Below are 49382 nucleotides of genomic sequence, written 5' to 3' on the forward strand. Positions count from 1 at the left end.
ACGGGCCGGCGCGCATGTGGTCTATGGCTTTCTCGACCTGAAAACACACGCTAAGATCAGCACGGTGGTGCGCCGCGAGGGCGATAACCTCGTCACCTATACCCATTATGGCACCGGCAACTATCATCCGATCACGGCGCGCATCTATACCGACCTGTCGCTGTTCACCTGTGACAGGGCACTCGGACGGGATGCAACCAAGGTGTTCAATTTCCTGTCCGGCTATGCGCAACCCGATCAGCTTGAGAACCTGGCGATTTCGCCGCTGTCCCTGAAGCAGCGCCTGCTCGAGATGATCGAGGCCGAGATCGACCACGCCAGCGCCGGGCGGCCCGCGGTGATCTGGGCCAAGATGAATTCCCTGATCGACAGCGAGGTGATCGACGCGCTCTATCGCGCCAGCCAGGGCGGCGTGAAGATCAGCCTTGTCATCCGTGGCATCTGCGGCTTGCGCCCGGGGATCAAGGGATTGTCCGAGAATATCCGCGTCAAATCGATCATCGGGCGCTTTCTGGAACATTCGCGCATCGTGTGCTTTGGCAATGGCCACGGCCTCCCCAGCAAGCGTGCCCGGGTTTTCATCTCTTCGGCCGACTGGATGGGTCGCAACCTCAACCGCCGCGTCGAGACATTGGTTGAAATCGAAAACGCCACGGTCAAGGCCCAGATCGTCAGCCAGGTGATGGCCGCAAATCTCGCCGATGTCGCGCAATCCTGGATCATGGATCCCGATGGCAGTTCGACCCGCGCAACCGTGACCGAAGGCGAATTCGCCTTCAACTGCCATCGCTTCTTCATGGAAAACCCATCCCTGTCCGGCCGTGGATCGGCCGGTGCTTCGGATGTGCCGAAATTGACACACACCGATGAAGCAACGGGCAATTGACGCGTCCCGTTGCTTCCCGCATCCTGACCAGGGATCAGCCGGGGGAAGCATGAGTACCGAAGACGTCGCAGGCAACCCCGATTGGGATCCCTTTGGCCGCCCCCTGTTCGACAGCCCCAGCGCCCGCGCCCTGTCGCGCGTCGGCGTCGTAGACGTCGGTTCAAACTCTGTGCGACTCGTCGTTTTCGATGGCGCGGCGCGCAGCCCCGCCTATTTCTACAATGAAAAGATCATGTGCGGTCTGGGCGCGGGCCTTTCTCAGTCCGGATGCCTGAACCCCGATGGCCGCGTACGGGCGCTGGATGCCATTCAGCGCTTTCAGCATCTGGCGCGCGGAATGAACCTGCCCCCTCTTACCGCCGTCGCCACGGCGGCGGTACGCGATGCACAGGACGGTCCGCAATTCTGCGATGAAGTGCTGCGCAAGACCGGACTGCGGATCTGGGTGATCGACGGAGAGGAAGAGGCCCGGCTCTCGGCGCAGGGCGTTCTGCTCGGGTGGCCGGGATCATACGGCCTGGTCTGTGATATTGGCGGTTCGAGCATGGAGCTCGCGGAGATTTCCGGCGGACGGGTCGGCAAACGGGTAACATCGGCCCTCGGCCCGCTGAAACTGGCAAGTGTCAAGGGCGGTCGCGCGGGACGCAAGGCGCATATCAGGGACGTGATGGGCCAGCTCGCGGACACGATGGGACCACAGCCCGACCGCCTGTTCCTGGTGGGTGGCAGCTGGCGGGCGATTGCCCGCATCGACATGCTGCGCCGCGACTACCCTTTGCATGTGCTGCACGAATACCGGATGCGTCCCAAGGACGTGCGCGCCACGGTCAAATTCATTGAAAAGAACGATCCGGACTGGCTGCGCAGCAACGCCAACGTGTCCTCGGCCCGGATGGCGCTGGTTCCGATGGCGGCGGATGTATTGGCGAGACTGGTGAACACGTTCAAGCCCAAGGATATCGCGGTATCGAGCTATGGCATCCGCGAGGGGTTGCTTTACGAGCAGATGCCGCAGCGGCTGCGCGACCGGGATCCGCTCATCGAGGCCTGCCATTTTGCCGAAGCCAAGGACGCCCGCTTTCCCGGCTTTGGCGACACGTTGTTCAAATTCATCCTGCCGCTGTTCAAATCGGCCCCCGATTCACGCAAGAGGCTCGTCAAGGCGGCCTGCCTGCTGCACGACGTCAGCTGGCGCGCGCATCCCGACTATCGGGCGGAAATCTGCTTTGACAATGCCACGCGGGCCAATCTCGGCGGTCTCAAGCATTCGGAGCGGGTGTTTCTCGGCCTTGCCCTGCTGCATCGGTATCGCAACAAGCGCGAAGGCACGCGATTCGAAGACATGTTCGAGCTGATCGACGAGGGTGATCAACTCCATGCCGAGATCCTGGGCAAGGCGATGCGGTTCGGTGCGATGCTGCTGATGCAGGAGGGCGAGTCGATGAGCAGCCTGAAATGGTATCCCAAACGCCGTCTGCTCGAATTCCGCCTCTCCAGGGACTCGCAGGATCTCTATGGCGAAGTGGCGCAAGCGCGCATGCAGTCTCTGGTCTCGTCACTTTCCGCCGAGTTGAAAGTGATCGATATCAACTGAACGGCAATGCCTCAGAGATCGGTTTGCCCCTGCGGCGGCAGATCGGTGCCGGGGACCGCTTCGGGGTCTGCCTCGGGTTTCTCTTGCGGTTCGATCTTCTTGCGAATGATGATGTCGCCATTGGGCAGAACCTCGGGCGGATGATAGGCGGTCCAGTCCTTGATCTCGCTCAGCATGTTGCCGAATGCCGGCCCCATTTCCTCGAGAAAATCGCCCATCGCAGGGCCATATTCATCCGCCAGTTCGCGCATGCGCTGCAAGGCAGGGGACATCTCTTCGCGCAGCCCCTCGAACAACAATTCCATGCCGCGTTCCATGAGATCCCTGCCCTCTGCCTCCTCGTTCTGGGCCGAGAGCGGCGTGGACGCCAATGCGGTGACAAAGAGAAGCGGAACGATGCGTTTCATGACCCCAATATAGATCACGCGCCCGCGCGTTCAACGCTCAGATATCTATATCCAGTGACACGGGGAAATGATCCGACGCCAAAAGCAGCGCCTGGCGCAGATCCGCGAACTCCCAGCACTCTGCATCATCGAACGGATGCCAGATCCGCCAGACAGGCCGCCGCGACATCAAACCCGGAGACAGCATGATGTAGTCCAGAAGCGCCTGCAGATACCCATCGCCGTCGTGCACCCGGAACCGCGCGGTGGTCGGATACGCACCGAGCCGCCGTTGCAGGGCGCGGCGTGCATGCGGATCGTAAAGATCGTCGCCCAGCAGGATTTCAACAGAGGAACGGCCAAAGAGATTCTCGTATTCGTCAAGGCCCGGACCGTCATTCAGATCCCCCATCAGCATCACGTCGGACCCGTCCAGGATATGCCGGTCGATCCGGCGACGCAGCCAGATCGCCTGCGCCAGCTGCTTGCGCCGGTTGGCGATGGACAGGCGCATCGCCGCGTCCCGGTTGCGTGCCCCGTGCGGTGCCTTGGATTTCAGATGTGCCCCGATCAGGCGCAGCAAGACCCCCTGCCCGGTGGTGATCTCGAGTTCGAGCGGCGGCTTGGAAAACCGCACCAGGTCTTCGGTGGCGTCGATATCGAGATCGATGCGAAAACTGCTGTCAAAGCGCGGCGCCTCGGGGTCGCCGACCGTCTGGCCAACCGGATCGTGCCGCGCGCTCAGAACATCGGGATCGTAAAGTAGCGCGATTTCCTGGTGCGTGTCGTTGGCAAAGCCCATCACCGCGCGACGCGTGCGCAAATCGAACGTCGCGGCGAAATGCTCCAGCGCCCGCACAGTGCTCTGGCTGCGCCCGGTATTGGGCGCTTCGACCACCAGCACCGCATCCGCGTCAAGTGCCGAGAAAACCATGCCAAGCGCCTCGGCCTGCTGCGCACGGCTCACGTCGCGCCGACCCGACCACGCGTCGTCAACGATCAGTTGATCTTGGTCATCAAAGAGATTGGCGAACCATTCGACATTGTAGGTCGCCAGACGCATCAGGCGGCCGCGGCACTGATTTCGTCCCACGCACGATTGATGTCGATCATCCGCTTCTCGGCCAGCTTGATCGCTTCCTGCGGCACGCCGCGTGCAACCATTCTGTCCGGATGATTGTCGCGCACCAGTTGCCGCCAGGTGCTGCGAATCTCGGTCAGCGGCGTATCGGGCGCGACCCCCAGAATGGTATAGGGATCGGCTTCGGCGTCGGGCACGAAACGCGCGCGCATTGCCTTGAACTGCGCATCGGACAGGTTGAAAATCGCCGCAACGTCTTCGAGAAACTCGTTCTCGCCGGGATGATAGAACCCATCCGCCATCGCAATATGGAAAAGCCCCTCCATGAGGTCGCAGAGCGTATCCGGATCATCCTCGAACATGGTGCGAATCCGCCGCGCATATTCACGGTATCCCGCAACGTCGGTACGGGCCAGGTTGAACACCCGCGCCGCCCCCGCCTCGTCCTCTTCGCCGATTCGGAACACCTCGCGAAAGGCCGTCACCTCGTCGCGCGTCACCTGCCCGTCCGCCTTGGCCATCTTGGCCCCAAGGGCAATGACAGCGATGGCAAACGCCACGCTGCGTTCGGGGCGCGTGCGCAACCGGTCAAAGACAGCGGTCAGGCTTTCGCCATTCGCCAGCGCCGCCAGCGCATCGGTTATGCGGGTCCAGATCGACATGGCTGCAGCTTAGCGCGGCTGTGCGGCAGTGTCAGGTGCTCCATGGGGTCTTCGGAACACTATTCTGCGCGCCGGTCCGCTCACGGTGTTTCGACACCGGGGAATGATGCGTCATTCCCCGGTCATGCCGAACATGGCGCGCCTTTTTCCCGCCGGATCCCGATCAGGCGCGGGCTTCGCGGACAAGGCGCAGAATGTCCTTGGCCGCATTCGGGATGTTGGTACCCGGGCCAAAGATCGCCTTGACGCCGTTGTCATAGAGATACTGATAGTCCTGCTGCGGAATCACGCCGCCACAGATCACGATGATGTCCTCGGCACCGGCGGCCTTGAGCGCCTCGACCAATTGCGGCGCAAGCGTCTTGTGCCCGGCGGCCTGGCTCGAAATGCCGACGATGTGCACGTCGTTGTCCACCGCGTCCTGCGCCGCCTCTTCCGGGGTCTGGAACAACGGGCCCACATCCACATCGAATCCGATATCGGCAAAGGCGGTGGCAATCACCTTGGCGCCCCGGTCATGGCCGTCCTGTCCCATCTTGACGACCAGCATACGCGGCCGCCGGCCCTCAACCTCGGCAAATTGCTCGACGGTTTTCTGGATCTCGGCGAATTCGGCATCGCCTTCGTAAGCGGCGCCATAAACCCCGGCAAGCGTCTTGACCTCGGCCCGGTGACGGCCGAATTCCTTTTCCATTGCCATGCTGATTTCTCCAACTGTTGCCCGCGCGCGGGCGGCTTCAATGGCCGCCTGCAACAGGTTGCCCCCTTCTTTTGCACAGCGCGTCAGCTCGTCCAGCGCCGTCGCACAGGCGTTTTCATCGCGTTCCGCGCGCACGGTATTGAGCCGCGCGATCTGGCTGTCGCGAACCTTGGCATTGTCGATTTCAAGGATATCGATCGGATCTTCCTTGTCCTTGCGGTATTTGTTCACCCCGACAATCACCTCGTCGCCCCGGTCGATCATCGCCTGCCGGGTGGCGGCGCTCTCCTCGATGCGCAGCTTGGGCAGTCCGCTGGCCACCGCCTTGGTCATGCCGCCCATCTCTTCGACCTCTTCGATCAGTTTCCACGCCTCGGTGGCCAGATCATGGGTGAGCTTTTCGACGTAATACGACCCCGCCAGCGGATCGACGACATTGGTCACGCCGGTCTCTTCCTGCAGGATCAGCTGCGTGTTGCGCGCGATACGGGCCGAGAAATCGGTCGGCAGGGCGATCGCCTCGTCCAGCGCATTGGTGTGCAGCGATTGCGTCCCTCCCAGAACCGCGCTCATCGCTTCATAGGCGGTACGAACCACGTTGTTGTAAGGGTCCTGCTCCTGAAGGCTGACGCCCGATGTCTGGCAATGGGTGCGCAACATCATGGATTTCGGGTTCTTCGGTTCGAACTCGCTCATGATCCGGTGCCACAACAGCCGCGCGGCGCGCAGCTTGGCAGCCTCCATGAAGAAATTCATGCCAATCGCGAAAAAGAACGACAGCCGGCCCGCGAACTTGTCGACATCCATACCCCGCGCAATCGCGGTGCGCACGTATTCGCGCCCGTCCGCCAGCGTATAGGCCAGCTCCTGCACGAGGTTCGCACCGGCCTCCTGCATGTGGTAACCGCTGATGGAAATGCTGTTGAACTTCGGCATTTCATTCGAGGTGAACTCGATGATGTCGGCAACGATCCGCATCGACGGTTCGGGCGGATAGACATAGGTGTTGCGGACCATGAACTCCTTGAGAATGTCGTTCTGAATGGTCCCGGACAGCACCGATTTGTCATGGCCCTGTTCTTCCCCGGCGACGATGAAACTGGCGAGGATCGGGATGACCGCACCGTTCATCGTCATCGATACGCTGACCTTGTCCAGCGGAATGCCGTCAAACAGGATTTTCATGTCCTCGACACTGTCGATGGCCACACCTGCCTTGCCGACATCGCCCACGACGCGCGCGTGATCGCTGTCATAGCCGCGATGCGTGGCCAGGTCGAAAGCCACGGAAACACCTTGCTGGCCCGCGGCAAGATTGCGGCGATAGAAGGCATTGGATTCCTCGGCCGTCGAGAAACCCGCATATTGGCGGATCGTCCAGGGGCGCCCGGCATACATCGTTGCCTTGACCCCGCGGGTGAATGGCGCCTTGCCCGGAATGGTGCCCAGATGATCCACGCCGGCGAGATCGTCCTGCGTATAGAGTGGCTGAACCTCGATGCCTTCGAGCGTGTTCCAGTTCAGCTCCTCGAGCGGGCGGCCACGCAACTCCTGCTCGGCCAGGGCTTTCCAATCGTCTTTTTCAGCAGCCATTTGATCGTCCTCTTGTCTTGTCTGTCCGAGGCAGGCCCTGGCCCGCCGGAAGTGCCAGGTCAGCCCTGGCACCCGGTCGCACCCTCGGGCGCCTGCGGTGATTTTTTGGGTGGGTGAGTGAAAACGGGCATCGCAATCGCCGCCCGTGTGCTTATATGTCTAGCAACGGGAGAAAATATGAAACTTTGCTTAGCACTTGTTTTCACGGCTTTATTGTCCGCGTCCGCCTGGGCGCAGGACGAGTCCGAACCGACGGGCGCGGCGATGATCCGCCCCGCAGGCGATAGCGATCTGAGCGAATTCCTCTGGATCAAGCGCCCGGTGGTGGTGTTTGCCGATTCTCCGGCGGATCCGCGTTTTGCCGAACAGATCGAGCGACTTGGCGAAGACATCGAAATGCTGATCGAACGCGATGTTGTGATCCTGACCGATACCGATCCGGCGGCGGCATCCGCGCTGCGCCGGAAGCTGCGTCCGCGCGGCTTCATGCTGGTGCTCGTCGGCAAGGATGGCGGCGTCAAGCTGCGCAAGCCGATGCCGTGGACGGTACGGGAAATCACCCGGTCCATCGACAAGACACCGGAGCGCCAGCGCGAAATCGACCAGCGGCGCGGGCTCTGACCCCCGCCACGCGGCCGCGCATGATATCCGGCCATTACCGGCATGGGATCATTCGAACTCCATGATGATGTCATCAACCGCGAGGCTGTCGCCCGCGCCGGCATTGATCTTGGCCACCACGCCCTTTTTCTCGGCACGCAGGATGTTCTCCATCTTCATCGCCTCGATCGAACACAATGCCTGACCTTCCTGCACCTCGTCGCCAACCTCGACATCGACTTTCACGACAAGCCCCGGCATCGGACAGAGCAGCAACCTGGACGTATCGGGCGCGACCTTTTCGGGCATCAGGGCCGCCAGTTCCGCCTGCCTTGGGCGGCGCACATGCACCTTGAGATCGGCCCCCCGCGTACGCACGCGGAATCCCTGGGTAATCTTGCCAATCTTCAGCACCAGCGGCACATCGTCCACCTGGATCATCGCGAGTTGATCGCCCGGCGTCCAGTCGGACGCCACACGCAGCTTGCTCCCGTCGGCGAACTTGACCGTCGCTCCTTCGCGATCGGCCTTGACCTTGAGATCATACTGCTCGCCCTGCAAGCTCACGACCCAGCGTTTGCCGACCTTGCGTTCGTGATTGTCCATTCGGCCGGAAACGCGGGTACGGCGAATCTCGGCGACCCGGTGCATGGCGGCACAGGAGGCCGCGATCCTGCGCAATTCGCTCTCGGGCAGGTCCACCCCCTCGAACCCTTCCGGATATTCCTCGGCGATGAAAGCCGTCGTCATGTCGCCCGACACGAATTTGGGGTGGTCCATGACAGCTGACAGGAACGGCAGGTTGTGACCGATCCCCTCGACCTCGAAACTGTCCAGCGCCACGCGCATGGCTTCGATGGCCTGCGCCCGCGTCGGGGCCCATGTGCACAGCTTGGCGATCATCGGATCGTAGAACATGCTGATCTCGCCGCCCTCGTAGACCCCGGTGTCGTTGCGCACGGCGTTGTCACCGGCGGGCGCGTCGCCCTGCCACTTGTCATTGTCGAGCAAGGGTCCGGCGGCGATCTCGGCGGGCGGACGATAGCGGGTCAGACGTCCGATCGACGGCAGGAATCCGCGATAGGGATCCTCGGCATAAAGCCGGTTCTCGATGGCCCATCCGGTCAGCGTGACGTCATCCTGCGCAAAGGGCAGCTTTTCGCCATTGGCCACGCGGATCATCTGTTCAACCAGATCAACACCGGTGATCAGCTCGGTCACCGGGTGCTCGACCTGAAGACGGGTGTTCATTTCAAGAAAGTAGAAATTCTTGTCGCCATCCACGATGAATTCCACCGTGCCCGCGCTGGTGTATCCCACCGCCTGCGCCAGCGCGACCGCCTGCTCGCCCATCGCCTTGCGCGTTGCCTCGTCGAGGAACGGGCTGGGGGCCTCTTCCACGACCTTCTGATTGCGGCGCTGGATCGAGCACTCCCGCTCGCCCAGATAAACGCCATTGCCATGGCTGTCGCACAGAACCTGGATTTCGATATGGCGGGGTTGCGTCACGAATTTCTCGATGAAAATCCGGTCGTCGCCGAAACTGTTGGCCGCTTCGTTCTTTGAACTCTGAAAGCCCTCGCGCGCCTCTTCGTCGGTCCACGCGATACGCATGCCCTTGCCACCGCCGCCGGCGCTGGCCTTGATCATCACCGGATAACCGATCTCGTTGGAGATCTTCACCGCCTCGTCGGCATCCTCGATCAGCCCCATGTAGCCGGGCACGGTGCTGACGCCGGCCTCCTGAGCGATTTTCTTTGAGGTGATCTTGTCACCCATCGCCTCGATCGCGCCTTTCGGCGGGCCGACAAAGGCCACGCCCTCCGCTTCAAGAGCCTCGGCGAACTTACTGTTTTCCGAAAGAAAACCATAGCCCGGATGCACCGCCTGCGCGCCTGTTTTCCGGATCGCGTCCATGACCTTGTCGATCACGATATACGACTGGTTTGCAGGTGGCGGACCGATATGCACAGCCTCGTCCGCCATCTGCACGTGCAACGCCTCCTTGTCCGCATCCGAGTAGATCGCAACGGTGGAAATCCCCATCTTGCGGGCAGACTTTATGACACGGCAGGCGATTTCGCCCCGATTGGCGATCAGGATCTTGTTGAACATGGACTGTCCTTTGGCTGTAGTGATTGGTCAGGCGCAACACCCGCGCGCGCCCAATGGCGCCGCGACGGGTCTTGCGAAACATGGGTCAGGTCGGGCGCGTCGATGCGTGCGTGGCGCCGACGCAATATGCCACACCGGACCTTCGCCGTTCTGCATGGGCGGCGGGCAATCCGGTCAGCGAAACGGGGGGGCGCTCCAGCGTAAAGGCTAGCGACAGCCGCGTCGCTGCTGGCAGTAGAGGACGTTGCCGGCTGCCCCGAGAACCGCGCCGCCCACGACACTGCCTTGCAGGACCGCCGCGCCAAGCACGCCCGCGCCCGCGCCGTACAGCGCCTGCTTGCCGACGGTGTCGCCACAGGCCGACAGCGCCACACATAGTGGCAATGCAATCCATAGGCCTCTCGCTCGCATCTCGCCCCTCCTTCTCCGGGTCTGGTGGCTGGTGCGCAAGCATGACCCATCGCGCCATCCCCGCGCAATGACAAAGCCTGTCGCGCCCCTGGGTCGGCAGATCGACGCCGAGGAAACAAGCCGCCAGTTACAGCAGGAGAAACGGGCAGGCCTGCGTCAGAGACGAAAGCCTGCCCGCTCAGGGAAGGGGTACGGAATAGGTAGTGCGCAAACGACGCGGGAATACAGACGCCGCTTACAACTTTTACGGTGGTGTATTTTTCGAGGCTCGCCAAGCAATAGTTTTCAGATCGGCAACTTTGAGCCGATTCTTGCCGATTTGATGCCAATCGCCGTCCAATCATGCCGGGTAATCCCGGAACACGTCGGGAAAGCTGGCGCGCGCGACATTGATGTCCAGCATAAGAAGCGCATCATAACTCTCTGGGTCAAAAGGATCTTCTGCGGGCACGACCTCGCGCCCGAAAAGCCAGCTCAACCGCCCGGCGTCAAGGTTGCCGCGCTCGAACGGTTGATCTCCGAAATGCTCCCAGAGCGCCGCGACGAACCCCGCATCCGCTCGCCGATCTGCCGGCCTGCGATCGGCAAAGCGTTCGCGCGCCTTGAGCGGCGTGACCCCTTTCGGATTAGGCCGCCTGATCGTGAACTGGAAGTCGGTGCCCGCAAGGCGACCGGGAAACCCGCGATGCTTCAGCATGGGTCGCCCTCCGCGTCGTGCGCACGATAGGCTCCGGCACCGGGCAGCGGGCCCCGGTCAGTCGTATTTGCCCGTATAGGTCGGCGCGACCGAGACGGCCTCGGGCTCCGCCACCACAAATTCCTCGCGGGGAGAGGTATCGCAAGCGCCGATGACAGCGGCCAATCCAAGCGCCGCGACAATTCTGAGGCTGGTAGACATGGTTGTCTCCTGACTGCTCTCTTCGCTCTGCAAGGGTCATTGCCCCCCGTGCGCCCCGCGTCTGAGGCGGCGGTCGCTTTGCCGCGACTTGACCCCTGAATAGCGTAGAAACAATCAGATTGGAAAATATAGTTTGTTGCGCGATCGGCATCGCGCGTGTCGTCACCGGCCTTTGCCGGGGAATGCGCAATATGTTGCGTTTGCATCAGAAGGCCTCCCAGATGCAGTCGGCACCTTCAAGCCGATAGGCTTCGAAAAACTGGGTTGCCTGCGGATTAGAATCGCCGAAGGGCACGTCGCGATCCGACATGGAAATCACCACCCGCGTCGATGTCAGCGCAAACTCCGCCATGTAGGGAATCACCAGATCGCGACACAGATGATCGATATCCGCCGCCGCCGCATCGTAATCGACCGTCCCGTCCTCGCGCGCGATTGCCGGCGCGACAAACCGGAACCGCACCAGCGCGTCCTTGCCCGTATCCTCGACCAGCACCTCGTTCAGCGTTACCGCCTGTCCCGAGGGCACCGTCACCACCTGCTGCGCCGACCCGGCACCTGCCAGCGCCGCGACGGCGATGATGAGTCCACAGCCCCGGCCATACCGGCGACCGGCTCCTCCCGCCGGGGCTGCTGGCGCGGCACGTCCGGTGCGCGCATCTCGCTGATCCTCCGGGCCTCGGTGGCACCTGGCCGTGGTGATACGCCGCCATCCGTCAAAGGATGCGAGATTTGCATCCCCCGGTGTCTGGTGAATCCGGATATGGGCCAACGCGATCTCCTGGCGATCAACTTGTTTCGGGCAAAGCGGCGATCAGAGTGGAATGTTATCGTGCTTTTTCCACGGGTTTTGCAGCGACTTGTTGCGCAGGGACGCAAAGGCGCGGCTGACGCGCATCCGTGTCGAATGCGGCATGATCACCTCGTCGACAAAGCCCTTTTCCGCGGCGACAAAGGGATTCGCGAAGCGGTCTTCGTAATCCTTTGTGTGTGCGGCGATCTTTTCAGGGTCGCCAAGGTCGGCACGATGGATGATTTCGGTTGCGCCCTTCGCCCCCATCACCGCGATCTCGGCGGTCGGCCAGGCATAGTTGAAATCGCCGCGCAGATGCTTGGACGCCATCACGTCATAGGCACCGCCATACGCCTTGCGGGTGATGACCGTGACCTTTGGCACCGTCGCTTCACCATAGGCAAAGAGCAGTTTCGCGCCATGCTTGATCACGCCGCCATATTCCTGTCCGGTGCCGGGCAGAAACCCGGGCACATCGACAAAGGTCAGGATCGGGATTTCAAACGCATCACAGAACCGGACGAACCGCGCGGCCTTGCGCGAGCTGTCGATATCCAGACACCCGGCGAGCACCATCGGCTGGTTGGCAACCACACCGACCGTCCGCCCCTCAAGGCGAATGAACCCGGTGATGATGTTCTTGGCGAAATCCTCCTGAATCTCGTAAAAGTCGGACTCGTCCGCGACCTTCAGGATGAGTTCCTTCATATCATAGGGTTTGTTGGCATTGTCGGGGATCAGCGTATCCAGGCTCATCTCGACGCGCCCCGGCTCATCGAAGAACGGGCGCACCGGGGCCTTGTCGCGGTTGTTCAACGGCAGGAAATCGACCAGACGGCGTACCTCGGCCATCGCCTCCACGTCGTTTTCAAACGCGCCATCCGCCACGCTGGACTTGCGCGTGTGCGTGGACGCACCGCCCAGTTCCTCGGCCGTCACGACTTCGTTGGTCACGGTCTTGACCACATCCGGGCCGGTCACGAACATGTAGGAGGTGTCCTTGACCATGAAGATGAAATCGGTCATCGCGGGTGAATAGACCGCGCCCCCCGCGCAGGGCCCCATGATCACGCTGATCTGCGGCACGACACCGCTGGCCATGATGTTGCGCTGAAAGACCTCGGCATATCCCGCAAGACTGGCGACGCCCTCCTGAATGCGCGCGCCACCGGAATCGTTGATGCCGATGACCGGCGCACCGTTCTGCATCGCCATGTCCATGATCTTGCAGATTTTCTGCGCGTGCGTTTCCGACAGCGAACCGCCGAACACGGTGAAATCCTGCGAAAACAGATAGACCATGCGACCGTTGATCGTACCCCATCCCGTGACGACGCCGTCGCCGGCAGGGCGCTGTTTCTCCATTCCGAAATCGGTGCACCGATGCGCAACGAAAGTATCGAATTCCTCGAAACTGCCCTCATCCAGCAAAAGTTCGATCCGCTCGCGAGCCGTCAGCTTGCCACGGGCATGTTGCGAGTCGATCCGCTTCTGCCCTCCACCCAGGCGGGCGTCCTTGCGGCGGTCCTCCAACTCGGAAAGGATATCTTTCATGACGTGTCCTCTTGCAGATTTTGCCGGACACTACAGAACCGCGCGACGCAACCAAAGGCCTAATCCGCATATTTGCAAATCATTAGCCGCAAACCGGAAGATAAATGCAAAACTGCTAATTAACAGTTGAAACTCGTGGCAGTCAGGAGAACTTGCGCTTATAGGTCTGAGTCTCATGCACGATGCGCCCAACATAAGATTTCTCGACCGAGACACGCCACCGCATATCGGGACGCTGATCCTGATGACGGGTCTTTCGGCGCTGGCGATGAATATCTTCCTGCCCAGCCTGCCCGACATGGCCGCCTATTTTCAGGCGGATTACCGGGTTCTCCAACTCTCCGTGGCCCTGTATCTGGGAACCAGCGCGGTTCTGCAGCTTTTCATCGGGCCGCTGGCCGACAAGCTTGGCCGACGACCGGTCACGCTGTACGGCATCGTACTGTTCCTGCTGGCCACGCTTGGCTGCATCTTTGCCCCCTCCGCCGAGGTTTTTCTGATCTTCCGGATGGGTCAGGCGGTCATCGCGGTCTGCATGGTGCTGGGCCGTGCCGTGGTGCGTGACATGTATCCGCAGGACAAGGCGGCCAGCATGATCGGCTATGTCACCATGGGCATGGCAATCGTGCCGATGATCGGCCCGGTGATCGGCGGCGTGGTGGGCGAATTGTTCGGATGGAAGGCCAATTTCTGGCTTCTGTTCGCGCTCGGAGCATTGATGTTCCTGCTGATCCGCTCCGACATGGGCGAAACAGGCGGCAAGAGCGGACTGACCCTCGCGCAGCAATTCGGCGAATATCCCGAGCTTCTGCGCAGCCCGCGCTTCTGGGGCTATTCGCTGGCGATGGCGCTGTCATCGGGCGCGTTCTTTGCCTATCTGGGCGGCGCGCCCTTCATCGGCAGCGAGATTTACGGGCTGGAACCCTCGACACTGGGCTTTTATTTCGGTGCGCCTGCCGTGGGTTATTTTCTCGGCAACTTCCTGACCGGACGTTTCTCGACCCGCGTGGGCATCAACGCGATGATCCTCTGGGGCTGCATCCTGTGCCTGATCGGCATTTCGTTGTCGCTGGCGGTCACCTATCTGGGCCTGGATTCGCATTACACCTTTTTCGGGCTGATGGCCTTTGTCGGTCTGGGCAACGGGCTCTGCATGCCCAACGCAACCGCCGGGATGCTCTCGGTGCGGCCACACCTGGCGGGCACGGCCTCGGGCCTGGGCGGATCGATCATGCTGGCGGGGGGCGCGGCACTCAGTGCGCTGGCCGGCGCATTGCTGACCCCGGAAAGCGGGGCGTTCCCGCTGCTCTGGATCATGCTGATCACCGCCGTTCTCAGTATTCTGTCGATCGTTCTTGTCATCTCGCGACAGAGGAAACTGGGCTTCTGACCCTTGCACGGGCCAATTTGCAAAGTTAGCGTGCGCTTGCCCTGATTTTTGCAAAGGCACGCCATGGCGACCCAGAAACTCTATGCCGGAGCCAAACTGCGCGAAATGCGCACACGCCTCGGGCTGACGCAAAAGGACTTCGCCGCCAAGCTCGGCGTTTCGCTGCCCTACCTGAACCAGATGGAAAACAACAACCGGCCGGTCAGCACCACGGTCGTGCTCGCCCTGGCGCAGGAATTCGGCATGGATGTGACCGAACTGTCCACCGGTGACAGCGAGCGGCTGGTCAGCGACATGCGCGAGGCGCTCGCCGATCCGGTCTTTGCAGACGCCATGCCCCCGATGGCCGATCTGCGCCTGACCGCCTCCAACGCCCCGGCCCTTGCCCGCGCCTTCATCGACCTGCATCGCAGCTATCGGCAGACCCACGAGCGTCTGGCCTCGCTCGATGAAGCCCTCGGACGCGAGGACGCGCGCACCCAGACAAGCCCCTGGGACGAAGTGCGGGATTTCTTTCACTATTGCGACAACTATATCGACGCGGTGGACCGCGCCGCCGAGAATTTTGCCGGAACCGCCACACCGCCGCAAGACATTCGCGCCGCCGCCACCGCCCAGTTGACGGCGCGCGGCGTCGTGGTGGCCTTTGTCGACATGGACCCCCTGCGCCAGTTCGACCCCGAGCGAAAGGTGCTGCGACTGTCATCGCGCGCGACACCTCAGACGCAGGTCTTTCAGATGTTGCTGCAATTCGCATTGCTGACGCAGGACAAGCTGCTGGAGGCCACGCTCGACCTTGCCCGGTTTCAGACCGACGCGGCGCGCTCGATCGCCAAGATCGGGTTGGCCAACTATTTCGCCGGCGCGGCGCTGATGCCCTATCGCGCCTTCCTCGCCGCTGCGCAGGACTGTCGCCACGATCTCGAACGGCTGAGCCTGCAATTCGGAGCCTCGATCGAGCAGGTGGCACATCGGCTGTCAACGATGCAGCGACCGGGCGCGAAGGGGCTGCCCTTTTTCTTTGTCCGGGTCGATCAGGCCGGCACGATCACCAAGCGCCACAGCGCGACGCGGCTGCAATTCGCGCGGTTCGGCGGGGCCTGCCCGCTGTGGAACGTGCACCAGGCCTTTGAAACCCCCGGACGTTTCCTGCGCCAGTTGGCCGAAACGCCGGACGGTGTCGGGTATATCCTGCTGGCGCGCGACGTGTCCAAGCCCGGCGGCAGTTTTGGTGCGCCGGTGCGCCGCTATGCGATTGCGCTCGGCTGCGAAGTCAGGCACGCCGACGCGCTGATCTATGCCGACGGGCTTGACGTATCCGATACCGGCAGTTTTGAGCCTATCGGCATTTCCTGCCGCATCTGCGAGCGCAAGGGATGTCATCAGCGCTCGGTGCCACCGCTGGAGCGGCAGCTTACGATCAACGAAAACGAGCGGGGCGTCCTGCCCTATCAGGTCAGTTGATGCCCCGCCGTCATATTACGCCGAAAGAATCCCCCAGATCTGATCCTTGAGCAGGGCGCGCCGCTTGCGCAGATCGACCTCCGCCAACTCTTCCATCGGCTCGACATTGGTTTCGGCGCGATGCACCGCACGGTTGATTTCGTGATATTCATCGGCCAGCCGGGCAAAATGCGCGTCGGACTGTTTCAGCGCCTGTATCCGGTCCGCCTTGTCCGGAAATTCCTCGTGCAACTCATGCGGGGTATGAGACATTCTTGCTCTCCATCTCTCGTGTTTCGCCACAGGCTATCGCTGGCAATCAACCGGTCACCTTGACCCGGATCTAACCCGTTCTCGAATATGGGTTGCCTGCGACACAAATCAACGCCGCGAGCGCCGCCAACCCGCTTGCCGCGCCTCGGCTTCGCTGCAGAACCAACGCTCGCCCTTGGCCGTGTTTATCCGGGTTTTGTCGTAATGCTCCTGCCCGGGAAGGTGGTAGATTTTCACACCCTTGGACGACACGTTGCCCTTGATCGGGCAATCCTGCCGCGACGGTTGAACCGCGCTGCGCCGGGCGGCGCGGAACTGCGCCGGACTCTGGAACCGGCTGCCATGCAGGCCGCGGTCGTTTACCACCGCAGCCTTCTCATCCAGATCGTAATCCATCGCGTATTTTCGATAGGCAAAAGCCAGCCCATCCGACACCAGAGCGCGCCCCACATCCCTGCCGCCAACCGTGCACCGGGCGACGGCGCGACCGTAGCGATCCGTGTCGATGGTGGTGCAACGGGCCTGCCTGCCATCATAGCGCGCCTTGACCTGTTGCGAGACCCACTGACCACAGCGCCAGACAGCGCCCTCTGGGGTCTGGCACGTCTGGTCCGCTTCCGGCGCGTCGATCGCGAACAGCCGCACGCGCTCGCCGCCGACATCCCAGGTGTCGCCGTCGATCACGCGAATACGCCCACTCGGATCCGCCACGGCCAGATGCGGGATCAGGCAAAGAACAAAAATGGCACAAGTCCTTAACATCCGGTTTACATAGGCAGGCGCGCCGGGCTCTGCAATCGGCATTCGCGCGCAGATCCGCCTTCAGCGTTGCGTGACCTGCCAGGCGGGATGCTGCCACGGCACGTCATTTGCCGGAGGCAACGGCGCGCGCCCAAGCAGGTGATCGGACATCTTTTCCCCGACCATGATGGACGGCGCGTTCAGGTTGCCGTTGGTGATGCGCGGAAAGATGCTGCTATCGGCCACGCGCAGCCCCTCCACCCCGATCACCCGGCCCGAAGGATCGACCACCGCGTCCGGATCATCCGCACGCCCCATGCGGCAGGTGCCGCAGGGATGATAGGCGCTTTCCGCATGTTCGGCGATCGCCGCATTCAGTTCCGCGTCGCTTTGCAGCTCCGCTCCGGGCTGGATTTCATGTCGCACGAAGGGCGCAAAGGCGGGTTGGGCAAAGATCTCGCGGGTCAGCCGGATACAGGTGCGGAAGTCTTCCCAATCCCGCTCGTGGGACATGTAGTTGAACCGGATCGCGGGCGCCTCGTCGGGATCGGCGCTGCGCAGCGTCACCGCGCCGCGACTGGCCGAGCGCATCGGCCCGACATGGGCCTGAAAGCCATGCCCCTCTGCTGCGGCCTGCCCATCATAACGCACCGCCATCGGCAGGAAGTGATACTGGATATCCGGATAGGGCACCCCCGCCCGGCTGCGGATGAACGCGGCGCTCTCGAACTGGTTGGACGCCCCGAGCCCGGTCTTGGAGAATAGCCACCGGGCACCGATCAGCGCCTTGCTGACAAGGTTCCAATGCTTGTAGAGCGTGACCGGCTGGCTGGCGGCCATCTGGATATACATTTCCAGATGGTCCTGAAGGTTCGCCCCCACTCCGGGCCGGTCGGCAACCGGTGTGATCCCGTGCTCCGCCAGATGGTTTGCCGCGCCAATCCCCGAGAGCATCAGCAGCTTGGGCGAATTGATCGCCGACGCGGCCAATACCACATCGCGCCGCGCGCGGATCACTTCGGTGCGCGCGCCGCGCGTGATCTCGACGCCGCGGGCGCGACCGTCTTCGATCACAACCTTGCGGGCCAACCCCCGCACCAGCGTGCAGGTGTCGCGCCGCAGCGCGGGGCGCAGATAGGCATTGGCCGCAGACCAGCGCCGACCGTTCCAGACGGTCTGCTCCATCGGGCCAAAGCCCTCCTGCTTCTGACCGTTATAGTCGTCTGTCAGCTGGTATCCCGCCTGTTCCCCCGCAGTCACGAAAGCGGCATGCAGCGGGTTGTCGCGCGGTCCCCGCGTGACGTGCAGCGGTCCGTCGTGCCCCCGCCATACCGGGTCGCCGCCATGCCCGCCATCATGCCAGGATTCCATGCGCCGGAAATAGGGCAGCACATCGGCAAAGCTCCAGCCGTCGGCCCCGGCCTCTGCCCAATGGTCGAAATCCATCGCATGGCCGCGCACATAGACCATGCCGTTGATGCTGGACGAGCCACCGATCACCTTGCCACGCGGACAGGCCAGCCGCCGGTTGTTCAGGTGCGGTTCCGGCTCGGATTCATAGCCCCAGTCATAACGCGACATGTTCATCGGATAGCTGAGCGCGGCGGGCATCTGTATGAACGGCCCTGCGTCGCTTCCCCCGTATTCGATCACGATGACCGACGCACCGGCCTCGGACAGGCGATAGGCCATGGCGCATCCGGCGCTGCCTGCGCCGACAATCACGAAATCCGCTTCCATGCCCCTATTCTACCCTCGGAAATCGCTGGTTTTCCTCAAGGACATTCAGATCCATGTGATTGCGCATATAGCGTTCCGATGCCTTTTGCAGCGGCTGAAAATCCCACGGATAATACCCGCCCTGACGCAATGCCTCGTAGACGACCCATCGCCGGGCCTGGCTGGCCCGCACCTCGGCATCATAGGCATCCAGGTCCCAGCGGGCCTCGGATTTGGCGCGCAGACTGCTGAGCGTGCCCTGATGCGCCGGATCGGCGGCAAGATTGGTCAATTCTGCCGGATCGGCCTCAAGGTCGAAGAGCTGCTCCGGGTCGAGGGCGCAGCGGTTGTATTTCCACTTGCCATAGCGCAGCGACACGAGCGGCGCGTTGCTGGCCTCGGCGGCATATTCGATTGCGACGGGGCTGCTCCGCTCGCCCCCGTTCGCCAATGGAGTCAGATCCTCGCCGTCGGTCCAGGGCGCGATCTCGCCCATGTCGATCCCCGCCAGCGCCGCCAGGGTCGGCGTGACATCAAGCGTCGAGACCGGCGTTTCGATCCGCCCCGCCGGCATCCCCGGTGCGGATATCATCAACGGCACGCGGGAAGAACCTTCGAAGAACGACATCTTGAACCACAGTCCCCGCTCGCCCAGCATGTCGCCGTGATCCGAGACAAAGACCACGATGGCCTCTTGCCGCGTGTCTTCCAGCACCTTGAGAATGTCGCCAATCTTGTCGTCAAGATAAGAGATATTGGCGAAATAGGCCCGGCGCGCGCGCCTGATATGATCCTCGGTGATGTCGAAGCTGCGCCAGTCATTGGCGTCGAAGATGCGCCTGGAATGTGCGTCATGGTCCTCATAGGACATGGCCGGCACCTCGGGCAGCAGATGTGCGCAATCCTCGTAAAGGTCCCAGTATTTCCGCCGTGCAACATAAGGATCGTGCGGGTGGGTAAAGCTCACGGTGAGCGCCCAGGGGCGCTTATCCTTGCCGCGCGCCAGATCATAGAGCTTGGCCCGCGCGTGATGGGCAACCTCATCGTCATATTCCATCTGGTTGCTGATTTCGGCCACGCCCGCGCCCGTGACCGAGCCCATGTTGTGATACCACCAGTCGATGCGCTCGCCCGGCTTGCGATAATCCGGTGTCCAGCCGAAATCGGCGGGATAGATATCGGTGGTCAGCCGCTCTTCGAAGCCGTGCAACTGGTCGGGACCGACAAAGTGCATCTTGCCTGACAGGCAGGTGTAATACCCCGCGCGGCGCAGATGATGGGCATAGGTCGGGATGTCACTGCGGAATTCGGCGGCGTTGTCGTAAACGCCGGTGCGGCGCGGCAACTGACCCGACATGAAGCTGGCCCGCCCGGGCGCGCAAAGCGGGCTGGCGGTATACGCATTTGCAAAGCGCGCCGAGCGTTCGGCCAATTTTCTGAGATTCGGCGTATGCAGCCAATCGGCCGGCCCGTCGGGAAACAGCGTTCCGTTCAACTGATCGACCATCAGGATCAGGATATTCGGCTGTGTCAAGAGCGAGGCTCCTTCAGTATCTCAAGCACGGAAAGGGCGTGCGCCGTGGCCATCTCTGGCGTGTCCGCCTCATTCAGCGCGGCGCGGATATAAAGCCCGTCGATCAGTGCAATCAGTGTTTTCGCAGCACCCCCCGGATCGCGGACCAGCGGGCGCAGCGCGTGGGTGAGGTTCGAGCGCATCCGGGACTGGTAGATTTGCCACAGACGCAGGGCCTGCGCATTGTTCTGGGCCAGCACGTAGAACGTCATCCAGGCGCTGATGGTCTGGGGCGTGAAACAGGACGGTGCGAAACAGGCGCGGATCACCGCCGCGGCACGGGCTTCGCGCGCCGCCCCGCGTAATTCCCCACGCACCTCTGCGCCGAAATCCGACAGGATGCGACGCATCGCTGCGAGAAAAATCTGGTCCTTGCCGCCGAAATAGTGATGCGCCAGCGCACTGGACATACCCGCGCGGCGGGCAATCTGGCTGACGGTCACATCCAGCGACCCCGCCATACCGATTTCGGCGATGGTCGCCTTGACCAAGGCTTCGCGCCGAACGGGTTCCATTCCGATCTTGGGCATATTCCTGCTCCGGGCTGATGACCGCCCGAAGCTAGAAGTCGCTTATTGACTCGTCAATCAATAAAAAACAGGCAAGGTCATTTGACCCTCTGATATTCCAGCAGATTGCCCCGCGGCAGGTAGAACAACGACAGGTCGTCCTCGCCCAGCGTCTCGATCGCGTAGCAGTAAACATCGCCATGCGCGCTGTCTATGGCGCGCAGATACGGCCCTGCGCCGCTTTCTTCATCACAGTCGGTCTGGATTGACAGGTAATCGACCCCGGTATCCGCCCCGTCATAAGTTCCCGTCCGTTCCGCCCCCGAAATCGTCAGATGTTCGTTGGGATCATCCACGGAAACCCATTCGCCCTGCAACCGCGCATACACCGCGTCAAGCTCCGATTCGGGCCGGGTGTCCGCCTCGCTCAGGGACACGGTGGCCGAAATGTCGTCTTGCAACGTGATCGTCCCGCGCACCGTCAGAGGCGTCGCCGGCGCAAGTTCGTTGAGAAATGCCAGGATCTTGGCGGGGGTGCCGACTCCGGCTTCGTACCGCACGCCGCCGGCGTGAAAGGCGCAAACCAGCGCGTCGGCCTCCTTGGAGGGGCGGCAGGACTGGAACACCGCGTCATCGCGCGAGAGTTCCTTGCTGGCCTCGGCCTCGCGCAGCTGGGACAGCTTGACGCTGACATCCACCTGCCCGGCCTCGACGGGAATGGCGTGGAACAATGCGATCTGATGACCGCGCACGATACAATCGTCGCTGTTCACGATGGTAAAGCGCGATTCACTGGTACAGAACTCCGCACCGGTGCGCGCCGGCAGCGGATCAGGCGACTTGGCATGCAGATAGATCGGACCACCGGTCAGGTCCCGCGCGAGCGGGGTCTGGCATGTACCGGGCTTGATCGACCACCATCCTTCGGACACCTTGTCGCCGCCGACCTGATATGCGACCGCCACCGCCTGAAGCATTTCGGTGTCATTACACACCTCCAGCCCCGCGAACGCCGCCATCGGACAGCCGATCGTCAGCGCCAGACATGCGGATATGCGTGCGGATCTCAACATGAGCTTACTCCCTGCCATGGAGTCGAGGGTATCTCGGACTTGGCAAGGCAGTTCAACACTTCAATGGGCGCTTTTGGAAACAAACACGTCAACAAACGGCCCGAACCGGTGCCTATACCTTGGTTGCCGGGGCGGCAGGGGTGATCTGGCGGCGATTGAGCACCGCTTCGCGCCAGGTGATGAAGCAGACCGAGCCCAGGACAATCGTGCCGCCCAGAACGACCCAGAAATCGACCGGCTCGTTAAAGGCAAGCGCACCAAGCGCCGTCGCCCAGACCAGTTGCAGGAACGTCACCGGCTGTGTCACCGCGACCGGGGCCGCCGCAAAGGCGAGCGTCATCGTGTAATGCCCCGCAGTCGCGAAACAGGCGACACCGAACAGGATGGCGATCTCGGTCCAGGTCGGCGTCACCCAGACCGCATAGGCAAAGGGCGCCAGGAAAATCGTGACCATGATCGACAGCATTCCGACGACAACCGCCGCCGGCACCCTGTCGGCCGTAACCTTCGCCAACAGGTAGGAACCGCCAAACAGCACCGCCGTCAGCAACATCGCGAGATGGCCGGGTTCGATTTCACGGAATCCGGGCCGCAAAATGATGATCGCACCGATCAGAGCGGTGACCACCGCCGCGATCCGTCGCATGGCGAGTTTTTCGCCAAGGAACATCGCCGCGCCGAGTGTCACATAGATAGGCGAGAGGTAATTGATCGCGGTGACCTCGGCCAGGGGAATCTGAGTCATGGCAAAGAACCACAGCATCACCCCGATCGAATGAAGCGCGCCACGCAGTGTGAATTGCAGCATCAGCCTGCCGGTGAAGCGCGTCTTGCGCAGCACCGGGATCATCGGGATCAGAAATACCAGTCCGAGAAAATAGCGCAGAAATGCCTGTTCTTCCGGCGGGATCCGCGGCCCAAGATACTTGACGATTGCGGTGACGGCGACAAAGCACAACCCCGTCACCAGCATCCAGAGAATGGCAACCAATGGCCGCGATGTCCGTGCGTGTTCCATATCTCATGTTCAACACCCGATCCGCGCCGGACACAACCCTTCACATGATAAGCAACCTGGCGGCAATTGCCCACATGATGAGCGCGATGATCACGTCCAGCACCTGCCACGCGCGTGCGCGCGCAAAGAGCGGCGCCAGCAGCCGCGCGCCATAGCCCAGCGTGAAAAAGAACACGAAACTTGCCGAGACAGCGCCAAGGCCGAATTGCAGCCGATCCGCATATTGCGCCGAAATCGACCCGATGAGCACCACGGTATCGAGATACACATGCGGGTTGAGCCAGGTCAGGGCCAGCACCGTCAGAAGACTCGCGGCCAGGCCGCTGGTGGCGCCATTCCCGGTGACGAGCGCCGACCCACCGCGCCAGGCGTTTCGCAGGCTCATGGCGCCATAGACGATCAGAAACGCCGCGCCGCCATAGCGCATCACCGGTTCGAACCACGGCACATAGGTGGCGAGCGACCCGAACCCGGCAACCCCGGCAGCAACAAGCAGCGCATCGGACACCGAGCATGTCAGGCAGATCCAGAAGACATGCTCGCGGCGCAAGCCCTGACGAAGCACAAAGGCGTTCTGCGCCCCAATCGCGAGGATGAGGCTGAAGCCCAGGGCAAAACCGGCAAAATAGGTCGATACCATGATGTATCCCTTCTTGTGTCCCGGTTTGACTAGACAGGGCCGCTTCATCTATCCAGTTAAATAATATGGTGCCGATTAAGTTCTGCTAATGCAATTCGACCCTCATCACCTCGCGGCGCTCACCGCGGTTTTGCGCCTTGGCAGTTTTGACGCGGCGGCGTCGGATCTGGGGGTCACCCCTTCCGCGATCTCGCAGAGGATCAAGGCGCTGGAGGACCGGGTCGGCACTGCGCTTGTCTTGCGCGGTGCGCCCTGTACCGGAACGCCCGCCGGTGCGCGCCTGGTGAAACATGCCGAGGACGTGACCCTGCTCGAAACACAGGTCAGCCGCGAGCTCGCGCTGGAACGCGGCACCGGGCCGACCCGCCTCAGGATCGCGGTCAATGCCGACAGCCTCGCCACCTGGCTCGTTCCCGCGCTGTCCGGGGTGACGGACATCCTGTTCGATCTGGTGATCGACGATCAGGATCACAGCGCCGCGTGGCTGCGGCGTGGCGAAGTGAACATGGCGATCACCGCCCAGGGCAAACCAGCGGCGGGATGTGATGCCTGGCCGTTGGGTGCGCTGCGCTATGTGCCGACCGCGAGTCCGGCCTTCATGCAGCGATGGTTTCCAGAGCGCGTTGACCTGGCGGGACTTGCGCGTGCGCCCTGCCTGACCTTCGATGCCAAGGACATGTTGCAGCGCCGCTGGATCGAACAGGTCTTTGGCAAAGCCATCACGCCGCCTGCACACTACCTGCCCTCGACCCACGCCTTTGTCGAAGCCGCCACCGCCGGGCTGGGCTGGGGCATGAACCCGCATCACCTCGTCGCGGCCCGTCTGGCGGACCAGCGATTGCGCCCCCTGTTGGCCGACGCGCCGCTGGACGTGCCGCTGTCGCTTCAGGTGAGCCGGATCATGGCGTCCCCGCTCGCGCCGCTCATCCGGGCCATCCGAATGGCCGCCAGACGGGGCCTCGTTCAGCCCTGACTCGCCGATTTTTTTCCAGTACACGCACGCACTGCGCGCAACAAAATGTCCTTGGCGGCCCGCATACCACAGTATTCTTTCGCCGAGATCCCATTTGAAGCTGGCCATGTCGCAAATCGGAGCTTATATGCCGCTTGCAGATAGCGTGACGCGCACATCCAGAGGATCGACATATGGCCGGGTATAACAAGACGTTTGAACTGACCGTGAATGACATCGACCGCATCGAAACCGCCCTGCGTTTGCACAAGCAGGCGGTCTCGCGCGAGCGGATTGAACTGGCAGACGCTCAGGGTGCCACGACGGATGCATCGCGCGCCGAACGGATAGACGCGGAACTGACGGCCATCCACGACCTGCTCGGGCGGCTGCACAATCAGAAGATTTTCTATCGCCCCGCCAAGGCGAAAAAAGTGCCCTACGTCAGCGGTTAGCGATCAGAGCTGCTCCATGACCTCGTCGCTGGCCTCGAAATTGCTGGTGACGCGCTGAACATCATCGTCGTCCTCCAGGGCGTCGATCAGCTTCATCAGCTTCTGCATGCCTTCCAGATCCATCTCGGTCGTGGTGGTCGGCCGCCAGACCAGCTTGGTGCTTTCGGACTCGCCCAGTTCGGCCTCGAGCGCCGTGGCAACGTCGTTCAGATCGGTATCGGCACACCAGATGACATGGCCGTCTTCCGAGCTCTCCACGTCTTCGGCGCCGGCTTCGATCGCCGCCATCATCACGGTATCCGCATCGCCCACCTCGGCCGGATATGTCACTTCGCCCTTGCGGTCGAACATGAACCCGACGCTGCCGGTCTCGCCCAGATTGCCGCCATTCTTGGAAAAGGTCGAACGAACCGTCGATGCGGTGCGGTTGCGATTGTCGGTCATCGCCTCAACGATCACCGCGACGCCATTGGGGCCATACCCCTCATAGCGGATTTCCTCGTAATCATCGCCCTCGCCCGCCTGCGATTTCTTGATCGCACGGTCGATGACGTCCTTGGGCACCGATTGCGACTTGGCTTCCTTGACCGCCAGACGCAGGCGCGGGTTCTTGTCCGGGTCCGGATCACCCATCTTGGCCGCGACGGTAATTTCCTTGCTGAGCTTGGAAAACAGCTTGGAGCGCGCGGCGTCCTGACGCCCCTTGCGATGCTGAATATTTGCCCATTTGGAATGGCCGGCCATGTAAAGACTCCCGCTGATGCCCCGGTTTCGACGCTCTATAGTGGAAAGCGCGGCCCGTGTTCAATCCCTGACACGCCCAACGACCGCCCGGCCCGGAAAACAACAATCCGCGTGACGGTCGCAATCCGCAGCTTGCGCGCGGTGCAAACAGGACTGTGCCGTCGGCAGGTCACCAGGGCCGCATCTTCAAGAGCGGCTTTGCGTCTGCCCGATCCTGCGCTAGGCTCTGCCAAACCATGAATTCGGGCAGTAGCGCAGATGACCACCGACCAGATTACCCTGTTCACACTGTTCGCAGGGGTGTTCGCCCTGCTGCTCTGGGGGCGGTTCCGCTATGATCTCGTGGCGTTCTCGGCGCTGATGCTGGGTGTGGTGCTCGGCGTGGTGCCCGCGGATGACGCGTTTTCGGGGTTTGGCCATCCCGCCACGATGGTGGTGGCGCTGGTTCTGATCGTGTCGGCGGGGCTGGTGCGGTCCGGAGCGGTGTTCCTGATCACCCGCACCCTGGTTGACAGCAGCCGCCCCTTGGGGGCGCATATCGCTCTTATGGGCGCAATCGGCGCGGTGCTTTCGGCTTTCATGAACAATGTTGCGGCCCTTGCCCTGCTGATGCCTGTCGATATCCAGACGGCACGCAAGGCCGGGCGCAATCCGGGGCTGTCGCTGATGCCGCTGGCCTTCGCCACGATTCTTGGCGGGATGGTGACGCTGATCGGGACGCCGCCCAACATCATCATCGCGTCGATCCGGCAGCAATCGCTGGGCGAGCCGTTCCGGATGTTCGATTTTGCCCCGGTCGGCGGCATCGCGGCAATCGCCGGTCTTGCCTTTGTCGCGCTGATCGGCTGGCGGCTCATTCCCAACCGCGACAATGACACGGGCGGCGCGGAGAACCTTGCGGATTATGTCGCGGAACTTACCGTGCCCGAAGAGTCCGAGCATATCGGCAAGCGGCTGGCCGAGCTGTATGAAACCGCCGAGAAATCGGATGTGGCCATCATCGGCCTGATCCGGGACGGCAAGCGACGCTATGGTCGGGCGGCCAACGCCCTGCTCGCGGCAGGAGACACGCTGGTCCTGGAGGCGCGCCCCGAGGCGATCGACGAATTCCGCTCGGCGTTGAAACTCGACTTTTCCGACAGCAAGCGGCAGGAACTGCTCACGGCCGAGGGCGAGGGGCTCGAGATCATCGAGGTGGTGGTTCCCGAACATGCGCGCATCACCGGCAAGACCGCGCAGGGCGTCGGGCTGGCATGGCGGCGCAACACCGTTCTGATGGGAATTTCCCGTCAGGGATCGCGCATCACCCGCCATGTGCGCCAGACCGAAATCCTGCCCGGCGATATCCTGTTGCTGCTCTGTCCGCGCGATCAGGGTCCGGATGTGACCGACTGGCTGGGCTGTCTGCCGCTCGCTGCACGGGGGCTGAGCGTGACGGCCAACGACAAGGTCTGGCTGGCCATCGGGCTGTTCGCTGCCGCAGTTGCCGCAGCGAGCTTCGGGCTTCTCTACCTGCCCATCGCACTCGGGCTTGTGGTGATCTCATACGTGCTGACCCGTATCCTGCCGATCCGCGAGATTTACGACCATATCGAATGGCCGGTGGTGGTGCTGCTGGGGTCGATGATACCGCTTGGCACGGCGCTGGAGACATCGGGGGGCACCGAACTCATAGCGGGGGCGCTGACCGACCTGACGGCGGGAATGCCCACATGGATGGTGCTGACGGTGTTGATGGTTGTGACCATGACGCTGTCGGATGTCCTCAACAACACCGCGACGACAATCGTCGCGGCACCCGTGGGGATCCAGATGGCCCAGACACTGAACGTGTCGCCCGACCCGTTCCTCATGGCCGTGGCGGTGGCGGCCTCGGCGGCGTTTCTCACGCCCATCGGCCACAAGAACAACACGCTGATCCTCGGACCCGGCGGCTATCAGTTCGGCGATTACTGGCGCATGGGCCTGCCGCTGGAGATCATCATCGTTTCGGTCTCGATCCCCGCGATCCTTGTATTCTGGCCGCTTGCAGGCTAGGCGACGGCAATGAAGCGCTTTCTGATCCTGCAATTGCGGCCCGAAGCCGATGCCGCCGATGACGAATTCGCGGCCATTCTCGACAAATGCGATCTGACCGCGGATCGCGCGCACCGGATCCGGCTGGATCGCGAACCGCTGCCCCGGGATCTCGATGTGACCGATTATGCCGGGGTCATCGTCGGCGGCGGCCCGGGATGCGTCAGCGACGCGCCCGAGGCGAAATCAGAGATGGACGCGCGGATCGAGTCCCAGATCATGGCGCTGATGCCGCAGATCACCGCGCGGGATCACCCGTTCATGGGCTGTTGCTACGGGCTGGGCATCCTCGCCCATCACCTGGGCGGCGATGTCAGCAAGGCAAGGTATGGCGAAGCCGTCGGCCCGTCCGATTGCAGCCTGACGCCGCAGGCGGCAGACGATCCGCTGACCTCTGGCCTGCCTGCGCGGTTCCAGGCTCTGGTGGGCCACAAGGAAGCGGTGCAGGCGTTGCCACCGGGCTGTGTGCACCTGATCCAGTCGGGCCCCTGCCCGTTCCAGATGATCCGCCATGGCGACAACGTCTATGCGACGCAGTTTCATCCGGAGGCCGATGCACGTGGCTTTGAGCGCCGGATCCAAATCTATCGCAATCACGGCTATTTCCCACCCGAGCAGGCCGACGCGCTGATCGAGAAATGCCATGCGTCGCAGGTGACCGTACCGGGCGAAATCCTGCGCCGGTTTGCAGAACGCTACGGGTGATCAGGAGAAACGACCGGGCCGCTGACTACAACGGCCAGATCAGCGGGATCAGCGCCGACGCCAGAATACCGATGGACAGGTTCAGCGGAATGCCGACCTTCATGAAATCGGTGAACTTGTACCCTCCCGGACCGTAGACCAGCATGTTGGTCTGATATCCGATCGGTGTGGCGAAGGACGCGGATGCCGCGATCATCACCGCCACGACCAGCGGACGTGGTTCGATCCCCATCGCGCTGGCAAGGCCGATGGCAATGGGGGTCATGACCACGGCCACCGCGTTGTTCGAGACAAGCTCGGTCAATATCGAGGTCAGAAGGTAGATCGCCCACACCACGAGGAATGGCGGCAGGGTTTCCAGCACCGGCGCGATGGTGCTGACCACGAGGCTGACCGCGCCCGAACTTTCCAGTGCCGCGCCGATTGCCAGCATGGAAAAGATCAGCGCAAGCAATTGCCCGTCGATAAAGGAAAACGCCTCGTCCGAATCGATACAGCCGGTAATCAGCACGACGGCAACCGCAACGGTGGACAAAAGCAGGATCGGCGCCACGCCGAGCGCGGCCAGAACCACGATCCCCACAAGCGCGAGAATGGCGATCGGCGCGTGATTGCGGCGATAGGCCCGGGCGGAGGGCTTGGACACGTCAACCATCTCCATATCCGCCGCCAACCGCTGGATGTCCGCCGGCGCGCCTTCCAGCAGCAGCGTATCGCCGACCCGGACCACCAGTTCATCAAGCTGTCGTCCGATATTCTGGTTGCGCCGGTGCACCGCCAGGACATAGACGCCATAGCGCCGCCGAAGTCGCAACGTGCCCAGCGTCCGGCCCACCATCTTGCAACCGGGCGTGATCAGAACCTCGACCGTCGAGGTCTCGACCGCCGACACCTGATCGACGCGCTTTAGCTCCTTGTTGGCCTGCAGGCTCAGCAATTCGGTCATCTGCGTGCGCAGCACCACGCGGTCGCCAACCTGCAATTCGACCCCGTCGAGATTGCGCCGCAAAGACACGTCCCCGCGCACAACGTCCACGAGGCGCACGCCTTCGCGTTTGAACAATTGTACGCCGGTGACTTCGCGTCCGATCAGGTTGCTATCGGGCGGGATCACCGCCTCGGTAAAGAACTTCATGCGCGACCGGTCCGACAGCATCATCGCCATGCTGTCGCGTTCGGGCAGCAACTTGGCCCCGACAAAGCGCAGATAGAACATGCCCCAGATCACAACGGCCAGCCCCAGCGGGGTGACTTCGAAAATGCTGAAGGGTTCAAGCCCCTGCGCCCGTGCCACACCGTCGACCAGCAGGTTGGTCGAGGTGCCGATGAGCGTCAGCGTACCCCCCATCACCGCAGCATAGCTGAGCGGAATCAACAATTTGCTGGCGGCGACATCAAGCGTGCGCGCGAGCTGGATGAACACCGGAATCATCACCACGACCACCGGCGTGTTCGAAACGAAGGCCGATGCAAGCACCACAAAACCGAGCAACATGCCGATGGCAAAACGCGGGTTCACGCTGGCCTGTTTCTGTGCCAGCGTCGTGAAGGCATCCAGCGCCCCTGTCCGCACCAGCCCGCCCATGATGATGAACATCGCCGCGATCGTCCAGGGCGCGGGGTTGGCAAGCACCGGCAACGCCGCCTCATAAGGCAGAACACCGGTCACCAGCATCGCGGCGACCCCGGTGATGGCAACGACTTCGGTCGGAAAAACCTCGCGCAGGAACATGATGAACATCGCCGCAACGATGACCAGCGTCAGGACGGCGCTGCCGGTGTCGGAAAGCTGAAAAAGCTGCATGATGTGCGATCGGACCCGGCGCTGCGAATGGCTAGCGCACAGTTTCCTTCATTGCCGCGCCGGGTGCAAGGGGCTCGTGCCTGCGGGGCTGAACCGCAAACACACCGGCCAGCATCAGCGCGGCGGCCGCCCAGAAATAGGGCGAGTAGCTCTCTGCCAGAAGCAGCATCGCCCAGAACACGCCGAATCCGGTAACGAGATAGCTGGCCTGAACGGCAAAGACCGCCCCGGCACGCCCGACCAGCCAGACATAACCCGTGTATGTCAGCGTATGGATGACAGATGAAGCCAGCAGCGCCCATTCGGCCGCACCCCACGGCGCGCGCGGGTCAATGAACTGGCCCGAAGTCAGCGCAAGCGGCAGGCTGAGCACAGCACCGACAAGCGACGCGCCGAGCATCACCTGAAACGGGTTCATGCCCGCGATACCCCACCGTGCGACATAGTTGCCCTCGAACGCATAGCAGGCCGAGGCGATCATCGCCACCGCGACCCATCTCATCAGGCCCGGTTCCGGCAGGCTGGCCTGGGGCAGGATCAGCAGGCAGACCCCCGCCAATCCGAGCAGCAGCCCGCCGAACCGGCGAAACGAGAACCGTTCCAGCCCCAGTCCGAGCGCAATCGGAAATGCCACCATCGGCACCAGCGACAGCAGGATCGACATGACCCCCGAGGGCAGATGCGCAATGGCCGTATAGGACGCCGAGTTGGGAATGATGGTGCCGATCAATGCGATGATCACATAGGTTCGCAGCGCCCGGACGGTGAGCGGCAGGCGTTCGCGCCGCAGGATCATCACGCCACACATCAGCAGGGAACCGATCACCAGTTGCCATAAAATCAGGCCGAAATGCCCGTGTCCCGTGCTGACCGCGATCTTAGAGAGCGGTTGCGTGATCCCCCACCCGGCCCCCAGAACGGCCAGAAAGAACAGCAGGAAGATCCGCTCTCGTCGTGTCACGGGACAGCCTGTTCCAGCCGCCCCCCGACCCGGATCATGCGCAGGGATTTCGCCGCGCCGCTGCGATCATCGGTTTCGACGAACACGCCGGACAGGGTCGCCTCGCCGCTGGCCGGGCTGAACCGGGCCTTGGGCATCCCGGTGATGAAACGGCGCAGGGGCTCTTCCTTGTCCATGCCGATCACCGAGTTGTAATCACCACACATTCCCGCATCGCTCAGATATCCGGTGCCGCCCGGCAGCACCTGTGCATCTGCGGTCGGCACATGGGTATGCGTTCCCACCACAAGGCTGGCGCGGCCATCGCAATAATGCCCCATCGCCATTTTTTCCGAAGTTGCCTCGCAATGCATGTCAACGATCACCGCATGGGCAAGACCGCCGCGCGGATGCGATTTCAGGATCGGTTCCACGGCGGAGAACGGATCGTCAAACGGCCGTTTCATAAAGACCTGTCCGAGCACCTGAAGCACCAGCACCTTGCGCCCGCCCGGCGCGGTGAACAGACGATAGCCCTTGCCGGGCGCATTCCTGGCAAAATTCAGCGGGCGGACAATACGCGGTTCGGTCTCGATGAATTGCAGCATGTCCTTCTGGTCAAAGGCATGATCTCCGAGCGTCACGCAATCGGCGCCCGCATCCAGCAAAAATCTGGCATGGTCCCCCGTCAGGCCCATCCCGTTACTGGCGTTTTCGCCGTTGACCACGACAAAATCCAGTTTCCATTCCTCGCGCAGCCGAGGCAGCTGCGCCTTGATTGCGGTTCGGCCCGACCGGCCCATCACATCGCCCAAAAACAATAGTCTCATGCCATCGTCCTAGGCCGCGCTTGCGCCTGGGGCAAGGGCAATGCGCTTGTCCGGCGCTAGGCGCCTATTCCGCCCCGGCGGATCATCGTGTCGGCCACATGCGCATAGGCCTTGCGCCAGGCCGCTTCGAGTTCCGGGGTAAGCTCGTCGCCCAACCCCTTGCGCAATGTCTCGATCAGGGCGTCGCCCATCGGTGCGAAATGTGCCGCTTCCACGCCCAGCGACGCGTGCAACCTGCCCAGCCCAAGGTATTGCTGAGCACTGCTGGCATCATCGTTCAGCCGCGACAGGATAACGCTCAGCGTGGTCATGAATTTCATCCCCTGCCCCTCGATGTCTTCGCGAAACATGTCGCGCAGTTCCGGCGCGTGCCGGAACAGTGCCTGATAGAAATAACGCGGGTGATCGGTGAACTCGTCGCGCAATCGCTGCAGGCTGGCGCGCACCAGATCCAGTTCGGTCCGTGACAATATCATGTTATCTACCCCATCTGCGAGATGCAGAAAGGGTATCACGCCGATGGATGCGCGAATTTGATCTGACCCCGTGTTTTCCCGGATCAGCGCCCGAAGGTCAGGATACGGCTTTCCGTGACGACAAAATCCAGCGGCTGATCGGTCGGTTCGAGCGGCAAGGAGCCGGCCTCCTGCGCGTCAAAGGCAAAGCCGATGGCAAGCGTGGCGCGCCGGGACCGCAACCGTTCGAGCGTGCGATCATAGAACCCGCCCCCATATCCCAGCCGACCGCCTTTGGCGTCAAAGGCAACCAGCGGCACGATGAGCATCTCGGGTTCAAAGAAATCGTCATCTTGCGGCACCCGCGTGCCAAATGCGTTGTCGCGCAACGGCGTATCCGGTTCCCAGCGGCTGAATCGCAACGGTTGCGCAGCGGCCTCGATCACCGGAAGCCCGACCGGACCGTGCGCCGCCGCCTCGGCCATCGCAGGAAGCGGATCGATCTCGGTGCGGATCGGCAAATAGCCCGCGAGCGGCACCCCCCGATACCCGGCGAGCAGTTCCGAAAGCCGTCCGGCACCGGCCCCGTCCGCCGCATCGAACGCAGACTTGCGCCGGGCAAAGGCGGCCTTGCGCGCGGCGGTCTTGATGGCGGCCAGATCGCTCATAGCAAGACGATCCCCGCCAGCCCGAGAAACACGAAAAAGCCCACGACATCGGTTACCGTCGTCACGAAGGTGCCCGAGGCCAGCGCCGGGTCGACGCCCATCCTGTCCATCGCCACCGGAATGACCGTGCCCGCCAGCCCGGCGACCACCAGGTTGACCACCATCGCAACGGCGATGACGTAACCGATCTGCGCCGAGCCGAACCAGATCAGGCCGACAACGCCCATGACCACGGCAAACACCACCCCGTTCAGCAGGCCCACCAGCACCTCGCGCCGGATCACCCGCCAGACGTTCGAACCGGTCAGGTCGCGCGTCGCCAGCGAGCGCACGGCAACCGTCAGCGACTGTGTCCCGGCATTGCCGCCCATTGACGCGACAATCGGCATCAGCACCGCCAGTGCGACAAAGCGCGCCAGCGTGTCCTCGAACAGGGCAATCACCAGCGACGCGAGAATCGCGGTCAGCAGGTTCACGGCGAGCCAGGGAAGGCGACGCTTGACGGTTTCCCCGACACTGTCCGAAAGCGAGCTTTCATCACCGACCCCGGCAAGGCGCATGATATCTTCCTCATGCTCTTCATCCAGGACCGCCATCGCATCATCGATCGTGATCATGCCCGCCAGGCGCCCGTCATCATCCACCACCGGCGTTGAAATCAGGTGGTACTGGTTGAAGGCATAGGCCACGTCCTCTTCATCCTGGGTCGCCGGGATGACGGTGAACATGTCCTCGGTGATATCGAGCAACGGCGTCTCGCGCCGCGCGCCCATCAGCTTGCCAAGACTCACGTTGCCCACCGGGCGCATGCGCGGATCGACCAGGATCACGTGATAGAACTGTTCCGGCATGTGGTCGTTGCTGCGCATGTAGTCGATCGCCTGCCCGACATTCCAGTGCTCGGGCGCCATCACGACCTCGCGCTGCATCAGGCGGCCCGCCGAGCCCTCGGGATAGGACATCGCCTGCCTGACGGCGAGCCGGTCGGTCTCGTCAAGCGCGCCCAGAATCGCGTCCTGCTGTGGCTGCTCCAGATCCTCGATGAGATCGACGACATCATCGCTTTCGAGTTCGCGCACCGCTTCGGCCAGAACCTCGGGATGCAGGATCGAGATCACGTCCTCGCGCAGGCCTTCGTCGAGTTCCGACAGGATGTCGCCGTCAAATTCACGGTCGTAGAGCCGGATCAGCCGGCCCCGGTCGAACGCGTTGAGCTGTTCGAGCAGGTCGGCGATGTCCGCCGCGTGCATCGGCTCCATCAACTCGATCAGCTTGGCCTGATCGTTGGTATCTACCGCATAGAGAATTCCCGCCACGGCCCGTGGATCAAGCTCGTAGGCCGAGTCGTCACGGAGCTGTTCTTCGGTGTCTTGTTCGACGTCATCAACCATGTACTGTCCCCCGCAATTGCCCCCTAGATAGAAGAAGCTGCTATCGGAAAACAATGACAATACCGCGATTTACGGCAAGAATTCGCTTCGCTACGCTCAGAGACCGAGTGTCGCCACACCACAGGAGCCAGACATGCAGGGAACCGTGATCCTCAAGGGGCAGGTGCTGTCTTTCATCGGCTCGCCCTTTGCCGATGCGCCGACAGATGCGGCAAGGCTGGACGAGGCCATCGCGCTCCGCGACGGACAGATTGACGCCATCGGCGACCTTGACGACCTGCAACGGCAGGCCCCCGGCGCAAGCGTGGTCGCCTATCCGGACAAGCTCATTACCGCCGGTTTCGTCGACGCCCATGTGCATTTCCCGCAGACCGCGATGATCGCAAGCTGGGGCAAGCGGCTGATCGATTGGCTCAACACCTATACCTTTCCCGAGGAGATGCGGTTCGGCGACGCCGCATATGCCGCAGAAATCGCGGCGCGGTATCTCGACCTGAGCGCCGCGCACGGCACCACGACCATGTGCAGCTTTGCCACCATCCACCCCGAAAGCGTCTCCGCCTTCTTTGCAGAGGCACAGCGGCGCAATCAGCGTGTTATCGCCGGCAAGACCTGCATGGACCGCAATGCGCCGGACGGCCTGCGCGACACGGCGCAGACCGCCTATGATCAATCGCGCGCCCTGCTGGAAAAATGGCACGGGGTCGATCGCATATCCTATGCCATCACACCGCGCTTTTCCCCGACCTCGACGCCGGAACAGCTCGAAGCGATGGGCGCGCTCTGGGCCGAACATCCAGACTGTCTCATGCAGACCCACCTGAGCGAGCAGGTGGACGAAATCGCCTGGGTGCACGACCTCTTTCCCAATGCGCGCGACTACCTCGATACCTACGAAGCGCATGGTCTGCTGGGCGAGCGCGGACTCTACGGCCATGCGATCCACCTGGAAGAGCGCGAGCGCGCCCGCCTGCGCGAAGTCGGGGCGGCGGTGGTCCATTGCCCCACGTCGAACACCTTCATCGGCTCGGGCCTGTTCGACCTGATGGGATTGATGCGCGAGGGTCAGACCATCGGGCTTGCCACGGATACCGGTGGCGGATCGTCCTTTTCAATGCTGCGCACGATGGCCGCCGCCTACGAGATCGGACAGTTGCGCGGAGTGGCGCTGCACGCGGCGCAGCTTCTGTGGCTGGCCACCGCCGGATCGGCCAGGGCGCTGCACATGACGGACAGGATCGGCAACCTGCGCCCCGGTATGGAGGCGGATCTGATCGTGCTCGACCTTGCCTCGACCCCCGCCATCGCACAGCGGACGGCACGGGCCGAAGACATCTGGGAAGCCCTGTTCGCGACCATCATGATGGGCGATGACCGCGCGATCCACGATGTCTGGATCGGCGGTCAGAGCCGACGCGGCTAAATCTCGGCACCAATGCGGCGGGCCAGCTCGGTCTGACGCCGGATGGCCGCACCCAGGTCCAGTGTCGCAATCTGGCCGTCGGCGACGATCTGCCGGCCTTCGACGAACAGGTATTTCACCCGCGTCGGCCCTGCCAGCAGCAGCGCCGCGGGATCCCAACTGCCCGCGCTTTCAACGCCGCTCGTGTCCCAGATCGCGATATCCGCGCGTTTGCCCACGGCAAGACGCCCGCAATCGTGGCGCCCCAGCACATCCGCGCCGCCACGGGTGGCGATCTCCAGAGCCTCGCGCGCGCTCATCGCGTCGGCTCCGCCTGCGACGCGTTGCAACAGCATCGCCATCCGGGCCTCGGAAACGAGGTTGCCGGAATCGTTGCTTGCCGACCCATCCACGCCGATCCCCACCGGCACGCCGGCATCCCGCATCGCCCGCACCGGGGCAATTCCGCTGCCAAGACGGCAATTGGAACAGGGACAATGCGCCACGCCTGTGTGCGATCGCGCAAACAGGTCGATTTCCTGACCGTCCAGCTTGACGCAATGCGCATGCCAGACATCCGGCCCAATCCAGCCGAGTTCCTCGGCATATTGCCCCGGACGACAGCCGAAATTGGCTTCGGAATAGGCGATATCCTCGTCATTCTCGGCAAGGTGGGTGTGCAGCATCACCCCCTTGTCGCGCGCGAGCAGCGCCGCGTTGCGCATCAGATCGCGGCTCACCGAAAAGGGAGAGCAGGGCGCGATGCCGACCCGGCACATTGCCCCCTCGCCCGCGTCATGATGGGCATCGATCACGCGGATGCAATCTTCGAGGATTCCCGCCTCGTCTTCGACCAGCATATCCGGCGGCAGGCCGCCGTCGCTCTCGCCGATGCTCATCGCGCCGCGCGTCGGGTGAAACCGCAGACCAAGTTCCGAGGCCGCCGCAATCGTGTCATCGAGCCGTGCGCCGTTGGGATAGAGATAGAGGTGATCCGATGACAGCGTGCAACCGGACAGCGCCAGTTCGGCCAACCCGACCTGCGCCGAAACGAACATCTCTTCGGGGCCGAAGCGCGCCCAGATCGGATACAGCGTCTTGAGCCAGCCGAAGAGCAGCGCATCCTGAGCGCGGGGCACCGCGCGCGTCAGGGTCTGATAAAGATGATGATGGGTGTTCACCAACCCCGGTGTCACCACACATCCCGATGCCTCATGCACCGCGCCGTCGCTTTTCAGACCGTGCCCGATCTCGGTGATGAGCCCGTCGCATATGCGGATATCGGCACCGGCAAGCTCCCGGCGCGCATCATCCATGGTAAGCACCGTATCCGCGTTCCGGATCAGGATTTCGGGCATGTTCGTCTCCACACTTCTGATATGGCCCGGTTCGGATGAGAAGTGTGAACGCGCGCCAACAGAAAACGGGCAAAGGACTTGGCGCGCCCGTTCTGTGTAACGCCAGTTGCCCTGCGGCTCAAGCCTCGGCGGTGGCAAGCATCGCCAACGCGGCAGCGTGAATGTCGGGGTTGGCGGCGGCGATGACCCGGCCACCCAGATGCGCGGGTTCGCCCCGCCAGTTGGTCACGACGCCGCCAGCGGCCTCGATCACCGCGATGGGACCCTGAATGTCATAAGCGCTGAGGCCCGCTTCGATCACCAGGTCGATCTGCCCCGCCGCCAGCAGGCCGAGAGCATAGCAATCGAGCCCGTACCGGGTGAGCTTGACCCGCGCCGCCACGGCCTCGAACGCCGCACGCTCGGTCGGCGTCCCGATCTCGGGGAAGGTGGTAAACAGGATCGCCTGATCGAGATCGTGCGTGTCTCTCGTCGCCAGTTCAACAGTGCCCAAGGGGCCGACCAATTCGGAAACGCGCGATCCGCCATCGCCTTTTGCGCCGATAAAGCGTTCGCGCGTATAGGGTTGATCTATGATTCCGAGTGTCGGACCGTTCTCGTCCGACAGGGCGATCAGGACACCCCAGGTCGGTGTCCCGCTTATGAAGGCGCGGGTGCCGTCAATCGGATCGAGCACCCACTCCCGTCCTGACGTGCCCTCCTGACGCCCGAACTCTTCTCCCCAGATACCATCCTGAGGCCGGTGCAAGGTCAGCAGATCACGCATCGCCTGTTCTGCAGCACGATCCGCCACCGTGACCGGATCAAATCTCGCACTTTCCTTGCTCTGCGCCACAAGCCCGGCCTGCCGGAAATATGGCATGATTGCGGTACGCGCCGCGTCCGCAAGCAGATGCGCAAGGGCAAGGTCTGAAAGTGTCGCAGAGGTCATGGCAGGCAACTGCCAGCCCTCTGCGGGAAATGCAAGCGTGTCTTCGTCCGGATCAATTTTCGGATCAGGCGACGTCGCTCAGCACGCGGGCCAGTTCAAACAACCTGCGGCGCTGGTTCTCCGGGATCGCGTAGTAGGAGCGCACAAGGTCGAGCGCCTCCTTATCACCCATGAGATCGGTCGGGACCATCGACTTGTCACCCTCGGCCCGCTCCGCCTCTTCGAGACCTTCAAAAAAGAAGCTTACCGGAACGTCCAGTGCGTCCGCGATGTCCCAGAGGCGGGATGCGCTGACGCGGTTGGCCCCGGTTTCGTATTTCTGAATCTGCTGAAACTTGATTCCGACCTGCTCGGCCAACTGCTGTTGTGTCATGCCGATCAACCATCGACGGTGACGAACGCGCTTTCCCACATGCACATCTACAGGGTGAGTCATACATTTCTCCTTTTCAAAACTAATTAACATTCAGGCGCGACCGCTGGTTTCAACCATGACGGCTGGCACAGTCAACACGTGCAAGCCCGCCTTGGCCAGACCCGAACCACTCCACGGCGCTGATACTAAGGGCTTTTGAGTTGAATTCAAGACAAGCAACTCCCGGTAAGCGGGAAGTGACTTCTGGCTAAAGTTGTATTTGTGCCTCTTTGGAAACAGATCCTGACGTGACTGCAATTGCCCGGCTTGAGATCAGGCCGACTATCGAATTCCCTGCACGACACGTTTAACTTGTCTTCAACATTCACCTTAAACCTTCGCAAACACAAGGATTTTGATATGCTCGCCTATCACATAGCAACCAAGGGGGGTGTAGCAGAGCTTGCGGAAATCCCGGTTCCCGATCCCGGAACCGGCCAGATCCAGGTCCGCGTGATGGCCTGCGGATTGAACTTCGCCGACCTGCTGACACAAAAAGGCACGTATCAGGATATTCCCGACGCACCGTTTACGCTTGGGATGGAATTGTCGGGAATCGTCACGAAAACAGGCGATTCGGTGGACAATCTCTCAGAGGGTGATCGCGTCGCTGTCTTCTCGGGTCAGGGTGGTTTGGCAGAATTCGGCGTGTTCGACGCCGCGCGCGCAATTACGATTCCCGACAGCATGAGCTTTGATCACGCGGCCGCGTTGCAGATCGCCTATGGCACCAGCCACCTGGCACTGGCGCACCGCGCGCGCCTCCAAGCGGGCGAAACACTGCTGGTCACCGGAGCCGCCGGGGGCGTCGGTCTGACCGCTGTCGAGATCGGCAAGTTGATGGGGGCGACCGTGATTGCCCATGCCCGGGGCGCGGACAAGCTCGATGTCGCGCGCGCGGCGGGTGCGGATCACCTGGTGGAAGATTCCGAGGATCTGCGCGCACGTGTGCTGGACCTGGGCGGGGCCGATGTCGTCTATGATGCGGTCGGCGGCGCCGCCTTCAAGGCTGCATTCAGGGCGTGCAAGCCCGAGGGACGGCTGTTGCCGATCGGCTTTGCCAGCGGCGAAGTGCCGCAAATTCCGGCCAACCACCTGCTGGTCAAGAACCTGTCGGTCCTGGGGTTCTATATCGGTGGCTATATGAAGTTCCGCCCGGACCTCGTGCGCGACAGCTTCCGGCAACTCATCGACTGGCACAGTGCCGGGCGGCTGCATCCGCATGTCAGCCACAGCCTGCCTCTGAGCAAGGTGGCCGAGGGGATGGAACTGCTGCGCAGTCGCAAATCCACCGGCAAGGTGGTGATCCACCCCGACTGAGGCTCAGCCAGCCATCTTCAGCCGCGTGCGCGGCGCCATGTCTGCAAAGGCCACGCGCAACAGCCCTGCCAGCGCCTCGGGCACCTCGCCCGACGCACTGTCTCCGCCGTAGAAATTGATATGGTTCACCGGCAAGGGCGGCAGCGCGCCGCCATGCTGGATCACCTCCAGATGCGGCGGCTGCGTGCCATCCAGAGCGACCATGACCGCGAGGTCCGCCGCCACCGTCGCCTCGATGGTGCGGTCCGAGTCGCTGTCGAGCGCCGAATCCCAGTCGATCCCCGCCCCTTCCAGAGCCCGCAACACGATCGGCCGAAAGCTGCAACTGCGTCCCTGGGCAAGACCCAGAGGATTCTTTCGCCACGCCGCCCCGCCGGGTGCGCCGACCCAGACCAGCGGGACCGAGGTCAGCCCCTCGGCCCCCGACACTATCTCGGCCTCGGTCGTCAGGATCATGTGGCATTCGCCACGCTCGAACCGGGATTTCAGATCGCGACTGTTGCCGGTCACCAGCTGGACCCTCATGCGGGGATAAGCCGCGTGAAACTGCTGCATCACGCGCGGGATCGCCGGATAAACGATGTCATGCGGGACCCCCAGAACGATCTCGCCTTCAAAGGCCTGATCGGTCAGACGCGTGATCAGCTCATCATTCAGGACCACCATACGACGGGCATAGGTCAGAAGCTGTTCGCCGGACGCGGTCAGCGCCACAGTGCGGCCCGTCCGGTCGAGCAGTTCCAGGTCGAGCAGTTCCTCCAGTCGCTTGAGCTGCATAGACACCGCAGATTGGGTCAGGTTCAAAACCCCGGCCGCGCGGGTCACACCACCGGTATCGGCGACAGCCACGAATGAGCGCAGCGTGGTTATATCGAGATTTCGCATATCACATTCCCTGATGCGTGTCCTAACAAACATTGGCTTTCATCATGGATCATAGTTGCACATACATCAAGGCAATTGATCGAACGGCGACAATCCATCGCAAACATGAAAGGACACGGATCATGGCCAATATTTCCATACCCGCTCATCTGCGCCGCTCGCGCAGCACACTCATGTCCCGGATGGCGCGGCGGCTGGGTCTCTGGCGACAGCGCCGGGCGCTCGCGCGGCTCGATGACGCGGCCCTCGAAGATATCGGCGTCACCCGCCGCGAAGCCGAGGCAGAAGCCCGCCGTCCGGTGTGGGATGCACCGGCAAACTGGCGTCTCTGAGCCTGCGGAACGCCATCGGCGCAAACGCTTCCGTCCCGCCGCAGGTTTACTCGAATTTCCGCAATCGATTCCGTCGGATTCACTTGAAAAAGCCCGCTGCGGGTACAATATTCGAAGAGAAAGCTGTCGGACCGATCCGGCGGCACCTTTTTGATATGAACGGAGACCTTGAATGGCTGAATTCGACACGAGTCACATGACAGGCCGGACTGCTGCCGGTGTGCGCAGTGCGGCGATCGACGAAGGCCTGCGTGCGCACATGAACAAGGTCTACGGCACGATGTCCGTAGGCATGCTGATCACGTTCGCCGCCGCCTGGGCCCTGTCCGGCCTTGCGGTGAGCAGTGTACCGACCGCATACCAGATCGGCGCAGATCAGTATCTGACCGGACTCGGCGCTGCACTGTATACATCGCCCCTGAAATGGGTGGTGATGTTTGCGCCGCTCGCCTTTGTTTTCGGCTTCAGCGCCGGGATCAACCGTATGTCGGCCGCCACCGCGCAGACCGTGTTCTACGTGTTTGCCGCCGTGATGGGCGTTTCGATCAGCTCGATCTTCCTCGTCTTCACGGGCTACTCGATCATGCAGGTGTTCCTGATCACCGCGATCGCGTTCGCCGGCCTGTCGCTCTGGGGTTATACCACCAAGAAAGACATCTCCGGCTGGGGCAGCTTCCTGATCATGGGCGTGATCGGCCTGATCGTGGCCTCGATCGTGAACATCTTCTGGCCGATGCCCGGACTGTCCTTCGCGATCTCGATCCTCGGTGTGCTGATCTTTGCAGGCCTGACCGCGTACGACACCCAGAACATCAAGAACACCTATGTGCAGATGGCGCATTCCGGTGACACCGAATGGCTGGGCAAAGCCGCGATCATGGGTGCCCTGAACCTGTATCTCGACTTCATCAACATGTTCATGTTCCTGCTGCAACTCTTGGGGAATCGAGAGTAACCGTCCCTACAGCACCGCTTGAGCCTGCCAAGACGCTGTCTTGGCAGGCTTTTTTGTTTCTTAGACATCTTCTCTTGAGACCGCGAGACTAATTCACGTACCGGCTGGCGCCTGTAGGATCAGCGATGTGCTGTTCCGGGTACTGAAGCAGGATGTCTTCGGTGATGGCATCGTTGGTGGTTGAAAAGGACCCTCGCCCCCAAAACCGGCAGCCCCAGTAGTGGACCTGTTACGATTTGGTGCCGCTCCGATTGCCCACTTAAGCGGCCATTCTTTCGAAAGCCAAGGGGGTTTTCCAGCTCAGGGCTGAGTGGCGTCTGCGTGGATTGTAGAACCCGTTTATGTATTCGAAGATGGCGATCTCGGCATCGCGGCGTGTTCGCCAGGACCGTTGCCAAAGTAGCTCAGCCTTGATCGTCTTGAAGAAAGTCTCAACCGCCGCGTTGTCGTAGCAATTGCCAGTGCCGCTCATCGACATCTGGACCCCATGCTTTCGCAGGAGCTTCTGATAATCGTGAGAACAATATTGGCTGCCGCGGTCCGTGTGATGAATGCATCCTTGGGGCGGTTGCCGCAGAGCCACAGCCATCTTAAATGCCCGGATGGCGAGATCACGCTTCATCCGATTGCTGACAGCCCAGCCGATCACCCGCCGAGAATGCAGATCAAGGATAACGGCAAGGTAGAGCCATCCTTCTCGGGTCCAGACATAGCTAATGTCACCGGCCCACTTCTGGTTCGGCTGATCTGCGCGGAAGTCCCGGTTCAATAGGTTGGGTGCTATGTTGAATGCGTGGTTGCTATCGGTCGTCACCTTGTGTTTGCGGGTTCTGACGACGGATATGCCGTTCTCTTGCATCAAACGGACAACACGGCGATGCCCAAAATCAAAGCCAAGCTCCTTCAGCTCTTCGGTCATGCGGCGCCTGCCAAGTCCTACCCTTACTACCTATGCGACACGAAAGGTTGCAACTCCTACTGCAAGTCCATTCGCCGCGCTGATATCGAAGAGGGCTTCGAGTCGCTCCTGCGGAACATGACGCCGTCGCGCAGCCTGCTCAGCGTCGCCCGCAAGATGTTTGCCGATCTGTGGGACGACCGACTGGTACGGGCGGAAGCTGACGAACAGGACCTGAAAAGCGCCTCGGTGAAATCGAGCGCCAGAGTGACGCGCTGCTCGCCCGAATCGTGGAGACAGAGAGCGTTCCTGTCATCACGGCATATGAGAAAAAAGATCGGTGCGCTCAGTGCGTATTCCAAAACCACTCGGCATCCTGTCCATGCTTGATACGGCACCCTGTCCATAATGAAGCAGCAGACAAACAACGACACGGGCACAGGCTATCATACAGCGGATCAGGGGCGAGATGAGCCAGCCCCGGCCCGCTCTCCATAAGAAGGGCCGTAGGGACGGGGCTGGCGGCGGTCGAATTTAGGAGGTCACCCATCCGCTCAGAGCAGTATCCTTTTACTACGCAAGCCTCGCCGCATAGGGCCACGCCGTAGCGCTTACGGATCCCGGACTACAAGATCAACAGCGTCGAGGATCTGCTACCGTGGAAATGGAGCCCGTAGCGGTCAGACCGGACGGTTACCGAAATAGGCCGAGGCTCTGTGGAAACTCGTCGGGTTGTGGCTATCGTTGGCTACTTGGCAGATGCTGGCTTTCAGGTGAGGGATAGTGTTCTTGTAGATCACTGCGGGATTGCGGCCATCAAGCCTCGGATGCCGATGAGTGCGACCATACCTTCGACCGGCTTTAACAGGCCGCTGAAAAAGATCTCAGTCGCGCGCCTGTCGGCTCGCTCGTCAGGCTCCAATGCGCTGGATTTTCATCAGCTCAACGAGAGGGCCCGAAAAATGACGCCCCTTAGCGTCGAAAAGGCGATGGCCGGATTTTTTCAGCGGCCTTCTAAGGGACTGTTTTTGCAGAGGCTTGCGCCAGTACGTTCTGAACAAAACGTACCGAATATGTCTGGGCCGATAAGGACATCATCAGGAACGCGACAATCAAGATGACACCGAAGGTGGCGGCACTTTTTCATCTTGGGAGACCCAATAGACAACTGGGGTAAGGATATCGTTCTCATCGACCGCCTCGACCGGCATCATGGCGACAAGCCTCCGTTTTGAGCGGCGCGGTGTACCTTGTAACGTAACATAAGGCCCAAACTGGCCTGCACTACCCGGCGGGGCGCTACGGTGCCCCGCCTTATTGCTGTTCTAAAACCTTCAGAGCTAAGTTACGGTTACAAGTTACAAAATAGTCAGCGGCAGGTAGATTTGCTACGGAATATTAAGGACGTTAGAGGAGCGCACAGGGTGCCTTAGGCTATGGCGCAGGGTTTTGTGCAGCACACCCCTTAGGTGGGGCCTGTGCGGCCCGCTCTGGGCCTCTCCCGTCTGTTTGCGCTGGGCTGGGCCGTTATGGGTTGCACCAACGCGCCGGACCATCACCGCGCCTAATTAACGCTCAGCGATTCGGTCTGCCAGCTCCCGCGTTCGGGGAAGTATCGGATCGTGCCGGTAAACGTGCCCCTCAGCATCGCCCCGAATCCATTTTGGGCGTCGAAGTGCCCGTTCACTCGGTATAAACAATCGCCAAGATGGCCCGTCCCGGCGTCATAGCGCCAAGGGAACTCTGCTGTAGAAGGCGCAGCCAACGGATAAATACTCCGACGAAGGTCGTTCCCTGTTTCTTCAATTCACTGCTGCTCATAACGGCTCCTCTACTAACGAAATCGGCCACCAGAGTTTCCTCTGGCAGCCGGGGAGTTAGTAAGCCGCCCGTAGACAACCGCGCTGGCCTTTAGGCCGAAGCCCTGGACATACGCCAGTGCCTCCCCGACCATAAGGTTCGAGGAGGTGCATTACGGTCTGCACCGACCGCTACGGGAGGGGTTACTACGCCCCGAGATCGGCCATTTTCGCCAATCCTGAGTGCAGCCTAGCCCGAATGTCTAAAAATCGAAAGTGCAATCGTCACCTTGCGGCCATACTGAAGGCGTTGATTCCAGTGCTAAAATCGGGGTGACGTCTGAGAAGGGTGGTGCCGCTGATAGGACTCGAACCTACGACCCCATCATTACGAATGACGTGCTCTACCAGCTGAGCTACAGCGGCATCCTTCTCTTTCTGCGGCCCTACTATGGCCCTACTAGTTACTCCGCGCCTTCTCTAACTCACTGGTCTTGAACGTCAATCGCGGATGGACCCGCTACTTACGAAAGACCTGCTCTACCAGCTGAGCTATTGAGGCGACGGACGCTCCGTTTATAGGCTGAACGCCTGTCGCGCAAGGGAGAATCAGAACGGGATTTCCTCTTCGCCATCATCAGGAAGCTCAAACCCGAACAGCCCAGCGCGCGGCGGTTCGGGCCAGTTCGAGTCGAACCAATCCGTCTTGATCTTGTAATTGTATGCATAGGGATAACGCGGAGGTTGTCGGGGACGAACCTCACAGACTTCATGGCAGCTTACAACTTCGCGCGCTGTCTCAAGACCCTCAACGGGCTCACACTCTACGAATACATCTGCAAGGTCTGGACCATCAGAGCCAGACAGATTCATCCTAAATCCGATCCACCAGATGCCGGGACTGAACACCTTGTGTGTCTCGGGTCTGCTACATTAGCCCCATCGCGGCTCCCGGCCAGGAGCTGCGATGGGGTGGGATACAGCGCTGAACACCTTGTGGCCTGACCACGATCGCTAGCAGGCGATCCCGCCTCTCTTCACCGTCTCGAACAGTTGACGGCGGCCCGTTTTTCGGGACCGCGAAGCATAAGGAAGAGAGTGTGATATGATACCAGCAGCAGCCGTGATCGGCATAGATGTTTCCCGCGATTGGCTCGACGGTTTTATGCGTCGAACGGGCGACGGCTCCGCCTGCCCAACACCCCAGCAGGCCATGCGCAACTTCTCACGCCGATCCAGGATTTGTCCCAGCCAGCGCGGGTCGGATTTGAGGCAACGGGCGGTCAGGAATGGCTGCTCTGGTCTACGTTTGTCGCGGCCGGGTGGAGGCTGTGCAACTACCACCGGCACAAATCAAGGCCTTTGCCCTTTCCCGGGGCACACGGGCAAAGACCGACCGGATCGATGCCGAGCTCATCGCGCGGTTCATGCTGTTCAGGCCTGAAGTCGGGCGGAAACTGCCGGGAGAGAACCTGCGTGTTCTCAGAGCTTTAACTACACGCAGAGCTCAAGTGGTAGAGATGCGTAAACGGCTTTCTGCACAGATAGCGGCGCGTAGGAAACAACACATTTCTGCCGATCTCGAGGATATGGACGCCAACCTCCTGGCAATGCTGGACTGACGTGCCCCCCACTGGTCCCTCGTTCATGACGAGAGTCTGCGGGTTTGATTTTGGTAGTCGTCGGTTTCGGGCTTGGCAAGCGCGCCTGGCGCGGAGCCCTCAAATTGCTCAAGCGTCCGGCGCGCTTCGGCCGGTGTTTTGTTCCCGAGCGATGAGTGCGGCCTGACGGTGTTGTAATCGTAACGCCAGAGCGCCAGCTTCCGGCGGGCGTCGTCCAGGGTGTCAAATGTCTCCTCGTTCAGCAGTTCGTCGCGCAGGCTGCCGTTGAATGGCTCGATAAAGGCGTTCTGCTGCGGCTTCCCTGGGTCGATATAGTGCCACGGAATTGCGTTCTGATCGGCCCACCTCGGAATGGCCCGGCTCGTGAACTCTGTCCCCCTCGCCGTTGTCTCTCGAACCAATGGCGTTCCAATGGTTCGATCGCTGACTATGAATCCGGGTTTACCGTAGATCCGCACCAGCGCATCCAGCTCACGCGCGACACGCGCGCCGGAGATGCTGGTGTCAGCAATCAGGCACAGGTTTTCGCGACTGCAATCGTCTATCACTGCCAGGATGCGGAATTTCCGGGACGCCCCGAAGCTGTCAGCCAGGAAGTCCAGCGACCCGCGCGCATTGGGATGCGCCGCCCGATCTCAATCCGGTCGAAATCAATTGGGCGCGAACCCATAGCGTTCGCGCCCTCATATTCTACGAACTCAAGGCCCACCTGAGGCGCATCCGCGAACGGGTGGCACGGCTTGGAACCCAAGTCGCAACGACCGCACGCCATGTCGTCTACTCATGTCAATCCCCGGAGTTGGTGCGATCACGGCAACGTCTTTCGTCACGGTCATTGAAGATCCATGCAACTCAAAAAATCGCGTTCTGTTGGTGCTTAGGTCGGGTTGACGACACGGCGACACCAATCAGCAGAGGTTGACTATGACGGTCACATTTCCCGACGTAGAGACAAACAGCTGCGATGGCTGCTCTACGAGGCCGCATCGACCATCCTGACCCGCATCGCAGCTGAAAGCAACTTGCGCAGATGGGGCCTCGGGCTGCGCGAAATGGTCGGTTTCAAACGCGCCGCCGTTGCCATGGCGCGCAAGCTCGCCGTGATAATGTATGCGATGCTGAAATCCGGGGAAGTCTTCGATCCACAGATATGAGCCGCCATGAAGCCTGCGAGGTGCGTTCGCAGCTGGTCGTGGCTATCGTAGTGGAAGCGCTTGACGGTGACCTCCTTGATCGTGCGGTTCATTCGCTCGACTTGACCGTTCGTCCATGGGTTGTTGGGCTTGGTCAGCCTTCCATTCCAAAGAAAGGATCGCACCATCAAACCGTAGGATCAAACACCTAGACCTAGCCTAGATCGTAACCGGCCGCTCTGGGCCGCCTTCTGAGCATGGTCGCAAGATCTTAGGCTACCGTCGTTACCGACGTCGTATTGACAGGGAGATCGGATGCGGCAGGGTAAAGTGCTGGGTGTGGAACGCCGCCGACGGTGGTCGGATGAGAAGAAGCTGGCGATCCTTGGGAAGGTTGGCTTGTCCGGGCGGACCGTTGCGGATGTCGCGCGGGAGGAAGACCTGACGCGACAGCACATCTACCAGTGGCGGCAGGAGTTGCGGCGCAAGGGAATTTGGCCGCGATCTGAGGAAACGGTGTTCTTGCCGGTGGACCTTTCTCCGGTTCTGGAACCAGAGCTGAGATCGGCGGTGGAGGCGCCGGAGTCCGCGGTGGAGATCGTGCTGCGCAATGGTCGCCGGCTTCTGTGCAGTGGCGGCATAGAGGATCATTATTTGGCGCGGCTGATCCGGTTGGTGGAGACGGCATGATCGGCCCCGGCACAAGTGTGCGGGTCTACCTGGCCTGTGGCGCGACCGACATGAGGAAGGGGATTGCAGGTCTCGCGGCCCTTACTCAGGACGTGCTCCGTCAGAAGCCGACCGGTGGCGCGGTTTTCGCCTTTCGCGGGCGCATGGATGACAGAGTCAAACTTTTGTATTGGGACGGCCAGGGCTTCTGTCTTTATTGCAAGGTCCTGTCCCGTGGGCGTTTTCCCTGGCCCTCGGCCAGTGACGGGGTGGCCCGGCTGACCTCGGCGCAGTTGGCAATGCTCTGGGAAGGAATTGACTGGAGACGGCCAGACTGGGGCGCGCCGCCGGCCCGGGTTGGCTGATTATCTGACTGTTTTTGCTTATTTTATTAATCATTCCGAGGAGTCGTGATAGACAGGCGCATGACCTCCGCCACCGCCCAATTGCCCGACGATCCGGTCGCCCTGAAGGCGATGATCGTTGCTTTGCAGGCGGAGAATGCGCAGGTGGAAGAGACGATCGCGCGGCTGAAGGCCAGCCTGCGGGCTCACGAGGCACTGGTGCAGGCGCTGCGGCTGCGGATCGCCCGGCTGAAGAAGCAGCGGTTCGGCCAGAGTTCGGAGAAGATCGAGCGGGAGATCGAGCAACTGGAACTGGCGCTCGAGAACCTCGAGGTGAGCCAGGCCAGCGGTGAGGCCGAGATGCCACCCGAAGAGGATGACGAGGTCACCGCGTCGGTCGCCGAGGGCAAGACGGTCGCCATCCCGCGCCGTCGCAAGCCGCGGGTGACGGCCGCGACGCCGCGCGAGCGCATCGTGCTCGATCCCGGCGACAGTTGCCCCGACTACGGCGGCGCCCTGCGCCTGATCGGCGAAGATGTCAGTGAGATTCTCGATCTGATCGCCGCCAAGCTGAAGGTGGTCGAGACGGCCCGGTTGAAGAAGTCCTGCCGGCGCTGCGAGAAGATCACCCAACTGCCGGCGCCGTC

At 61.9% G+C, this 49382-nt stretch carries 48 protein-coding genes, 1 tRNA gene and 5 pseudogenes (1 of these 54 cut by a window edge); 20 read left to right on the top strand and 34 right to left on the bottom strand.

All coding sequences use genetic code 11. The features are described 5' to 3' along the window. Positions 1 to 886 carry the final stretch of an RNA degradosome polyphosphate kinase gene (locus AB9K34_RS23685; protein ID WP_369957192.1) on the top strand. 1301 nt of this gene lie to the left of the window's left edge, so the window shows 886 of its 2187 coding nt (coding positions 1302–2187); its start codon lies off the left edge, out of view; it ends in the stop codon at positions 884 to 886. A 49-nt stretch (positions 887 to 935) separates the two neighbouring features. Continuing rightward, positions 936 to 2480 carry a Ppx/GppA family phosphatase gene (locus tag AB9K34_RS23690; RefSeq protein WP_369957194.1) on the top strand — a complete coding sequence of 515 codons (1545 nt, stop codon included), beginning with the start codon at positions 936 to 938 and terminating at the stop codon, positions 2478 to 2480. A gap of 11 nt (positions 2481 to 2491) precedes the next feature. On the opposite strand, the gene AB9K34_RS23695 is transcribed toward AB9K34_RS23690, so the two are convergent. The 4 genes from AB9K34_RS23695 to scpA all read right to left on the bottom strand — a co-directional run bounded on the left by AB9K34_RS23695 (position 2492) and on the right by scpA (position 6902). Then, a complete protein-coding gene (locus AB9K34_RS23695; RefSeq protein WP_369957196.1) occupies positions 2492 to 2887 on the bottom strand; it encodes a hypothetical protein in 396 nt (131 codons plus the stop codon). 37 nt (positions 2888 to 2924) lie between these two features. Continuing rightward, the gene (locus AB9K34_RS23700) at positions 2925 to 3929 is read right to left on the bottom strand and encodes an endonuclease/exonuclease/phosphatase family protein (protein WP_369957198.1); all 1005 of its coding nucleotides are present in this window, start codon (positions 3927 to 3929) and stop codon (positions 2925 to 2927) included. Further along, complete coding sequence (locus tag AB9K34_RS23705) at positions 3929 to 4609, bottom strand: TerB family tellurite resistance protein (protein ID WP_369957200.1); 681 nt, start codon at positions 4607 to 4609, stop codon at positions 3929 to 3931. Before AB9K34_RS23705 ends, AB9K34_RS23700 begins: the two co-directional genes overlap by 1 nt. 163 nt (positions 4610 to 4772) lie before the next feature. Then, positions 4773 to 6902 carry a methylmalonyl-CoA mutase gene (gene scpA, locus AB9K34_RS23710; RefSeq protein ID WP_369957202.1) on the bottom strand — a complete coding sequence of 710 codons (2130 nt, stop codon included), beginning with the start codon at positions 6900 to 6902 and terminating at the stop codon, positions 4773 to 4775. 177 nt (positions 6903 to 7079) lie between these two features. Here scpA and AB9K34_RS23715 point away from each other — a divergent pair, with 177 nt between their 5' ends. Then, complete coding sequence (locus tag AB9K34_RS23715) at positions 7080 to 7523, top strand: DUF4174 domain-containing protein (RefSeq protein ID WP_369957204.1); 444 nt, start codon at positions 7080 to 7082, stop codon at positions 7521 to 7523. Positions 7524 to 7571: 48 nt separating this feature from the next. On the opposite strand, the gene AB9K34_RS23720 is transcribed toward AB9K34_RS23715, so the two are convergent. The 6 genes from AB9K34_RS23720 to AB9K34_RS23745 all read right to left on the bottom strand — a co-directional run bounded on the left by AB9K34_RS23720 (position 7572) and on the right by AB9K34_RS23745 (position 13273). Then, positions 7572 to 9617, bottom strand: a complete 2046-nt coding sequence (locus AB9K34_RS23720) for a biotin carboxylase N-terminal domain-containing protein (RefSeq protein ID WP_369957206.1) — start codon at positions 9615 to 9617, stop codon at positions 7572 to 7574. A gap of 207 nt (positions 9618 to 9824) precedes the next feature. Continuing rightward, positions 9825 to 10028, bottom strand: coding sequence for a hypothetical protein (locus AB9K34_RS23725; RefSeq protein WP_369957208.1), 204 nt, complete (start codon positions 10026 to 10028; stop codon positions 9825 to 9827). 340 nt (positions 10029 to 10368) lie between these two features. Continuing rightward, positions 10369 to 10725 carry a hypothetical protein gene (locus AB9K34_RS23730; protein WP_369957209.1) on the bottom strand — a complete coding sequence of 119 codons (357 nt, stop codon included), beginning with the start codon at positions 10723 to 10725 and terminating at the stop codon, positions 10369 to 10371. 57 nt (positions 10726 to 10782) lie between these two features. Beyond that, positions 10783 to 10926, bottom strand: a complete 144-nt coding sequence (locus AB9K34_RS23735; RefSeq protein ID WP_369957211.1) for a hypothetical protein — start codon at positions 10924 to 10926, stop codon at positions 10783 to 10785. 205 nt (positions 10927 to 11131) lie between these two features. After that, a complete protein-coding gene (locus AB9K34_RS23740) occupies positions 11132 to 11698 on the bottom strand; it encodes a DUF6497 family protein (protein ID WP_369957213.1) in 567 nt (188 codons plus the stop codon). A gap of 42 nt (positions 11699 to 11740) precedes the next feature. After that, complete coding sequence (locus AB9K34_RS23745) at positions 11741 to 13273, bottom strand: acyl-CoA carboxylase subunit beta (RefSeq protein WP_369957215.1); 1533 nt, start codon at positions 13271 to 13273, stop codon at positions 11741 to 11743. A gap of 175 nt (positions 13274 to 13448) precedes the next feature. On the opposite strand from AB9K34_RS23745, the gene AB9K34_RS23750 reads away from it, so the two are divergent. Beyond that, entirely contained in the window at positions 13449 to 14663 is a 1215-nt protein-coding gene (locus tag AB9K34_RS23750) for a multidrug effflux MFS transporter (protein ID WP_369957217.1), read from the top strand. Positions 14664 to 14726: 63 nt separating this feature from the next. Beyond that, positions 14727 to 16127 (top strand): short-chain fatty acyl-CoA regulator family protein, encoded by a 1401-nt coding sequence (locus tag AB9K34_RS23755; RefSeq protein ID WP_369957219.1) that lies wholly within the window; start codon positions 14727 to 14729, stop codon positions 16125 to 16127. A 15-nt stretch (positions 16128 to 16142) separates the two neighbouring features. Here the strand turns inward: AB9K34_RS23755 and AB9K34_RS23760 are convergent, their stop codons facing one another. The 8 genes from AB9K34_RS23760 to AB9K34_RS23795 all read right to left on the bottom strand — a co-directional run bounded on the left by AB9K34_RS23760 (position 16143) and on the right by AB9K34_RS23795 (position 23652). Beyond that, positions 16143 to 16379 carry a YdcH family protein gene (locus AB9K34_RS23760; RefSeq protein WP_369957221.1) on the bottom strand — a complete coding sequence of 79 codons (237 nt, stop codon included), beginning with the start codon at positions 16377 to 16379 and terminating at the stop codon, positions 16143 to 16145. Between the two features lie 108 nt (positions 16380 to 16487). After that, complete coding sequence (locus tag AB9K34_RS23765) at positions 16488 to 17141, bottom strand: thermonuclease family protein (protein WP_369957280.1); 654 nt, start codon at positions 17139 to 17141, stop codon at positions 16488 to 16490. Positions 17142 to 17201: 60 nt separating this feature from the next. After that, positions 17202 to 18860: a choline dehydrogenase gene (betA, locus tag AB9K34_RS23770; RefSeq protein WP_369957223.1), complete on the bottom strand. Its 1659-nt coding sequence runs from the start codon at positions 18858 to 18860 to the stop codon at positions 17202 to 17204. A 4-nt stretch (positions 18861 to 18864) separates the two neighbouring features. Then, positions 18865 to 20373, bottom strand: coding sequence for a choline-sulfatase (gene betC / locus AB9K34_RS23775; protein ID WP_369957225.1), 1509 nt, complete (start codon positions 20371 to 20373; stop codon positions 18865 to 18867). Then, positions 20370 to 20942 (bottom strand): transcriptional regulator BetI, encoded by a 573-nt coding sequence (betI, locus tag AB9K34_RS23780; protein WP_369957226.1) that lies wholly within the window; start codon positions 20940 to 20942, stop codon positions 20370 to 20372. The genes betC and betI overlap by 4 nt, the downstream gene beginning before the upstream one ends. A gap of 77 nt (positions 20943 to 21019) precedes the next feature. Next, the gene (locus AB9K34_RS23785) at positions 21020 to 21994 is read right to left on the bottom strand and encodes a DUF1036 domain-containing protein (RefSeq protein ID WP_369957228.1); all 975 of its coding nucleotides are present in this window, start codon (positions 21992 to 21994) and stop codon (positions 21020 to 21022) included. A gap of 112 nt (positions 21995 to 22106) precedes the next feature. After that, positions 22107 to 23012 (bottom strand): DMT family transporter, encoded by a 906-nt coding sequence (locus tag AB9K34_RS23790; protein WP_369957230.1) that lies wholly within the window; start codon positions 23010 to 23012, stop codon positions 22107 to 22109. A gap of 40 nt (positions 23013 to 23052) precedes the next feature. Then, positions 23053 to 23652 (bottom strand): LysE/ArgO family amino acid transporter, encoded by a 600-nt coding sequence (locus AB9K34_RS23795; RefSeq protein WP_369957232.1) that lies wholly within the window; start codon positions 23650 to 23652, stop codon positions 23053 to 23055. 88 nt (positions 23653 to 23740) lie between these two features. Here AB9K34_RS23795 and AB9K34_RS23800 point away from each other — a divergent pair, with 88 nt between their 5' ends. Together AB9K34_RS23800 and AB9K34_RS23805 are read left to right on the top strand one after the other, a co-directional pair. Next, positions 23741 to 24625 carry a LysR family transcriptional regulator ArgP gene (locus tag AB9K34_RS23800; protein ID WP_369957234.1) on the top strand — a complete coding sequence of 295 codons (885 nt, stop codon included), beginning with the start codon at positions 23741 to 23743 and terminating at the stop codon, positions 24623 to 24625. A gap of 173 nt (positions 24626 to 24798) precedes the next feature. Further along, on the top strand, positions 24799 to 25059 hold the full coding sequence (locus AB9K34_RS23805) for a hypothetical protein (RefSeq protein ID WP_369957236.1): 261 nt from the start codon (positions 24799 to 24801) through the stop codon (positions 25057 to 25059). Positions 25060 to 25062: 3 nt separating this feature from the next. On the opposite strand, the gene AB9K34_RS23810 is transcribed toward AB9K34_RS23805, so the two are convergent. Continuing rightward, positions 25063 to 25803, bottom strand: a complete 741-nt coding sequence (locus AB9K34_RS23810; protein WP_369957238.1) for a YebC/PmpR family DNA-binding transcriptional regulator — start codon at positions 25801 to 25803, stop codon at positions 25063 to 25065. A gap of 258 nt (positions 25804 to 26061) precedes the next feature. Between AB9K34_RS23810 and AB9K34_RS23815 the strand changes: the two genes are divergently transcribed. Further along, positions 26062 to 27840, top strand: coding sequence for an SLC13 family permease (locus AB9K34_RS23815; RefSeq protein ID WP_369957240.1), 1779 nt, complete (start codon positions 26062 to 26064; stop codon positions 27838 to 27840). 9 nt (positions 27841 to 27849) lie between these two features. Then, positions 27850 to 28584, top strand: a complete 735-nt coding sequence (locus AB9K34_RS23820; protein ID WP_369957242.1) for a glutamine amidotransferase — start codon at positions 27850 to 27852, stop codon at positions 28582 to 28584. A gap of 25 nt (positions 28585 to 28609) precedes the next feature. Here AB9K34_RS23820 and AB9K34_RS23825 read toward each other — a convergent pair whose 3' ends face one another. From AB9K34_RS23825 to mgtE, 6 genes are all read right to left on the bottom strand, one after another. Then, entirely contained in the window at positions 28610 to 30388 is a 1779-nt protein-coding gene (locus AB9K34_RS23825) for an SLC13 family permease (RefSeq protein ID WP_369957244.1), read from the bottom strand. A gap of 31 nt (positions 30389 to 30419) precedes the next feature. Then, positions 30420 to 31349: a DMT family transporter gene (locus AB9K34_RS23830; protein ID WP_369957245.1), complete on the bottom strand. Its 930-nt coding sequence runs from the start codon at positions 31347 to 31349 to the stop codon at positions 30420 to 30422. After that, the gene (locus tag AB9K34_RS23835) at positions 31346 to 32158 is read right to left on the bottom strand and encodes a TIGR00282 family metallophosphoesterase (protein WP_369957246.1); all 813 of its coding nucleotides are present in this window, start codon (positions 32156 to 32158) and stop codon (positions 31346 to 31348) included. The genes AB9K34_RS23830 and AB9K34_RS23835 overlap by 4 nt, the downstream gene beginning before the upstream one ends. Positions 32159 to 32214: 56 nt before the next feature. After that, positions 32215 to 32634, bottom strand: a complete 420-nt coding sequence (locus AB9K34_RS23840) for a globin domain-containing protein (RefSeq protein WP_369957248.1) — start codon at positions 32632 to 32634, stop codon at positions 32215 to 32217. An 83-nt stretch (positions 32635 to 32717) separates the two neighbouring features. Beyond that, the gene (locus tag AB9K34_RS23845) at positions 32718 to 33281 is read right to left on the bottom strand and encodes a 5-formyltetrahydrofolate cyclo-ligase (protein ID WP_369957250.1); all 564 of its coding nucleotides are present in this window, start codon (positions 33279 to 33281) and stop codon (positions 32718 to 32720) included. Continuing rightward, positions 33278 to 34672 (bottom strand): magnesium transporter, encoded by a 1395-nt coding sequence (gene mgtE / locus AB9K34_RS23850; RefSeq protein WP_369957252.1) that lies wholly within the window; start codon positions 34670 to 34672, stop codon positions 33278 to 33280. The genes AB9K34_RS23845 and mgtE overlap by 4 nt, the downstream gene beginning before the upstream one ends. A 133-nt stretch (positions 34673 to 34805) precedes the next feature. Between mgtE and guaD the strand changes: the two genes are divergently transcribed. Continuing rightward, positions 34806 to 36095 (top strand): guanine deaminase, encoded by a 1290-nt coding sequence (gene guaD / locus AB9K34_RS23855; protein ID WP_369957254.1) that lies wholly within the window; start codon positions 34806 to 34808, stop codon positions 36093 to 36095. Here the strand turns inward: guaD and AB9K34_RS23860 are convergent. From AB9K34_RS23860 to AB9K34_RS23870, 3 genes are all read right to left on the bottom strand, one after another. Beyond that, the gene (locus AB9K34_RS23860; protein ID WP_369957255.1) at positions 36092 to 37432 is read right to left on the bottom strand and encodes an 8-oxoguanine deaminase; all 1341 of its coding nucleotides are present in this window, start codon (positions 37430 to 37432) and stop codon (positions 36092 to 36094) included. The genes guaD and AB9K34_RS23860 overlap by 4 nt on opposite strands. Positions 37433 to 37550: 118 nt before the next feature. Continuing rightward, positions 37551 to 38363, bottom strand: coding sequence for a histidinol-phosphatase (gene hisN / locus AB9K34_RS23865; RefSeq protein WP_369957257.1), 813 nt, complete (start codon positions 38361 to 38363; stop codon positions 37551 to 37553). Between the two features lie 64 nt (positions 38364 to 38427). Continuing rightward, the gene (locus AB9K34_RS23870) at positions 38428 to 38799 is read right to left on the bottom strand and encodes a helix-turn-helix domain-containing protein (RefSeq protein ID WP_369957259.1); all 372 of its coding nucleotides are present in this window, start codon (positions 38797 to 38799) and stop codon (positions 38428 to 38430) included. A 339-nt stretch (positions 38800 to 39138) separates the two neighbouring features. On the opposite strand from AB9K34_RS23870, the gene AB9K34_RS23875 reads away from it, so the two are divergent. Beyond that, on the top strand, positions 39139 to 40098 hold the full coding sequence (locus AB9K34_RS23875) for an NADPH:quinone oxidoreductase family protein (RefSeq protein WP_369957261.1): 960 nt from the start codon (positions 39139 to 39141) through the stop codon (positions 40096 to 40098). A gap of 3 nt (positions 40099 to 40101) precedes the next feature. On the opposite strand, the gene AB9K34_RS23880 is transcribed toward AB9K34_RS23875, so the two are convergent. Beyond that, complete coding sequence (locus tag AB9K34_RS23880; RefSeq protein ID WP_369957263.1) at positions 40102 to 40983, bottom strand: LysR family transcriptional regulator; 882 nt, start codon at positions 40981 to 40983, stop codon at positions 40102 to 40104. A gap of 122 nt (positions 40984 to 41105) precedes the next feature. On the opposite strand from AB9K34_RS23880, the gene AB9K34_RS23885 reads away from it, so the two are divergent. Together AB9K34_RS23885 and AB9K34_RS23890 are read left to right on the top strand one after the other, a co-directional pair. Then, positions 41106 to 41315, top strand: coding sequence for a DUF1127 domain-containing protein (locus tag AB9K34_RS23885; protein ID WP_369957265.1), 210 nt, complete (start codon positions 41106 to 41108; stop codon positions 41313 to 41315). Positions 41316 to 41487: 172 nt separating this feature from the next. Continuing rightward, positions 41488 to 42270 (top strand): Bax inhibitor-1 family protein, encoded by a 783-nt coding sequence (locus AB9K34_RS23890; RefSeq protein WP_369957267.1) that lies wholly within the window; start codon positions 41488 to 41490, stop codon positions 42268 to 42270. Between the two features lie 259 nt (positions 42271 to 42529). Here the strand turns inward: AB9K34_RS23890 and AB9K34_RS23895 are convergent. Continuing rightward, positions 42530 to 43201 (bottom strand): annotated as a pseudogene (locus AB9K34_RS23895) (IS3 family transposase); the annotation flags it as partial. On the opposite strand from AB9K34_RS23895, the gene AB9K34_RS23900 reads away from it, so the two are divergent. After that, positions 43148 to 43558, top strand: a complete 411-nt coding sequence (locus AB9K34_RS23900; protein ID WP_369957268.1) for a hypothetical protein — start codon at positions 43148 to 43150, stop codon at positions 43556 to 43558. The pseudogene AB9K34_RS23895 and the gene AB9K34_RS23900 overlap by 54 nt on opposite strands. Positions 43559 to 44851: 1293 nt before the next feature. On the opposite strand, the gene AB9K34_RS23905 is transcribed toward AB9K34_RS23900, so the two are convergent. Beyond that, positions 44852 to 44989, bottom strand: coding sequence for a hypothetical protein (locus AB9K34_RS23905; RefSeq protein ID WP_369957270.1), 138 nt, complete (start codon positions 44987 to 44989; stop codon positions 44852 to 44854). A 328-nt stretch (positions 44990 to 45317) separates the two neighbouring features. Beyond that, positions 45318 to 45393 (bottom strand) — tRNA-Thr (locus AB9K34_RS23910). Positions 45394 to 45723: 330 nt separating this feature from the next. Between AB9K34_RS23910 and AB9K34_RS23915 the strand changes: the two are divergent. Both AB9K34_RS23915 and AB9K34_RS23920 read left to right on the top strand, forming a co-directional pair. Continuing rightward, positions 45724 to 45904: pseudogene (locus AB9K34_RS23915) on the top strand (hypothetical protein); the annotation flags it as partial. A 352-nt stretch (positions 45905 to 46256) separates the two neighbouring features. Next, on the top strand, positions 46257 to 46589 hold the full coding sequence (locus AB9K34_RS23920; RefSeq protein ID WP_369957271.1) for a transposase: 333 nt from the start codon (positions 46257 to 46259) through the stop codon (positions 46587 to 46589). 23 nt (positions 46590 to 46612) lie between these two features. Here AB9K34_RS23920 and AB9K34_RS23925 read toward each other — a convergent pair. After that, positions 46613 to 47218: pseudogene (locus AB9K34_RS23925) on the bottom strand (integrase core domain-containing protein); the annotation flags it as partial. Positions 47219 to 47307: 89 nt separating this feature from the next. Between AB9K34_RS23925 and AB9K34_RS23930 the strand changes: the two are divergent. Next, positions 47308 to 47743 (top strand): annotated as a pseudogene (locus AB9K34_RS23930) (transposase); the annotation flags it as partial. Here the strand turns inward: AB9K34_RS23930 and AB9K34_RS23935 are convergent. Next, positions 47740 to 47883: pseudogene (locus tag AB9K34_RS23935) on the bottom strand (integrase core domain-containing protein); the annotation flags it as partial. The pseudogenes AB9K34_RS23930 and AB9K34_RS23935 sit on opposite strands and share 4 nt — an antisense overlap. A 154-nt stretch (positions 47884 to 48037) precedes the next feature. On the opposite strand from AB9K34_RS23935, the gene AB9K34_RS23940 reads away from it, so the two are divergent. The 3 genes from AB9K34_RS23940 to AB9K34_RS23950 form a co-directional block, all read left to right on the top strand. After that, positions 48038 to 48412 (top strand): transposase, encoded by a 375-nt coding sequence (locus AB9K34_RS23940; protein ID WP_369957273.1) that lies wholly within the window; start codon positions 48038 to 48040, stop codon positions 48410 to 48412. Next, entirely contained in the window at positions 48409 to 48756 is a 348-nt protein-coding gene (tnpB, locus tag AB9K34_RS23945; RefSeq protein ID WP_369957274.1) for an IS66 family insertion sequence element accessory protein TnpB, read from the top strand. Before AB9K34_RS23940 ends, tnpB begins: the two co-directional genes overlap by 4 nt. 60 nt (positions 48757 to 48816) lie before the next feature. Beyond that, positions 48817 to 49382, top strand: a 566-nt coding sequence (locus tag AB9K34_RS23950) for an IS66 family transposase zinc-finger binding domain-containing protein (RefSeq protein ID WP_369957276.1), incomplete at its 3' end; no start/stop codon positions are given.

The organism is Sedimentitalea sp. XS_ASV28 (assembly GCF_041224545.1).
Taxonomy (GTDB): domain Bacteria; phylum Pseudomonadota; class Alphaproteobacteria; order Rhodobacterales; family Rhodobacteraceae; genus Sedimentitalea.

Bases quoted from the DNA above. Each gene is read 5' to 3' on its own strand.
- AB9K34_RS23690 (WP_369957194.1), top strand. From the start codon at position 936: ATGAGTACCGAAGACGTCGCAGGCAACCCCGATTGGGATCCCTTTGGC.
- AB9K34_RS23695 (WP_369957196.1), bottom strand. From the start codon at position 2,887: ATGAAACGCATCGTTCCGCTTCTCTTTGTCACCGCATTGGCGTCCACG.
- AB9K34_RS23700 (WP_369957198.1), bottom strand. From the start codon at position 3,929: ATGCGTCTGGCGACCTACAATGTCGAATGGTTCGCCAATCTCTTTGAT.
- AB9K34_RS23705 (WP_369957200.1), bottom strand. From the start codon at position 4,609: ATGTCGATCTGGACCCGCATAACCGATGCGCTGGCGGCGCTGGCGAAT.
- scpA (WP_369957202.1), bottom strand. From the start codon at position 6,902: ATGGCTGCTGAAAAAGACGATTGGAAAGCCCTGGCCGAGCAGGAGTTG.
- AB9K34_RS23715 (WP_369957204.1), top strand. From the start codon at position 7,080: ATGAAACTTTGCTTAGCACTTGTTTTCACGGCTTTATTGTCCGCGTCC.
- AB9K34_RS23720 (WP_369957206.1), bottom strand. From the start codon at position 9,617: ATGTTCAACAAGATCCTGATCGCCAATCGGGGCGAAATCGCCTGCCGT.
- AB9K34_RS23725 (WP_369957208.1), bottom strand. From the start codon at position 10,028: ATGCGAGCGAGAGGCCTATGGATTGCATTGCCACTATGTGTGGCGCTG.
- AB9K34_RS23730 (WP_369957209.1), bottom strand. From the start codon at position 10,725: ATGCTGAAGCATCGCGGGTTTCCCGGTCGCCTTGCGGGCACCGACTTC.
- AB9K34_RS23735 (WP_369957211.1), bottom strand. From the start codon at position 10,926: ATGTCTACCAGCCTCAGAATTGTCGCGGCGCTTGGATTGGCCGCTGTC.
- AB9K34_RS23745 (WP_369957215.1), bottom strand. From the start codon at position 13,273: ATGAAAGATATCCTTTCCGAGTTGGAGGACCGCCGCAAGGACGCCCGC.
- AB9K34_RS23750 (WP_369957217.1), top strand. From the start codon at position 13,449: ATGCACGATGCGCCCAACATAAGATTTCTCGACCGAGACACGCCACCG.
- AB9K34_RS23755 (WP_369957219.1), top strand. From the start codon at position 14,727: ATGGCGACCCAGAAACTCTATGCCGGAGCCAAACTGCGCGAAATGCGC.
- AB9K34_RS23760 (WP_369957221.1), bottom strand. From the start codon at position 16,379: ATGTCTCATACCCCGCATGAGTTGCACGAGGAATTTCCGGACAAGGCG.
- AB9K34_RS23765 (WP_369957280.1), bottom strand. From the start codon at position 17,141: ATGTTAAGGACTTGTGCCATTTTTGTTCTTTGCCTGATCCCGCATCTG.
- betA (WP_369957223.1), bottom strand. From the start codon at position 18,860: ATGGAAGCGGATTTCGTGATTGTCGGCGCAGGCAGCGCCGGATGCGCC.
- betI (WP_369957226.1), bottom strand. From the start codon at position 20,942: ATGCCCAAGATCGGAATGGAACCCGTTCGGCGCGAAGCCTTGGTCAAG.
- AB9K34_RS23785 (WP_369957228.1), bottom strand. From the start codon at position 21,994: ATGTTGAGATCCGCACGCATATCCGCATGTCTGGCGCTGACGATCGGC.
- AB9K34_RS23790 (WP_369957230.1), bottom strand. From the start codon at position 23,012: ATGGAACACGCACGGACATCGCGGCCATTGGTTGCCATTCTCTGGATG.
- AB9K34_RS23795 (WP_369957232.1), bottom strand. From the start codon at position 23,652: ATGGTATCGACCTATTTTGCCGGTTTTGCCCTGGGCTTCAGCCTCATC.
- AB9K34_RS23800 (WP_369957234.1), top strand. From the start codon at position 23,741: ATGCAATTCGACCCTCATCACCTCGCGGCGCTCACCGCGGTTTTGCGC.
- AB9K34_RS23805 (WP_369957236.1), top strand. From the start codon at position 24,799: ATGGCCGGGTATAACAAGACGTTTGAACTGACCGTGAATGACATCGAC.
- AB9K34_RS23810 (WP_369957238.1), bottom strand. From the start codon at position 25,803: ATGGCCGGCCATTCCAAATGGGCAAATATTCAGCATCGCAAGGGGCGT.
- AB9K34_RS23815 (WP_369957240.1), top strand. From the start codon at position 26,062: ATGACCACCGACCAGATTACCCTGTTCACACTGTTCGCAGGGGTGTTC.
- AB9K34_RS23820 (WP_369957242.1), top strand. From the start codon at position 27,850: ATGAAGCGCTTTCTGATCCTGCAATTGCGGCCCGAAGCCGATGCCGCC.
- AB9K34_RS23825 (WP_369957244.1), bottom strand. From the start codon at position 30,388: ATGCAGCTTTTTCAGCTTTCCGACACCGGCAGCGCCGTCCTGACGCTG.
- AB9K34_RS23835 (WP_369957246.1), bottom strand. From the start codon at position 32,158: ATGAGACTATTGTTTTTGGGCGATGTGATGGGCCGGTCGGGCCGAACC.
- AB9K34_RS23840 (WP_369957248.1), bottom strand. From the start codon at position 32,634: ATGATATTGTCACGGACCGAACTGGATCTGGTGCGCGCCAGCCTGCAG.
- AB9K34_RS23845 (WP_369957250.1), bottom strand. From the start codon at position 33,281: ATGAGCGATCTGGCCGCCATCAAGACCGCCGCGCGCAAGGCCGCCTTT.
- mgtE (WP_369957252.1), bottom strand. From the start codon at position 34,672: ATGGTTGATGACGTCGAACAAGACACCGAAGAACAGCTCCGTGACGAC.
- guaD (WP_369957254.1), top strand. From the start codon at position 34,806: ATGCAGGGAACCGTGATCCTCAAGGGGCAGGTGCTGTCTTTCATCGGC.
- AB9K34_RS23860 (WP_369957255.1), bottom strand. From the start codon at position 37,432: ATGCCCGAAATCCTGATCCGGAACGCGGATACGGTGCTTACCATGGAT.
- hisN (WP_369957257.1), bottom strand. From the start codon at position 38,363: ATGACCTCTGCGACACTTTCAGACCTTGCCCTTGCGCATCTGCTTGCG.
- AB9K34_RS23870 (WP_369957259.1), bottom strand. From the start codon at position 38,799: ATGACTCACCCTGTAGATGTGCATGTGGGAAAGCGCGTTCGTCACCGT.
- AB9K34_RS23875 (WP_369957261.1), top strand. From the start codon at position 39,139: ATGCTCGCCTATCACATAGCAACCAAGGGGGGTGTAGCAGAGCTTGCG.
- AB9K34_RS23880 (WP_369957263.1), bottom strand. From the start codon at position 40,983: ATGCGAAATCTCGATATAACCACGCTGCGCTCATTCGTGGCTGTCGCC.
- AB9K34_RS23885 (WP_369957265.1), top strand. From the start codon at position 41,106: ATGGCCAATATTTCCATACCCGCTCATCTGCGCCGCTCGCGCAGCACA.
- AB9K34_RS23890 (WP_369957267.1), top strand. From the start codon at position 41,488: ATGGCTGAATTCGACACGAGTCACATGACAGGCCGGACTGCTGCCGGT.
- AB9K34_RS23900 (WP_369957268.1), top strand. From the start codon at position 43,148: ATGCCCAAAATCAAAGCCAAGCTCCTTCAGCTCTTCGGTCATGCGGCG.
- AB9K34_RS23905 (WP_369957270.1), bottom strand. From the start codon at position 44,989: ATGAGCAGCAGTGAATTGAAGAAACAGGGAACGACCTTCGTCGGAGTA.
- AB9K34_RS23920 (WP_369957271.1), top strand. From the start codon at position 46,257: ATGGCTGCTCTGGTCTACGTTTGTCGCGGCCGGGTGGAGGCTGTGCAA.
- AB9K34_RS23940 (WP_369957273.1), top strand. From the start codon at position 48,038: ATGCGGCAGGGTAAAGTGCTGGGTGTGGAACGCCGCCGACGGTGGTCG.
- tnpB (WP_369957274.1), top strand. From the start codon at position 48,409: ATGATCGGCCCCGGCACAAGTGTGCGGGTCTACCTGGCCTGTGGCGCG.